Below are 57,671 nucleotides of genomic sequence, written 5' to 3'. Positions count from 1 at the left end.
GCCGCCCATCGAGAGGCCGGCGACGACGCGGTCGCGGCCGGCGCCCCAGTCGCCTTCCAGGAGGTGGCGCAGCTCCTTGGTGTGGAAGGTCTCCCAGGCGGGGTCGCCGCCCCGGCCGTGGTTCCACCAGTCGCTGTACCAGCCGTTCCAGCCGGCTTCCGGCATGACGACGAGGACGTCGCGGAGGGCGTCGGTCTCCGCGACGTCCGTCATCGTGGTCCACGACGTGTAGTCGCCGCAGCAGCCGTGCAGGAGCCACAGGGTCGGCCAGTGCTGTCGTGGTCGGTCGTCCGGGTTCCAGCCGTCAGGGGTCAGGAGGCGGACCTTGACGGTGCGGCCGCCGAGGGCCGTCGAGCGGACCGAGAGGTCGACCTGGCGGTCCGCGACCTGGGTGACGGCTACGACCTCTGCGCCGTGGGAGGACTCGGAGGGGCGGGCTGCCGCCAGGGCCGGGGCGGTGGGGGTCAGGGTGGTGAGCAGTACGGACAGGACGAGTAGGACTCGGGTTCGGAGGGTTGTTCGTCGGGTCGGGGCGGTAAGCACGTTCGCGAACACGGCGGCTCCCTGGGTGGGTTGCGGTTCTCGCGTGCGGGGCGGGGGGGCGGTGGGCGTCAGTGGTGCTGCCTGCGGGGCAGGACGAGTAGCGCGTCGCCGACCGGGCGTTCGCCGGCTGCGTCGGACGGGTCGTTGACCACCGTGCCGCCCGTCACCATCGTCGTGGAGCCGCCGCCGTCGAGGTTGACGGCGTCGCGCAGGCCCAGGGATTTGGCGACCTCGGCGCTCTCGACGATGCTCAGGCCGAGGGACTCGGTGCTGCGGCCGTCGGCCGTGACGAGGACGGTGCGGCCTGCCGTGTCCACGCCGGCCAGCGTGCGCGGGTTGCGCTTGTGGACCCAGCCGTAGTACCAGCTCGGGTCGTCCGGGTGGACCATGCCGTCGGTGGCCGGGGTGACGTGCAGGCGTCCGTCGCGGACCAGTTCCGGGCCCGCGTTCAGGATGTGCGTCTTGGGTGTGGGCTGGACGCGGCGGCCTCGTTCGTCCAGGAGGGTCGTGGTGATGCGGAGACGGTCGCCGATGTGTGCGAGGGCGGTCAGGTCGGCGACGCGTCGGCCGGTCGCCTGGACGGAGCTGCCGCCGGGCGGGAGGGTGCCGCCTCGGGGGGAGCGCAGTTCGACCACCCGGTCGTGGGCGTCCAGTACGGCTTCCACTCCGTCACCGGGTGGTGTCGTGTCGCCGTACTCCGAGGTGAAGGTGACCAGTTCGTCGGGGTTGGTGCAGGTGACGTCGTGGAGGGGCAGGGAAGTCGGGGCGTCGCCGGGGGTGCCGCCGCAGTTTCTGATCAGGCCGGGTACTCGGTTGATGCCGTTCAGGGGGAGGGAGGCGGTTCCTGTGCTGACCCGGCCTCGCCAGGTGAGGCGGGTGACCTGCGTGCGTCTGCCGTTGTCGTGGAGTACGAGTCCGGGGCGTCCGTTGACGGGTTCGCTCAGGAGGCGGCCGTCGTAGACGCCCACGCCGGCCGGGTCGCCCGGGGCACCCGCCTTGGGGTCGAGGACGAAGAAGCCGGCGTTCACCGCGGCCGTCGCGCCGGCCCTCGTGGACAGGTCGCTGGTCGTTTCGCGGTTCTCCAGGTCCGGGCCGTACGACGCGTCGAGGCTGCCGCGGAACTCGCGCGGGTCGATGGTGAGCACGTCGACGTGCCATGGGCCGCGGGCATCGGCGGCGCCGTCCCAGCCGGTGTAGACGGCGGATCCCGTATGGCCGGCGGCCCTCAGGCGTGTTCGCTCGGCGGTCGCGGCGGACTGGGAGTCGAATGTGCCCACGCGGACCCGCCAGCCGAGGGTGCCGCCGGCGTAGTCGGCCGTGCGCGGTGTCCTGACCTGCTCCGCGCGGGCCTGGAAGCCCTTCGTCCTCAGCTCGGTGGCCAGTTCGTCGGCGCTGGCCCGGTCCTTGAGGGTGGTCGGCGGAGCGTCGGGGTCCGGTGAGGTCTCGCCGCCGGGGATGGAGACCTCGACCGTCCAGTGCAGGGCGCGGTCGGTGGTCCCGCCGCCGCCCCGCGCGATGCGGGTGAGCGTCACGCCGGGCTGGAGGGTGGTGACGGTACGGGTCTCGGTGAGGTCGGAGGGGCCGAGGGGCAGTGCGTGCCGAGTCGGCTGGGTTCCTGGCGGGAGGCCTGTGCCGGCTGTACGCCCACCGTGACGAGGACGCCGAGGACGCCGAGGGCGGCGCCCGCACCGCACAGTCTCTTCTTCATCTGCACCGCCTGGATCGTGGACCGGTGACGAACATGCGCCATCCTCTCCGCTCTCTGCTGACACAGAAGTGGACAACTGCCCAACGCCCACTGCACAAGTAGCGACCGGTTCCGAGCCCCCGTCAAGAGCGCGGCGGCGGACGCGGAGGGCGTTGTCAGTGGTCGCCGATAGATTCGATCTCGTTCCGCCGAGGTGGCGTGAACGCCCCCTTCGCCTGCATGGGAGATGGTGCGTTGTCGGTCTGGGAAAAGTCGAGCACGGCGCGGGTGGTGCCGTCCGCGCGGCCGCGGAAGCTCGCCAAGGTGCCGTTCGTCGAGTTGGCGGACGGACGGTTGCAGGGTGTGGTGTCCAGCGGGTCGGACATCGGGCGCGTGTACGTGTCGTCGATCGCGACGGGGTCGTACGCGTACGCGTGCAGTACCAACAACAACCGTCCCTGTGGCGGGGCGCGCGGTTCGTTCTGCAACCACATCCGGGCGCTCGTCGGTGAGGCGGTGCTGCAGTACGGGGCCGAGCGTGTGGGCCGGTATCTGAAGGTCGACGCCGATGAGGCCGCCGACGCGCACGTCCTCACGTCCGCCATGACGGCCACGCGGCCGGGGGCGGATGACGGCTCGGCTGCGGCGCAGGTGTTCAGCCGGTTTCTGCGGCACCTCGCATACCTCGAACTACCGGCGAGTACCGATCCGTTGCCGGAGATGCAGTGGTTTCCGACGGGCGGGGCGGTGGCGGCCTGATGCGTACTGATCTGCTTGCCGATGTCGTGGACGGGCTCGACGAGGCGCTTGCCGCGGTGGACGGTTTCGATGCCGTGCTCGTGGGTGGGCTGTTGCGTCCGCAGCCCGGGCAGGCCGGGGGGTTGGCGGGGCTCGCCGACGCCGTCGCGGGGACGCCGCTCGCGTCGCGGGTGGCCGAGGCCGCCGACAAGACGACCGCCGGGACCGGTGACGAGGGGCACTTCGTCGCGCTCGCCGCGGCTCGCACGGCGTTGCTCGGGTCCGTGCACGACGCTCTCGTCGCCCGGGTGGAGGAGGCCACCGGGCGGTCGGGGGCCGTGGCCGACGCGGGTGGTGGCTCTGTCGCCGGTGAGGAGCATGCGGGCAATCTGTGTGCCGCCGCGCGCAGTTGGCTGTGTGATCTGGCGCGGGCCGGCTGGCAGGGTATCGATCACGACCTCGTCGGCGGGGCCGCGTCCGTGGTCTCCGCGATGCTGCCCGACCCGGAGCTGCGTCGGCTCGCGACGCTCCTCGACGGGTTCGCCGCCGAGCTGGCCGCGTCCTGTCCGGGAGCGTCTCTGGAGCGAGTGCCGGTGCGTCGCTGGGCAGATCTGTGGTCGCGGGCCCTGTTGCTGACGTTGCCCGGGGCCGGCTCCACGTCCTCGGTGGGTGAGGTGAGCGGGCGTCTGCTGCCGCTCGGCGTCGACGTCCAGGAGCACGCCACCGCCGTTCAGGCGCAGGTGCACGCGGTGTTCGAGCCGTCGGACGGGGGTGCGTCGCGGCTGGTGCGGGCCTCGGTGTCCGCGCCCAAGCCCGACACGGTCGTCGGGGCCGGTCTGTGGCAGTTGCTGCGGCCGCACATGTCCCTGTTGGAGGCCGTGAGCGAAGGACGCTCCATGGAGCTCGACGCGATGCCGGTCACCGCCGAGGGCGACCTCATATGGGACGACGCCCGCGCCCGGGCGGGCGAGCCCGCCGACGCGTTCGTCACCGCCCGGGTGGCCTTGCCGGCCGCCGTCGCGTTCGCCGTCTCGCCGCTCGACCGGCATCCGGCCCGGATCGCGGTGCCCGTCCTGCTGGAGGGGTACGGCGTGGAGGAGGCCGAAGAGGACGGCGGGCTCGTGTTCGAGGTCGCCGGGTGCCGTATCGGGGTCGACGCCGGCCGGGTGCCGGCCGCCGGGCCGCTGACGCCGGAGGTGGTGGCCTCGTCCGGGGCCTGCCTCGGGCTGCTGCGCTGGGACGCCGGGGCGTTCCTGCTCCAGCCGCTCGCCGTCGAGCGGACCGTGCGGAAGAAGGCCGTCGCCGTGCATGCCGGGGCCTGGGCCGGGGGTACGACCGACAAGGCGGGGGTCCGGGCCGAGAAGGCCGCCACCGACGCCGTCAAGGTACTGCGCGAACGCGCGGGGAAGCTGCTGCGGAAATGACCCACCAGACTGGCGAACACGGAGCGGGCGCGGACGCCGCGGCCAGCGTCCCCGACCCGAACGACAACCGTCGGCAGGTGCTCTACTGGCGCCTGCTCGCCCGGCTCTTCGACCACGAGGAACAGCCCGCCCTGGAGTCGGCGAGTCTCGCCGTCGTCGAGGACATCGGACTGCCGTCCGCCCTGCTCGACCCGGGGGCGTCCGTCGGCTCCGTCGTGCAGCGGCATCCGGAGCTCGCCGCCGAGTTCGACGGGTTGATGACGCCCGAGCCGGAGGAGGACGGTGAGCGTGACCGGGCCGCCGAGGTGCGGCGTGCGGCGCTGGCGTCGAAGGTGCTGCTGAACGTCTTCGCCTCCAGCCCCGGCACGATCACCGCCGAGCAGCTGGCCCGCTGGCAGTCCGACGCCGAGTGGCTGGAGCGGGCCCTCGGCTGCCGGCCCGGCGAGCTGCGGGGCGGGCGGGGCAGTGCGGGACGGGCGATTGCCGGGGGCGGTACCGGTGTCAGCCCGACGGGCACCGGCGTCGGTGGGCCCACGCCCGACCTCAGCCGCCTGATCCCCGCGATCGGCCCGGAGCTCGGCTCCATCGAGGCCGGTCTCGTCAAGCGCATGCACCTGCGTGAGGTGCTGGCCGATCCCGCGCTGGCGGCGCGGCTGACGCCGAGCATGTCGCTGATCGAGCAGTTGCTGCGGGACAAGGACAACCTGTCCGGGGTGGCCCTCAGCAACGCCAAGGCGCTGATCCGGCGTTACGTCGACGAGGTCACCGAGGTGCTGCGCACCCAGGTGGAGAAGTCCACGGTCGGCGAGCTCGACCGGTCCGTGCCGCCGAAGCGGGTCTTCCGCAACCTCGACATCGACCGCACCATCTGGAAGAACCTGACCAACTGGAGCCCGGAGGAGGAGCGGCTCTACGTCGACCGGCTCTACTACCGGCACACCAGCCGCAAGACGACACCCCAGCGGCTGATCGTCGTCGTGGACCAGTCGGGGTCGATGGTCGACTCGATGGTCAACTGCACCATCCTGGCGTCGATCTTCGCCGGGCTGCCGAAGGTGGACGTCCATCTGATCGCGTACGACACCCAGGCGCTGGACCTCACTCCCTGGGCGCACGACCCGTTCGAGACGCTGCTGCGCACCAAGCTCGGCGGCGGCACCGACGGCACGGTCGCCATGGCGCTCGCCCAGCCGAAGATCGCCGAGCCGCGCAACACCGTGGTGGTGTGGATCTCCGACTTCTACGAGTGGCGGCAGCAGGAGCTGTTCGACAGCATGGCCGCCGTCCACCGCTCCGGCGCGAAGTTCATCCCGGTCGGGTCGGTGACCAGCTCCGGACGCGGCAGCGTCAACCCGTGGTTCCGGGAGCGGTTCAAGGACCTCGGCGCGCCGGTGATCTCCGGCCACATCAAGAAGCTCGTGCACGAACTCAAGACGTTTCTCACCTGATCGCCGAGTACGTCTCCTTCGTCTCCTCCATCCCCTTCCTCTCCTTCGTCTCGTATTGATCACCGTACGGAAAGGCCCTTCCCTCATGTCCGACCTGCTGCGCGCGCCCGCCGAGATCAAGTACGCCGAGGAGCTCGACTGGCTGGAGTCGATCGACGACAACCCCAAGCCGTTCTCGTGGCGTCTGTCGCCGAAGATGGTCCGGCTGTTCATCCTCGGCTCCGAGCGGTCCGACGGCCTGGACCGGGAGGTCTCGCAGAAGTGGTTCGGTGACCGCAGTTTCGTGGAGCGGTCGATCGTCACCCTCGCCTCCGACCGCGGCCTGCTGCTCATCGGCGACCCCGGCACGGGCAAGAGCTGGCTGGCCGAGCTGCTGTCCGCCGCGATCTCCCGCAACTCCACGCTGGTGGTGCAGGGCACGGCCGGCACCACCGAGGACCACATCAAGTACTCGTGGAACGTCTCCATGGTCATCGCCAAGGGGCAGTCGCGCGAGTCGATGATCCCCTCGCCGATCATGACCGCGATGGAGGCCGGTTCCATCGGGCGGTTCGAGGAGCTGACCCGGTCGACCAGCGACGTCCAGGACGCGCTGATCTCGATCCTCTCCGAGAAGTACATCTCCGTTCCCGAACTGGAGAGCGGCGGCGGGGACGACAACATCGTCTTCGCCAAGCCCGGCTTCTCGATCATCGCCACGGCCAACAGCCGCGACCGGGGCGTCAACGACCTGTCCTCCGCGCTCAAGCGCCGTTTCAACTTCGTACGCATCCCGGTCGTGACGAACAAGAAGAGCGAGGCGGAGATCGTCCGCTTCCGCACGGAGGAGCTGCTGCGACGGCACTCCATCGACCTGGACGTGCCGCCGACCCTGCTGGACGTGCTGCTGCAGAGCTTCGCCGACCTGCGCGCCTCCGCCGCCGCGGCCGGCAGCGACGACGAGAAGCTGGAGTCCGCCCTGTCGACGGCCGAGCAGATCGGCGTGCTGGAGGACGCCGTCCTGCACAGCAACTTCTTCGGCGAGCGCGCGCTGACCGCCCGTACGCTCGCCTCGTCTCTCGTCGGCTCCCTCACCCGGCGCGAGCCCGAGGACCTGGCCATCCTCAACAAGTACCTGCACGGCGTCGTCGAGCCGCGCAGCAAGGAGGAGGGCGGCTCCTGGCCCGAGTTCCTGGAGGGCGGCCGCGACGCGATCGCCACGCTGTCATGAGCGGGCCCCAGAAGAGCGGGCCACAGAAGAACGGTCCCCAGCAGAACGGTCCCCAGGAGAGCACGTCGTTCGCGGCGCTGCGCGGGCAGTTGCAGGAGGCCGCCGCAGCCTTCGCGGGCGGGCCGGACGCGCTGGAGGGCATCCTCCTCGGACTGGTCGACGACGTCGACCGCGCGGTGCGCGAGCCGCTGGAGATCTTCCCCGTCTGCCACCACTCCCCCGCCTCGGCGACCGCCATGGCCCGCCGACTGCGGGAGAAGCAGCCCAAGGTCGTGTACCTGGAGCTGTGCGAGGACATGGCGCCGCTGCTGACCGAGCTGCGCAACTGCCGGCTGCCGGTGGCGGTGCAGGCGTTCGCCGGTGACGTCGACGGCTTCCCCCAGGAGTGGGCGCCGTTGTCGGTCGTCGCGCCGATCACCGAGGCGTCCGCCGAGTACCAGGCGATCGCGTACGCGCTCGACACCCCGGGCGTGGAGCTGGTCCTCGTCGACCGGTCGGCGGACCACGTCTTCCAGTGGGACAGCAGGGGAGAGACGGCCGCCGAGGGCGGCGAGACCCCCGAAGCCCCGGAGGAACCCGAGGCCGCCCTGCACGGCGAGGCCGTCGGCGTCGAGATCGGCGACCTGCGGCCGCGCTTCGCCGAGCTGGAGGAGCACCTGCTGCGCCACGGCAAGGTGCGGCACTGGTCGGAGTGGTGGCACCAGTACGTCGAGGTGCCGCTCGGCGACAGCGCGGCCGATCACGACACCTACCGCCAGGTCATGTTCCTCATCGGCAGCCTCTTCCGGCGGCTCGCCCCCGGCGACGGGGCCCGGGTCCGCGTGGACGAGGACCGCGAGCGGTACATGTGGACGCGGATGCGCGAGCACATGGGCGCGACCGGGACCGATCCGGCGGACGCGCTGTACGTGTGCGGGGCCTTCCACGCGGCCAGCCGGGTGGCCGAGTTCGGGGTGGACGGCAGTGACACGTTCACCATCTCGCCGCGCTCCGGCACCACCTGGAAGTACGGGCTGATCCCGTCGAGTCACGCGGCGATCGAGGCGCAGTTCGGCCTCGCCGCGGGCTCGGTGTCGATCGCGGCGACGGAGTGGGCGAAGAGCCTCAAGCGCACCCGCGTGCAGGCTTACCGGCTGGCGGGGCAGACGGGGGCGAAGAAGCGCCCCGCGAAGAAGGCGGTGGCGGCCCGGCGGACGCAGCCCTCGCCCGTCCCGGCGCCGGACTCCGCCGCCGAGGACCGGCTGTCCGGGTTCCTCCAGCGGCCACCCGTGATCGACACGCTGGACGAGGCGGAGCTGCTCGGCTGGTCCGTGGACATCGTGCGCGCCGCGCGGCGGGCCGGCTACCTCGCCTCCACCGCCGACGCCATCGCCGTCTTCGAGACGTCGATCCTTCTCGCCGGCATGCGTGACCGGGCCAAGCCGACGCCGTACGACTTCCAGGACGCGGCGGTCACGTGCATCGAGAAGGACGTCGTGCCCGGGCGGCGGGACGTGCGGCGGCTCGTCGAGATCATGATGGGCGGCGACCGGATCGGCCAGGTGGGTTACGAGGCGCTGCCGCCGCTCGCCCGTGACGTGCACGACCGGCTGGCGCCGCTCGGGCTGAAGCTCCAGCAGCGCGGGGTGCAGCGGGCACTGCTCGACATGGCGTCCCGGCCGGAGCTCGAGGCGTGTTCCGACGTGCTGTGGATGCTGCGGCGCCTGATGCCGCACGGGACGGCGCGGCCGATCATGGGTGAGCGCAAGCTCGGCGAGCGGTCGATCCAGGAGTCCTGGGACCTGGCGCTCGGCACCCATCAGCGGGCGCTCATCGAGCTCGGCTACGAGGGCGTGAGCATCGAGCAGGTCCTGGAGCAGCGGCTGCGGCGCGACGCCTACGGGCCGCGGGCGACGACGGCGACCGTGCTGGCCGCCGTCGAGGACGCGACCCTGTACCTGGGCAGCCGCCGCCTCGCCGACGAGCTCGGCACCCACGCGCTGAAGGTGCTCGCCACCGAACGCAGCGTCGACGGCGCGCCGGAGGTACTGCGCCGGGTGCGCACGCTGCTGGCGTACTACCGGACCAGCGAACCGGTACTGCCGGCGTGGATCGAGTCGTTCGTCAAGACCGGGTACGCGCACTACTGCACGCTGCTGCCGACGGCGTTCCGGGACGAGGACGCGGCGGTCGGGCAGGTCGCGGCGATGCTGGGCTTCCTGTTCAGCATGGAGAGCCTCGCCCTGACGCTGGGGTGCGACCGCGCCCAGCTCGAGCTGGCGGTCGCCCAGTCGCATCCGGAGGACCCGTCCAAGACGGCCCTGTTGTGGGCGGCACAGGTGCAACTGGGCACGCTGTCGCGGGCCGAGCTGCGGGCCCGGTGCGCCGAGTTGCTGGACAACCCGCTGGTGGTGCCCTCGTATCCGCGCTACCTCAGCGGCTTCGTCCACGCGCTGGAGCCGGTTCCGGGGCTGGCGGACGTGGTGGTGGAGGCGGTGTCGAACGCGTTCGGGCGGCTGCCGGACCGGGTGCTGCTGCCGTGGCTGCCGCTGCTGATCACCACCCTGCGGTCCGGCGCCGCGGAGCTCGCCCCGCTACTGATCCGCGAGGCCGGGCGGATCTTCCCCGGCCGGCTGGAGGCGCTGGACGCGTGGGTGCCGCCGTGGCGGACGCCCCCGGTCACTGCCGGGGCCGGGCGGGCCGATGCCGGCCGCCGGGGGGCGGCGTTGCTCTTGGCGCACCCGGCGACCTGCGACGCGGTGTCCGGCCTACTGGGCTGTACCGAGGGGTGGGCGCGCTCCGGGGACCCGGTGGGAGCGGCGCGGTCGGGGATCGAGTTGCTGGCCGCGCATCCGGCGACCTGCGACGCGGTGGCGCAACTGCTCGGCTGCGACGGGGAGTGGGCGGCGCAGGTCGGCGGCGACCGTTCGCCGGGGGCTCTGCTGGCGCGTCGTCATCCCGCTACGCCCGCGGCGCTGGAGGCGCTTCTGACGGGCGGGTGAGGGGTGCGTGAGAGGAGGGCCCGCCTCAGATGCGCTCCTGAGCCTCCGATCAGCCTGAGGCTGCCCCCGCCGGCCTGAGGCTGCCCCCGCCCGGCGAGGGCGGGGGCAGTCTCAGGCGCTACCGCGCTACCGCGCCGGCACGGTGGCCGGCGCCGGCGCGTAGCCGGTCGGGCGGGCCGTGAAGGTGCCGCGGCCCTGCGTGCGGCTGCGCAGCCGGGTCGCGTAGCCGAACAATTCGGCCAGCGGCACGGTGGCCGTGACGACCGCCGCGCCGCCCCGAGTGCCGGAGCCGGTGACCCGGCCGCGGCGGGCGGCGAGGTCGCCCAGTACGCCACCGACCGCGTCCTCGGGCACGGTGACCGTGACCTCGACGACCGGCTCCAGCAGGACCATCGCCGAGACGCGCAGGGCGTCGCGGAGACCGAACCGGCCGGCGGTGCGGAAGGCGGTGTCCGAGGAGTCCTTCACATGGGTCTGGCCGTCGGTGAGCGTGACCCTGAGGCCGGTCACCGGGTGCCCGCCGAGGGGCCCCTCGGCCAGCGCGTCCCGGCAGCCCGCCTCGACGGCCCGCACGAACTCCTGCGGCACCCGCCCGCCGACCACCGTGGAACGGAACTCGAAACCGCCCTCCTCCCGGGGCCCCACGTCGAGGACGACTTGCGCGAACTGTCCGGCCCCGCCGTCCTGCTTGACGTGCCGGTGGACGAACCCGGTCACGCCCTCGCCGACCGTCTCGCGGTACGCCACGCCCGGCCGTCCGACGGTGACCTCGAGGCCGTGCTCGCGGCGCACCCGCTCCACCGCGACCTCGAGATGCAGTTCACCCATGCCCGACAGGACGGTCTGCCCGGTCTCCGGGTCACTCCGCACGGCCAGCGAGGGGTCTTCCTCGGTCAGCCGCGCCAGCGCCGAGGCCAGCCGGTCGGTGTCGGTGGCGCGCCGGGCCTCGACCGCGACGTGCACGACCGGCTCGGCGACGCCCGGCGGTTCCAGGACGAGCGGGGCACCCGGCGCGCACAGGGTCGAACCGGCGCGGGCGGCCTTCAGCCCGATCACCGCGACGATGTCTCCGGCCACCGCGCGTTCCAGCGGGTCGTGGCGGTCGGCCCGTACCCGCAGGAGGCGGCCGACGCGTTCGGTGCGGCCGGTGCCCGTGTCCCGCACGGTGTCTCCCTTCTCGATCGTGCCCGAGTACACCCTCAGGTACGTCAGCCGCCCCGTCGGGGTGGCGTTCACCTTGAACGCCAGTGCCGCCATCGGTGCCGCCGGGTCGGCGGGCCGTTCCTGCTCCGTGCCGTCGTGGGTGCCTCGTACCGGAGGTACGTCCAGCGGGGACGGCAGGTAGGCGATCACGGCGTCCAGCAGCGGTTCGACACCGCGGTTGCGGTAGGCCGAGCCGCACAGCACCACCACCCCGTCGCCTTCGCGGGTCAGGTCGCGCAGTGCGCCGGCGAGCGTGTCCGCGGTGAGCGTCTCCCGGTCGCAGAACTCCTCCAGCGCGGCCGGGTGCCGTTCCGCCACCGCCTCTTCCAGCAGTCGCCGCCTGCGGGCCGCCTCTTCGCGCAGGGCGTCGGGCACCGGCCCCTCCTCGGCCGTCTCCGCACCGTCCGTCCATACCAGGGCCCGCATGCGCAGCAGGTCGACCACGCCGGTGAACTCGTCCTCGGCGCCGATGGGCAGCTGCACGACCAGGGGAACCGGGTGCAGCCGCTCGCGGATCGAGGCGACGGCGGTGTCGAGGTCGGCGCCCGCGCGGTCCATCTTGTTGACGAACGCGATCCTCGGCACGCCGTGCCGGTCGGCCTGCCGCCACACGGACTCGCTCTGCGGTTCCACGCCGGCGACGGCGTCGAACACGGCGACCGCGCCGTCCAGTACGCGCAGGGAGCGTTCGACCTCGTCGGCGAAGTCGACGTGCCCCGGGGTGTCGATCAGGTTGATCCGGTGGCCGTCCCAGGAGCAGCTGACGGCCGCGGCGAAGATGGTGATGCCGCGGTCGCGTTCCTGCGGGTCGAAGTCGGTGACGGTGGTGCCGTCGTGGACCTCGCCGCGTTTGTAGGTGGTGCCGGTGGTGTAGAGGATCCGCTCGGTGACGGTGGTCTTGCCGGCGTCGACGTGGGCGAGGATGCCCAGGTTGCGGACGGTTGCGAGCGGGTTGGTGTTGGTGCGCACGGCCCGTGGCCTTTCGCTGTGTGTGAGCAGGGCGGCGCGATTCCCGGGAGGAGGACGGAGCGAGTACGGGGCTCGCCGCACGGCGGCGGGAGCGGTCGCTCGTCAGATGCTCGTCGCGGGCTTCCGGTGCCGGCCGCGCTGCGGACACCGGACGGCCCGGGACACGAGGATCACCTCGTACCGGGACGGGGGAACGACGGCAGCGGTGCGGATGCGCACGGCCCGGCTCCCCTCACTCGATCTCGATGTCGTGGTGAGTCTAGGGAAGCGGGGCGGGGCGCCGCAGCGCATTTTCGCGGCACCGGCTGCGTCGTCCGCACCCCACGGCGCCGTACGGCGCGCACAACGCGAGATGCCGGCCGGGATCTCTCCCGGCCGGCATCTCACTCGACCTGATCTGTGTCCGAGGGGGGACTTGAACCCCCACGCCCGATAAAGGGCACTAGCACCTCAAGCTAGCGCGTCTGCCATTCCGCCACCCGGACTAGGTGTCTGCCGCCTGCGCGGGCTTTCCCCCGCGGCGACATGGACAACCATACCAAGGTTTCGCAGTGCCTTTCACCTGCGTTTCCTTCCCCTGAGCGCCGGTCCGGGGCCGGCGGCCCCACTGCGCCTAAGGTCACACCATGAGTGACTGGTCGGTTACCCAGAGCCCGCTTCCGCGTCGTCGGCCGCGCGCGCTGTCGCCGCTCAGGGAGCATCTGCGGGACACGTTCTGGTTCGCGCCCACCGCCGCCATGGTGGGTGTCTTCGTGGTGTGGCTGGTGGCCCAGGAACTGGACGCCGCTCTCGTCCGGTCGCTGCAGGACGACGGCGACTACGAGACGGTCGCCGAACTGCTGCGGTTCGCGGACGACGCGAAGACGGTGGTGTCCGCGGTCGGCTCGGCGATGATGACGTTCATCGGTGTGGTGTTCAGCATCTCGCTGGTGGCCGTGCAGATGGCGAGCGGTCAGTTCACTCCGCGGGTGGTGCGGCTCTTCGTGCGCAGCCGGATCACGAAGGCGACGTTCGCGGTCTTCCTCGCCACCTTCGTGCTGACGCTGCTCGTCCTGACGAGCTACGACAGCACCCCCGACCCCCGGGCCACCACCTCCGTCCCGCTGGTCCAGTCGGTACTCACGCTCGTCATGGTCGCGCTGAGCCTGCTGCTCTTCGTGATGTACGTGAACGCGACGCTGCGCCTGATGCGGGTCAGTCATGTGATCGCCCGGATCGCGGCGGAGTCCTTCCGCGTGGCGGCGCTGATGCCCGCGCCGGTGGAGGACGGGCGGGGGCCCGCTCTCGGGCCGGTGACCGCGTGGGTCGACCACGGCGGGCAGGCCGGTGTGCTGCGGGACGTGCACATCGCGCGTCTGGTGCGGGTGGCGCGCAAACACGGGGTGGTGCTGCGGCTCGTCCCGCGCATCGGTGACTTCCTGGTACCCGGCACCCCCGTCCTGACGGTGCACGGCGGGCAGGCGCCCCCGCGCCGGGTGCTGCGGTACGCCCTGAGCGTGGGAGTGGAGCGCACCTTCCACCAGGACCTGGCGTTCGGACTGCGCCAGCTGTCCGACATCGCGCTGCGGGCCCTGTCCAGCGCGGTCAACGATCCCACGACCGCTGTCCAGGCCCTGGACCGGATCGTCCAGATCCTGGCCTCCCTGTCCCGCCGGCCGCTGGACGCCGTCGCGCACCGGGACCGGCGCGGTGCCGTCCGGCTGGTGCAGCCCGTGCCGGGCTGGGCGGAACTGGTGGACCTCGGGTTCACCGAGGTCCGGTCGTGCGGGGTGGGGAACGCGCAGGTGACGCGGCGGATGCTGGCCGGGCTCGACGATCTGCTGCGGCTCGCCCCGCCGGAGCGGCGCGAGCCGCTGCGCCGCCACCGCGAGCTGCTGCGGCAGGCCGTCGAGCGGGTCGCGCCTACGCCGGCGGACCGGGCCTTCGCCCTGCTCCCGGACCGTCAGGGCATCGGCTGACCCGCGCACGCGCCGCGCGGAAGCCCGCGGGGGTGGCCGTCATGAAACAAAGCCACGAACTACGGCACGGTCTGCAGGTCGAAGCCCGCCTCCGGGCCGGCCGAAGGCCAGGCGCGTCACGCCCGACCCCCGGCCACTGGGTGAGGGATGAGACGACGGAGCCTTCTCGCACGGACCGGGCGGCCCCTCCCCGGCACGCGGGAGGGGCCGCCCGGGCCGTGTTCCGGGTCAGCGGCGACGCCTGCGCAGGGCCGCCAGGTTGTCGTAGCTGATCTTGGCCTCGCGCAGTGACTGCGCCGGGTCGGTGGCGCTCGGGGAGTTGTCGTCCTCGATCATCGGGTTGTGGTAGTTCCGCTGTCCGACGCGTGAGAAGAACGTCGTGTAGTCGATGACGCCGGTCCCGAAGGGCACCATGTCGTAGCCCATGCCGTTGGTCGTGCTGACGACGCCGTCCTTGGCGTGGAACAGCGGGTAGCGCCTGTTGTGGCGGGCGACGAGACCGGCCGGGTCGAAGACGTTCTTCCGGGTCGAGCCGTCGTGGGCGGTGTAGGTGTGGAACTTGTACTGGGCGACGTGCGCCCAGAAGATGTCCATCTCCAGCCAGACCAGCCTGGGGTCGGTGACCTTCAGGAAGTACTCGAGCTTGCGGATGCCCGAGCTGCGGGTCGGGCGGCCCTGGTCGTCCAGCGGGCCGCCGTCGAGCAGGAAGCCGTAGGCGCTGTCGTGGTTGTGGGTGTAGAGCTTGATGCCCTCGCGGCGGGCTATCTCACCGAGTGCGTTCCACTTGTCGGCGGCGACGTCCCAGTCGGCGCGGTAGGAGCTGCCCGTGGGGTCGCCACCGGTGCCCATGTGGTCCATGCCGATGATGTTGGCGATCTCCAGGTGCTTCTTGAAGGTGTCCTTGTCCGCCGTGGTGAGCGGCCAGGAGGGCGGGATGAAGCCGTGGTTGCCCTGGGCGCGCAGCCCGTAGTCGTCGAGCCAGCGGCGCAGCAGTCTGGCGCCCTCGACGGACTCCAGGCTCGCGCCGCCTGGGGCGTTGGCGTGCTGGCGGTAGCCGGCGAATTCCACCTGGCGGTAGCCGTGGCGGGAGAGCTGCTTGAACACCTCGCGGAAGCCGGAGGGCAGGTGGGTGGCGAGGGGGTCGCGGGCGGTCGCGTCCCGGACCGTGTAGAGGATGATGCCGCGCTTGTCCGCCGGGACGAGGACGTGTCCGCGTCCGTGTCCGTGGTCGCGGTCCCGGTCGTGGTCCCGCTCGTGGTCTCTGTCCCGGTCGTGGGCCAGGGCCGGTGCGGCGCCGAACACGGGTGCCGCGACCGCGCCGGCGGCGACGGCGGTGCAGGTGCTGAGGAAGCGGCGCCGGCCCACGCCGAGGCTGCGGCGCAGGCCCTCGTCCGGGCCGTCGGCGGACGGGTCCGCGGTGGCGCCGGTGCGGGCGGGGTCTGAGAACAGGGTCACGGGTGCCTGCCTTCTGGGTCGTGGCCTGCCCCGATGCGGCTGGAGCGGGCCGTTGTCAGTGCCGTGTGTTTCACTCTCAGTAGTCGGATCTCGGCGGGGTTGCCGGGTGGTGCGTCAGCCGAGTCCGGCCAGCCGGAGCAGGAGTTGTTTCACGTCGGTGGCCGCGACGCGGTCTCCGACAGCGCGGGGGGTGGAGCAGATGAGGAGCGGACCTTCGTCGTCGCTCGCTGGGAGGCGGCCGTGGCTGCCGCGAATAGGTGAGGCGTCCAGCGGCACGACCGCCATGCGGTAGCGCATGCCGAGCTTCTTGCGGGCCAGGGCGGTGGCCGCCTTGACCTTGACGTAGGGGTCGAGGGGGTCCATGAACAGCTCGACCGGGTCGTAGCCGGGTTTGCGGTGGATCTCGACGAGCTGCGCGAAGTCGGGCGCGTGGTCGTCGTCGAGCCAGTAGTAGTACGTGAACCAGGCGTCGGGCTCCGCGACGGCGATGAGTTCGCCGGCGCGGTGGTGGTCGAGGTCGTGGGCCTTCTTGCCCTCGTCGTCGAGGAGCTGCTCGATGCCCGGCAGTCCGTCGAGGGCGGCCCGGGTGGCCTCCAGGTCCTCGGGGCGCCGGACGTACACGTGGGCGATCTGGTGGTCGGCGACCGCGAAGGCGCGGGAGGCCATCGGGTCGAGGTACTCCATGCCGTCCTGGGTGTGCACCTCGAGCAGTCCGGCGCGGCGCAGGGCGCGGTTGATGTCCACGGGCCGGCTGACGGGGGTGATGCCGTACTCGGACAGCGCGACGACGGTGCGTCCCTCGGCGCGGGCGTCGTCGAGGAGGGGGGCCAGGGCGGCGTCCAGGTCGGCCGCCGCCTTCAGGGAGCGGGGGTCGTCGGGGCCGTAGCGCTGCAGGTCGTAGTCGAGGTGAGGGAGGTAGCAGAGTGTCAGGTCGGGGTGGCGGGTCGCCATGATGTGGCGGGTGGCGTCGATGATCCACTGGCTGGAGACCAGGTCGGCGCCGGGGCCCCAGAAGTGGAAGAGGGGGAAGGTGCCGAGTTTTTCCGTGAGTTCGTCGTGCAGGGCAGGGGGGCGGGTGTAGCAGTCGGGTTCCTTGCGGCCGTCGGCGTAGTAGACGGGGCGGGGGGTGACGGTGATGTCGGTGTCGGCGCCCATGGCGTACCACCAGCAGATGTTGGCGACGGTGTAGCCGGGGTGGGCGCGGCGGGCGGCGTCCCAGAGTTTGTCGCCGGCGACGAGTCCGTTGTGCTGGCGCCACAGCAGGACGTCGCCGAGTTCGCGGAAGTACCAGCCGTTGCCGACGATGCCGTGCTGGGACGGGTGGGTGCCGGTGAGGAAGGTGGACTGGGCGGCGCAGGTCACGGCGGGCAGGACGGTGCCGAGCGGGGCCCGGGAGCCGGACTGGCCGAGCGCCTTGAGGTGGGGCATGTGGTCGAGGAGACGGGGAGTGAGGCCGACGACGTCCAGGACGAGGAGGGGGGTCGGTTGCCCGGAGGGTGCCGGTATGCCGGAGGAGGTGGTGGAGGTCATGGCAGTTCCTTCAGGCCGAGGTCGGTCAGCAGGTCGCGGGCGAGGGTGAGCTCGGCGGCGATGCCGTCGGTGAGCTGGGCGCGGGCGCGGGGCCGCAGCTCGGGCGGGAGGGCCTGCCAGGTGTAGGTCTCGACCTCCAGGTGGCGGGTGAGCGGGTGCGGGCCGCCGACGAGGCGGGTCAGCGCGGCCTTGAGCACGGGGAGTGTGGAGGTGAGGGGCGCGGCGGGCGCCGCGTGCAGGGGGACGTGGAAGTGGGCGCGCCAGGGTGCGGTGCCGGGCAGCGGGCCGTCGTCGGCCAGGGCCTCGTCGAGGTCGTCGGTGCCGCGCAGGCCCGCCGTGGCCACCGTGGCCGCTGTGGCGGCGGGGCCGGTCGGGGTGACGGTGCGGGTCTGGTGCAGGAAGCGGGGTTCGGCGAAGGCGGCGAGGGCGTCGCGCACTTCGGGACGGGAGGGGTGTTCGGCGTGCAGGGCGGCGGAGAGCTGGGACTTGACGACGGGGACGCGGGCCGCGGTCAGCGCGTCCAGGGCGGTGTGCGGGTCTTCGAAGGAGGTGGCGAGGTGGCAGGTGTCGACGCAGATGCCGATGCGGTCGTGCGCGATCGCGGTCAGCGGGGCGATGGCGTCGCGGGTGGTCTCGACGACGCAGCCGGGTTCGGGTTCCAGGCCGACGCGGATGGAGCGGCCGGTCAGGTCCTGGAGGGCGTCGAGGCGTTCGGCGAGGGTGGCCAGCGCGGCGCGGGCCTTGTCGGCGCGGGTCTCGTCGTAGGCGGTGCGCCAGGCGAGCGGCAGGGTGGAGATGGAGCCGTCCGTGACGTCGTCGGGCAGCAGTCCGGCGAGGACACGGGCCAGGGAGGTGGTGTGCTCAAGGCGTTCGGGGTCGGCCCAGTCCGGCTTGTAGACGCGGTACTTGACCTCCTCGGCGCCGAAGCCCTCATAGGGGAAGCCGTTGAGGGTGACGACCTCCAGGCCGCGCCGGTCGAGTTCGGAACGCAGGCCGCGCAGCGCGGAGGGGTCGGTGACCAGGGCGTGGGCGGCGTCCCTGGCGAGCCACAGCCCGATGCCGAGGCGGTCGCGGCCGAGGCGGCGGCGGACCGGCTCGCAGTGGTCGCGGAGCTGGGCGAGGACGCCGTCGAGGGTCTCGGCGGGGTGGACGTTGGTGCAGTAGGCGAGGTGGACGGTGGAGCCGTCCGGGTGCCGGAAGCGCATGGCTCACTCACCGCCGCGCAGGATGGAGTTGCCCTCGTGCGTGGCGTCCTGCGAGGTGACATCCAGGCTCAGGCGTCCGCTGAGGCCGTAGAAGGCGACGGGGTTGCGCCACAGCACACGGTCCACGTCGTCCTCGCTGAAGCCCTCTTCGAGCATCAGGTCGCCGACCTTGCGGGTCTTGAGCGGGTCGCTCTTGCCCCAGTCGGCGGCGGAGTTCACCAGGACCCGTTCCGGGCCGTACTCGCGCAGCAGGGCGACCATGCGGGCCTCGTCCATCTTGGTGTCCGGGTAGACGGAGAAGCCGAGCCAGGCGCCGCTGTCCTTCGCCTCCTTCACGGTGGTCTCGTTGAGGTGGTCGACCAGCACCCGGTCCGTGGGCAGCGCGGACTCGCGCACCGCGTCCAGGGTGCGGCGCAGGCCGGCGAGCTTGTCGCGGTGCGGGGTGTGCACGAGGGCGGGCAGGCCGTGGTCGGCGGCGAGCTGGAGCTGGGCGGCCAGGGCGGCGTCCTCGGCGGCGGTCATGGAGTCGTAGCCGATCTCACCGACGGCCACGACGCGGTCCTTGACGAGGTAGCGGGGCAGTTCGTCGAGGACGGGGGCGCAGCGGGGGTCGTTCGCCTCCTTGGGGTTGAGGGCGATCGTGCAGTGGTGGGCGATGCCGTACTGGGCGGCGCGGAAGGGTTCCCAGCCGAGCAGGGCGTCGAAGTAGTCGCGGAAGGAGTCGGGGGAGGTACGGGGCTGGCCGAGCCAGAAGGAGGGCTCGACGACGGCGCGGACGCCGGCGGCGTGCATGGCCTCGTAGTCGTCGGTGGTGCGGGAGGTCATGTGGATGTGGGGGTCGAAGATGCGCATCAGGACTCCTTGCCGTGGGGGTCGACCGGGCCGGGAGCGGAGGGCTCGGACTCGGTCAGGGCCAGGACGCGGTGGAGGTCTTCGGGGACGGGGCGGCCGGCGGCGGTGCGTTCGGCGGCGTAGTCGGCGAGCATGCGGGCGAGTTCCGCGTCGGCGGCGGCCCGTCGGGCGAGGTCCGCCACGTGGTCGACGGGGACGCCGGTGAACAGGCACTTGAGCACGGCGTGCCGCCACTGGTGGGCGTCGAGGTGCCGGGCGGCGTACGGGCCGAGTGCGGCGGCGACCAGCCGGGTGTCGTTGGTGCGCAGGGCGTCCTCGACGAGCGCGAGGGCGTCCGGGCCGGGGACGAGGTGCGGCAGGGCGTGCAGGACGGCGCGGCGTTCGTCGGCGGTGCCCTGGTAGTACACCCGGGTCAGGGCGTCGGCGCCGGCGCGGGCGGCGTGCAGGACCAGGACGCGGGCGGCGTCCGCGTGAGCGGGGCCGCAGCGGCGGCCGGCCTCGGCCAGGCGCAGCTCCCACACCGAGATGGGGCCGTGGGTGCCGGGGTGGGCGGCGGCCTCGTCCAGGGCCTGGTCCAGCCAGGCGCGGGCGGCTCCGTCGAGTACGGCGGTGAGGGCGGCGCGCAGGTCGGCGGGCGGGGTGTGGGCGGGCGACATGGGGGCGGGGGCGGTGCCCTGGGGGTTCCGCTCGTCGAGGGGGCCGTCGGCGGACCGGGTTCGCGATGTGCCGTGGGTGGCGTGTGGCTGCGTCATGGGTGTGGCTCCCTTCGGTGGGTGGCGGCGGGCTCGCCCGAGCGGTTCGTGCGGGGTGCGGGGGCGGCGGCCCGGAGGAGGAAGGGGAGGGAGCGTTCGGCGAAGTGGGGGCCCGCGTGGGAGTGGCGGGGAAGTTCGACGACGGTCAGGCCTTGGTAGCCGGTGGCGGCGAGGGCCTCGAGGACGGGCGGGAAGTCGATCTCGCCGTCACCGAAGGGGAGGTGTTCGTGGACGCCGCGGCGCATGTCCTCGATCTGGACGTGACGCAGCCAGGGAGCGGCGGCGCGTACGCAGTCGGCGGGAGGGAGGGGTTCGAGGCACTGGCAGTGGCCGATGTCGAGGGTGAGGCCGAGGGGCTCGGGGTCACCGAGGGTTCGCCGCAGCCGGTGGAAGCCGTCGAGGTCGGCCAGGAGGTGCCCCGGTTCGGGCTCCACCGCGAGCGGCACACCGGCGGCCGCCGCGGCGTCCAGTACTGGAGTGAGGGCTTCCGCGAGGCGCTTCCAGGCCGTCTCCTCGTCCGTCCCCGGCGGGGTGATGCCGCTGAAGCAGTGCACGGCGTGCGCACCGAGGTCGGCGGCGACGCGCACGGCCCGCAGCAGCAGGTCCGTGCGGAGCGCCCGGTCCCCGGGGTCGGGGTCGAGGAGCGAGGGACCGTGCTTGCGGCGCGGGTCGAGGACGTAGCGGGCGCCGGTCTCCACGGTGACCCCGAGTCCGAGTTCCGTCAGCCGGTGCGCGACCCGCCGGGTGCGGGCGGCCAGGTCGGGAGCGAGCGGGTCGAGGTGCATGTGGTCGAGGGTCAGGCCGACACCGTCGTAGCCGAGCTCGGCGAGGAGGGCGAGGGCGTCGTCGAGACGGAGGTCGGCGAGTCCGTTGGTGCCGTAGCCGAAGCGGAGGGAGCGCGTGGAGTCCCCGGCCCCGTCCCGGTGTGTTCGCGGGCCGGGCGCCGTCCGCCCCTGCGGTCCTTGAGCGGGGTGCGTGCTCACGTGATGCTCACCTTCCTCATGCCGGCCCTCCGCGCGAACATCCGGCCCGCCGGGGCCAGGGCGGCGACCAGCAGGGAGGTGACGGGCGCGCCGGAGCGGGCGGCGAGTGCGGCCTGGAGCGGGACGGTGGCCCGGATGCCGCCGCCGACGGCGCGTTGGGTGAGTGGGGGCGAGGGGTTGAGGGTGGCGTGGAAGTAGGGGCGGGCGGCGGTGGCGGCGTAGGCGGCGGCCAGTGCGGTGGTGAGGGCGCCGGTGGTCCGGGACGGCCGGGCGGCCGGGGTGGAGCCCGGCAGGCCGGGGGCGGCTGCTGCCCGCCGGCCTGCCGGGAGTCGAATGCGGCCGTCGGTGACCAGGCGGGTCAGCGTCCCCGTCGTCGCGAGGGCCGCGAGCGGGGCCAGGACCGAACCGCCGGTCGTCTCCCGCCGGGACACGGCCGTGACCGCGAGGGTGTGGCTGCCGAGCAGCGCGGCGGAGGGCAGGGCTGCACGGGTGCCGCCTCCGGTGGCGGCGGCGCCGAGGAGCAGGTCCAGTCCACGGGCGGCGGCCATGGCCGCCGGTCCGGCGGGAGTGTGCTTCAGGGCGAGGTCGTAGGCCCAGACGGTCGCCGCCAGGGGCGCGGCCACCGCGAGGGCGGGGCGTCCGGCACCGGCGGCCAGCGCCAGTCCGGCGCCGGTGAGGGCGCCGGCCGCCGCGAGGGCGGCCGCCGGGCGGATGCGGCCGGACGGCAGGGGGCGGTGCGGGCGTTCCACGGCGTCCTCGGCGCGGTCCGCCCAGTCGTTCAGGGCCATGCCGGCCTCGTACAGGCACAGGGAGGAGCCGATGGCGAGCAGGGTTCGGGGTCCCGGCCGGGCGCCGGCCGCCGCCGCGCCGGCCAGGGCGTCGCCGGGGACGGTGAACAGGGCGGGCAGACGGAGCAGCTCGGCCCAGGCGCCGGCGCCGCCGTGTCCCGGGCGGTGGCGGGAAGCGCGCGACACGGCGCCGGAGGAGGACGCCGGGGCGACGGCGCCGGGCGTCGGGCCCTGCCCCGGAGCGGAGGGGTCCGCCGCGGCCCCGGCCCGCGCCGCGGCTGCCGTGCGGCTCATCGCTGCTCACCGCGCTCGTCGGCGCCCGTCCGGGGCCCGCCGGCCCCCGCGTCCACCCCCGGATTTCCGGCCGTCCGGCCCCCGGCCCCACCGTCCCCGGACGCGCCGTCGCGGGGCACGCCGTCCCCGGCCCCAAGGTCCCCGGACGCGCCGTCGCGGAGCGCGCCGTCCTCGGACGCGTCGTCGCGGGGCGCGCCAGCCCCGGCCCTGCCGTCCCCGGGCGCGCCGTCCCCGCGCACGTCCCGGTACGCCTCGGTCTCAGCGGCGCCCAAGGCCCCACCGTCCCCGGACGCGCCGTCGCGAGGCGCGCCATCGCGGGGGGCGCCAGCCCCGGGCGCGCCACGGTACGCGTCGATCCCGGCGGCGCCCAAGGCCCCGGCCGCGCCCCGGCCTCCGTCGTCCCCCCGGACGTCCGAGCCGTCCCCCTGGACGCCGGCGTCGTCTTCCCGCACGTCCGCGCCGTCCCGCAGTCTCGCGGCGAAGCGTTTCAGCTCGGTGTACTGCTCGGCCAGTGACGCGGGGCCGTCACCGACCGGGTCCTTGAAGTAGAAGCCCAGTTCGCCCAGCGGACCGGACAGGCCCCGCTCCCGGGCGCGGGCGGTCAGCCGGGCCAGGTCGAGGACGAGCGGGGCGGCGAGCGCCGAGTCGCAGCCCTGCCAGGTGGTCTGCAGGAACATGCGGGCGCCGAGGAAGCCGTCGAAGGCGATGTGGTCCCAGGCGGTCTTCCAGTCGCCGAGCGAGGGCACGTCGTCGATGTGGACCTCGCCCTCGGGCACGGCACCGAGGGTGTCGGAGAGGACGCGTTCCTTGCCGGCGTTCTTCGCGGCGGCCGCCGCCGGGTCGGCGAGGGCGGCACCGTCGCCGCCGCCCAGCAGGTTCGTGCCCGACCAGGCCCGGACCGCCAGCGCCCGCTGCGCGAACATCGGGCCCAGCACCGAGCGCAGCAGGGTCTGCCCGGTCTTGCCGTCGCGGCCCGCGTACGGCAGGCCCGAGGCCTCGGCGAGCGGGGCCAGCGCCGGGTGGTGCAGGCCCGTGGAAGGGGTGAAGTTGACGTAGGGGCAGTCGGCGCGCAGGGCGGCCGCCGCGTAGAGGGAGCTGGGCGGCAGCAAGCCGTCGGTGGGTGCCGGCTCGGTGGAGGCGACGTTCACCACGACGGCGCCCGCGAGCTGGTGACGGCGGACGAAGTCGCGGATGTCGGCCGCGAACACGTCGATCCAGTCGTCGTCGGTGCGGGCGGGCCCGCCGTCCAGGTCGCCGGGCACAGGGCCGCCGGGCCTGATCTCGCGGTCGGCGGCGACGAGTTCGGCGTGCACGGCGGAGGGCAGCCCGTGCGGCAGGACGCCGCCGGCGGCGAGGTGCTCGGCACGCTTGGGCAGGGGGCAGTCGAGGGTGTCGTGACCGCCGAAGACGAGGGACGACAACGATGGCAGACCGCACCCGGCGAAGTCGGGGGTCTCGGTGACCATGCCGGCCGGCGGGTGGAGCCCGGCGGCGACGGCGGCGCAGCCCGCGATCGCGGTCGTGGCCACGGAGCCACGCGCGCCGATGAGCCAGACGCCGAAGCGGGGGGCCGTGGAGGGGACGGGCAGGAACGGTTCGGCGGACATGGGCAGCCTCCTTGTCGTACGCGAACCTGGTGCGAGCGCCGGAAGAGGGGGATGCCGGGCGCGGTGGCTCCGGCGGGACGGCGGGCGGAGGTCCGGCGTCCTCCGCCCGCCGCCGTTCCGGTTGCCCCCGGAGGGGCGGGCAGCCCTAGGAGGGCAGTTCCTTCAGCTGGATGTTGCGGAAGGAGACCTGGTCGTCGGCGCCGTGGTTCTGCAGGCCGATATAGCCGTCGGTCAGGCTCCGCTCGGGGTCCTTGTTGGTGAAGTCGTTGATCTTGACTCCGTTGAGGAACACCTGGAGGCGTTCGCCGCGGACCCTGATCTCGTAGGAGTTCCACTGGCCGGGCGGCCGCAGGACCTGGTCACGGGCCTTGATGTTCGCCGACTTGAACGAGTAGACGGAGCCCGTGGTGCGGTCGGGCGCGTCGGTGGCGTCGATCTGGATCTCGTAGCCCTTGTTCACCGCGGACCAGGGGTCGTCGGAGGCCGGGAAGCCCACGAAGATCCCGGAGTTGTCGTCGCCCCGCATCTTCCAGTCGAGCTTGAGGGAGTACGACTCCAGCTCCTTGGCCTGGTACCAGAGCAGGCCCATGCCGCCCTCGGACTGCATGGTGCCGTCCTTGACGGTGAACTGGCCGGGGCCGGCCTGCTTCCAGCCGTCCAGGGTCTCGCCGTTGAAGATGTCCCGGTAGCCCTTGGCCGGCTTGCAGTCGGCCTTGACCTGGCCGGTGGCGTACTGCATGCCGCCGAGCAGGTGGGCGCGGAAGGCGTCGTCGGCGTAGGACTCCTTGGTGTGGCCCATACCGGTGTAGAAGGAACGGCCGCCGCCGTAGCTCTGGCACCAGGCGATCGGGTGGTCGCCCTTCATGTTCCCGCCGTCGTAGGTGGTCTCGTCGAGGGTGGCGAGGACCTTGGCCTGCTCACGCGGGTTGGTGCGGTAGTTGTACCACTCGTCGGTGCGCTCCCAGGTGTCGCCGAGGTGCGCGGTGGACGGGTGGTCGTGGTCGTGGACGCGGACGGTGGCCTTCTGGATGGCCGGGTGCGAGTCGAAGTAGGCGCCGACCAGGCCGCCGTAGAACTCCCAGTCGTACTCGGTGTCGGCGGCGGCGTGGATGCCCATGTAGCCGCCGCCGTTCTTGACGTAGTTCTCGAACGCCTTCTGCTGGTCGGCGTTGAGCACGTCACCGGTGGTGGACAGGAAGGCGACCGCGTCGTACTTGGCGAGGTTGGCCGTGGTGAACTGGCGGGCCTCCTCGGTCGCGGTGACCGAGATGCCGGCCGGGGCGCCCAGCTCCTTCAGGGCGGCGATCCCCTCCGGGATGGAGTCGTGGCGGAAGCCGGCCGTCTTGGAGAAGACCAGGACCTTCTTGCCCTTCTTGAACGGCTCCTTGGAGAACTCGAAGTCGTCCACGTCGTAGAGCGCGCCGTCGCCGCCGCGGAAGACCAGGTAGATCTCCGTGGTGCGCTTGGGAAGCGACCGCAGCGGCACGTCGACGTTCTGGAACGTCTCCCAGCTGCCGGTCGGCGGGATGTACGCGGAGCCGTGCAATTTGCCGGTGGGCGAGCCGGTGCGCAGCTCGATGAAGCCGCCGGAGCCGCCGGAGGAGGCGCGGACGGTCAGCTTCTTCTGCCCGTCGAACTTGTAGGGGCTGAAGGAGATCCAGTCGCCGTCGTTGATGTCGCCGACGGTCTTGCCGCCGTTGGCGCCGGTCTTGTCGTACGTCTTGATGCCGGACTGGGTGGTGAAGTGCTCGGCCTGGCGGTGCGGGGGCTGGATCACGGTGCGCGCGGTGCCGGTCAGGGCCTCCTGGCCGCCTGCCCCGCCGTCGGTGTAGCTCGCGCCGACGACGCCGTAGATGTTGGCGTTGGGGTCGTGGCCGCCGTCGCCGGGCGGCGGGTTGAGGGTGCCCTCACAGCCCGTCTCGCTGGTCAGCTCGTGGGCGTGGGAGTCGTGGCCGAGGCTGTAGGCGACCTTGACCTTGGAGCAGTCGACCGTCTCCTCGGGGTCGGTGACCTTCACCTTGAAGGGGATGGGCTCCCCCATGGGCAGCAGGGTGCCGTTGCCCGGGACCTCGATCTTCACCTTGGGCTCGGTGTTGCCGACGACGACGCGGACGCTGGCGTTGCCGGTGTTGCCCTCGGGGTCCTCGGCGGTGAAGGTCGCGGTGTAGGTGCCGGCCTTCTTGTACTTGTGGGTGGGGGTCAGGCCCTCGCCCTTGGTGCCGTCGCCGAAGTCCCAGCTGTAGGTGAGGTCCGGGGAGTCGGCGTCCTTGGCCGAGGCGGTGAACTTGACCTTCAGGCCGGCCGCGCCGGACGTCTTGTCGGCACTGACCTCGGCGATCGGTGAGAAGCCGTCCTCGGCGTTCTCAATCCGGTACAGCGCGGAGTTCTCGTCGCCCTGGAACCAGGAGACGCCGTAGTCGAGGACGTAGAGCGCGCCGTCGGGGCCGAACTCCATGTCCATGATCTGGGTGCCGGTCCACGGGAAGTCGTTGATCTTCGCGACCGTACCGTCGGCATTCTGCTCGATCCGCTTGATCCAGCGGCGGCCGAACTCGCCCGCGAAGAAGTCGCCGTCGAACTCCTCCGGGAACTTCACCGAGGAGTCCAGCTCGGGGTCGTAGCGGTAGACCGGGCCGGCCATCGGGGACTCGGAGCCGCTGCCGAACTCGGGGACGCTGCCGCCGTCGTACGGGATCCAGGCGGGCTGGGCGGGCGGCAGGTCGACCAGGCCGGTGTTGTGCCGCGAGGTGTTCTTCGGGGCGGCGCAGTCGAACTTCTCGCCGGAGGTGCCGGTGGCGAAGTCGTAGTCGACGTAGGCGTCGTTGGCGCCGGTGCAGAACGGCCAGCCGAAGTTGGCGGGCTCGGTGACCTTGGCGAACTCGACCTGTCCGGCCGGCCCGCGGTTCGGGTCGGCGGAGCCGGCGTCGGGACCGTAGTCGCCGACGTAGATCGTGCCGGTCTTGTCGTCGACGCTCATGCGGAACGGGTTGCGGAAGCCCATCGCGTAGATCTCGGGGCGGGTCTTCTCGGTGCCGGGGGCGAAGAGGTTGCCGTCCGGGATGGTGTACGAGCCGTCCTCGGCGACCTTGATGCGCAGGATCTTGCCGCGCAGGTCGTTGGTGTTGCCGGAGCTGCGGCGGGCGTCGAAGGCCGGGTTGCGGTTCTCCCGCTCGTCGATCGGCGTGTAGCCGTCGGAGGCGAAGGGGTTGGTGTCGTCGCCGGTGGACAGGTAGAGGTTGCCCTCGGCGTCGAAGTCGATGTCGCCGCCGACGTGGCAGCAGGTGCCGCGGGAGGCCGCGACGTCCAGGACCTTCTTCTCGCTGGCCATGTCCAGCGTGCCGTTGGGGTTGAGGACGAAGCGGGAGAGGCGGTTGACGCCGTCGAACTTCTTGAAGTCCTCGGCGGTGCCGGTCTCGGGGGCGTCGCCCGCGGGGGTGTCGAGCGGCGGGGCGTAGTAGAGGTAGATCGCCCGGTTGGTCTCGAAGTCCGGGTCGACGCCGACGCCCTGCAGGCCCTCCTCGTCGTGGCTGTAGACGTCGAGCTTGCCGGCGACCTTGGTGACGCCGCCCTGGTCGGTGATGCGCAGGGTGCCGTCGCGCGAGGTGTGCAGGACGCTGCGGTCCGGGAGGACGGCGAGCGACATCGGCTCGCCCATCTCGGGCTCGCCCTTGGCGAGCGGTACCTGCTGGAACTGCCCCTCGGCGGCGGGCTCGTCGGCCGCCGGCTGGGCTCCGGCGACGGTCGCCGGGGTGCCCACGGCCAGCATCAGGCCGGTGACCAGGGCGAGCGCGGTGCGGAACGCGGGACGCCTCGTGGTGCGGGTGCCTTTGGGTCTGCTTCTGTGCACGAAGTCCCTCCGGGAACGGGATGGGCCGTACGGGATGGTGCGAAGACGTGCGGTACGTGCGAGAGGAGACGTGCGGTGCGGGCGCCGGGGTGCGCCGTCACCCCGGAGGCGTGAGTGTCCTGAACACTTCAGCGACGGTAGCCGCGTTCGTCCTGGGTCAACAGTCCCGGGACCGGAAATAGTTGAACTTCATCTCATCGCAGGACAAAGCGGCATCCGGGCAGGCCGGACCGGGAACCGGCAGGGGCGCTTCCGGCCTCCGGTCCCCGTCCCGACCTGCTGCCGGGCGTGCGGATCAGCTGTTGAACGCGGCGTCGAAGGACGCGGTCGGCGGCTCGAAGTCGAATGCCTTGAGCCGGGTGAGGGCCTCGGGGGCGCCCTGGAGGCGGTCCATGCCGGCGTCCTCCCACTCCACGGAGACGGGGCCCTGGTAGTCGATGGAGCGCAGCATCCGGAAGACGTCCTCCCAGGGGACGTCGCCGTGGCCGGCCGACACGAAGTCCCAGCCGCGGCGCGGGTCGCCCCACGGCAGGTGGGAGCCGAGCCGCCCGTTGCGGCCGTCGAGGCGCCTGCGGGCCTCCTTGCAGTCGACGTGGTAGATCCGGTCGCGGAAGTCCCACAGGAAGCCGACCGGGTCGAGGTCCTGCCACACGAAGTGCGAGGGGTCGAAGTTGAGACCGAAGGCCGGTCGGTGGTCCACCGCCTCCAGCGCCCGCTGGGTCGTCCAGTAGTCGTAGGCGATCTCGCTGGGGTGGACCTCGTGGGCGAACCGCACGCCCTCGGCGTCGAAGACGTCGAGGATGGGGTTCCAGCGGTCGGCGAAGTCCTGGTAGCCCCGTTCGATCATGGACTCCGGGGCGGGCGGGAACATGGCGACCAGGTGCCAGATCGCCGATCCGGTGAAGCCGATGACGGTGTCGACGCCGAAGCGTGCGGCGGCCCGCGCGGTGTCCTTGATCTCGGCCGCTGCCCGCTGCCGTACGCCCTCGGCGTCGCCGTCGCCCCAGATGCGGGCGGGCAGGATGGCCTCGTGGCGTTCGTCGATGATGGCGTCGCAGACGGCCTGGCCGACCAGGTGGTTGGAGATCGCCCAGCACTTCAGCCCGTACTTGTCGAGCAGCTGGTGGCGCGAGTCCACGTAGGTCGGGTCGGCCAGCGCCTTGTCGACCTCGAAGTGGTCGCCCCAGCAGGCGAGTTCCAGACCGTCGTAACCGAAGTCGCGGGCGAGCCGGCAGACCTCCTCCAGCGGCAGGTCCGCCCACTGGCCGGTGAAGAGAGTGAAATTGCGTGGCACGGGACGCTCCTGTTCAGACCACGATCGGGGTGTAGACGGAGTTCTTCTCGGCGCTCTCCTCGACCGCCGCCAGCACGCGCTGCACCTGCAGCCCGTCGGCGAAGGACGGTTCGGGCCGGCGGCCCTCGGCGACGGCGTGGACGAGGTCGCGCGCCTGGTGGACGAAGGTGTGCTCGTAGCCGAGGCCGTGGCCCGGCGGCCACCAGGCGTCCAGGTAGGGGTGCTCGGGTTCGGTGACGAGGATGCGGCGGAAACCGGCGTGCTCCCCCGGTTCCGTACCGTCGTGGTACTCCAGCTCGTTGAGCCGCTCCAGGTCGAAGGCGAGCGACCCGCGCTCACCGTTGAGTTCGATGCGCAGGGCGTTCTTGCGGCCGGTGGCGTAGCGGGTGGCCTCGAAGGAGACCAGGGCGCCGGAGGTGAGGCGGCCGGTGAACACGGCGGCGTCGTCCACGGTGACCTGTCCGGTGCTGCCGTCGGCGGAGCCCGCCGACAGGCCCCGGGCGGCGCCCTCGGGCAGCGGGCGTTCCCGTACGAAGGTCTCGGTGAGGGCGGAGACGCCCGCGATCCGCTCCCCCGTCAGGTACTGCGCGAGGTCGACGATGTGGGCGCCCAGGTCGCCGAGGGCTCCCGAGCCGGCCAGTTCCTTGCGCAGCCGCCAGGTCAGCGGCGCCTTGGGGTCGACCAGCCAGTCCTGGAGGTACGTCACCCGCACGTGCCGCAGCCGCCCGACGCGGCCCTCGGCCACCATCCGCCGGGCCAGCGCGGTGGCGGGCACCCGGCGGTAGTTGAAGCCGGCCATGGCCAGTTGGCCGCGGGCGCCGGCCTCCTCGGCGGCCCGGGTCATCGCCTCCGCCTCCGCGACCGTGTTGGCCAGCGGCTTCTCGCACAGCACGTGCTTGCCGGCGGCGAGCGCGGCCAGCGCGATCTCGGCGTGGCTGTCGCCGGGGGTGCAGATGTCGACGAGGTCGATGTCGTCCCGTTCCACCAGGGTCCGCCAGTCGGTCTCGGTGCTCTCCCAGCCGTGCCGGTCGGCAGCCGTGCGGACGGCGTCGGGGTCCCGGCCGCAGATGGCCGCCTGCACCGGGTTCAGCGGCAGGTCGAAGACGCGGCCGGCGGTGCGCCAGCCCTGGGAGTGTGCGGCGCCCATGAAGGCGTAGCCGACCATGCCGACGCGCAGCGGCGGTCTGGTCGCGGACGCCCCCGTCGCTCCGGTCCCGGTTCCGTTGCCGGCCCCGCTCCCGGCGGCGGATTCGTGCTCCCCGGCCCCCTCGGGCTGCTGCGGCTGTCCCATGCGGATGTCCTCCTCGTCGTCGTGGCGCGGTGGGGGGTGGACCCCGCCCCGGCCGGCTGGTCGGGCCGGTCCGGGGCGGCGGCCCTCACTTGAAGCCCGTGGACATGTACTGGTCGACGTTCTCCTTGTCGACAACGGCCGAGTAGCAGGTGACGGTCGACGGGATCTCGAACTCGGCGAGGCCGCTGACCCCCTTGCCCTGGCCGAGCGCACGGGCGAGGTCGATGGCGGAGGCGGCCATGGTCGGCGGGTACAGCACGGTCGCCTTCAGCACGCCGCTGTCCGCCTTGATGGCCTGGAAGGCGGAGAGCGCGCCCGCGCCGCCGACCATCAGGAAGTCGTCGCGCCCGGCCTGCTCGATGGCGCGCAGCGCGCCCACGCCCTGGTCGTCGTCGTGGTTCCACAGGGCGTCGAACTGGGACTGGGCCTGGAGCAGCTGCGCCATCTTGGCCTGTCCCGACTCGACGGTGAACTCGGCGGCCTGGCGGGCCACCTTCTGGATGTTCGGGTAGTTCTTCAGGCCGTCGTCGAAGCCCTTGGTGCGCTGCTGGGTCAGCTCCAGGTTGTCGAGGCCGGCCAGCTCGATGACCTTGGCGTTCTGCTTGTCCTTGAGCTTCTCGCCGATGTAGTGGGCCGCGTTGAGGCCCATGCCGTAGTTGTCGCCGCCGATCCAGCAACGGTAGGCCTGCGGGCTGTTGAAGATGCGGTCGAGGTTGACGACCGGTATCCCGGCGCGCATCGCCTTGAGTCCGACCTGGGTCAGCGCCTTGCCGTCGGCGGGCAGGATGACCAGGACGTCGACCTTCTTGTTGATGAGGGTCTCGATCTGGCCGATCTGCTGGGCGGTGTCGTTGGAACCCTCCGTCACCTCCATGGTGACGTCGGAGTACTTCTCGGCACGCTTCTCGGCCTGGTCGTTGACGGCGTTGAGCCAGCCGTGGTCGGCCAGCGGGCCGGCGTAGCCGATGGTGACCTGCTTGCCCGGCTTGTCGTCGGCGGCCGGCTGGGTGTCCGCGGCCTTGTCGCCGCCGTCGTCGGGTTCGTTGCTCGTGCACCCGGTGAGGACGGCACCGGCGGACACGGCGGCGGCTCCGAAGAGCAGCCCTCTGCGGCTCGTGAGGTTCGTCATGACGGTGGACCCTTTCCTCAATGCGTGCTTGCGGTACGGCGCTGGACCAGCACGGCGGCGACGATGATCGCTCCCTTGGCGATCTGCTGGACGGCGGTCTCGAGGTTGTTCAGGGCGAAGATGTTGGTGATGGTGGTGAAGATCAGGACGCCGAGCACCGAGCCGACGATGGTGCCGCGGCCGCCGCTGAGCAGGGTGCCGCCGATGATCGCGGCGGCGATGGCGTCGAGTTCGTAGAGGTTGCCGTTGGTGTTCTGGCCGGAGCCGGCCAGGACGATCAGCAGGAAGGCGGCGATGCCGCAGCACAGCCCGGACAGCAGGTAGAGGTAGAGCCGCTGGCGGCGGACGTCGATGCCGGCGAGGCGGGCGGCCTCCGCGTTGCCGCCGACGGCCACGGTGCGGCGGCCGAAGGTGGTCCGGTTGAGCACCAGCCAGCCGATGACGGTGACGGCCGCGAAGACCAGGACCAGCGGCGGGATGCCGAGGACGTAGGAGTCGCGCTCGCCGAGGTCGAGGACGCTGGGCACCGTGACGACCTGGGTGCGGCCGTCGGTGATCTGGAGCGCGAGGCCGCGGGCCGAGGCCAGCATGGCGAGGGTGGCGATGAAGGGGACCATCTGGCCGAAGGCGATGAGCACCCCGTTGACCAGTCCGCAGCCCACTCCGACCACGATCGCCGTGAAGAGGATGCCGACGAATCCGAACTCCTGGGTGGCGACGGTGGTCGCCCACACCGACGACAGGGCGACGATGGCGCCCACCGACAGGTCGATGCCCCCGGAAATGATCACGAAGGTCATGCCGACGGTGACGACACCGATCACGGACGCCTGGGTGAGCACCAGTTGGAGGTTGCGGGTGTCGAGGAACGAGTCGGGCTGGGTGATGCCGCCGATGAGGACCAGTGCGGCGAGCACGCCGAGCAGGGTGAGGGTGCGGACGTCGGCGCGGCCCAACTGGACCCGCCAGGCGGGCGGACCGTCCACCGGTGCCGCCTTGCCGGTGCCGTCCCGGGGCGGGGACACGTGCTGCGTCATGACGCCGGGCTTCCTTCCATCACGAGGTCGAGTACGCGGTGTTCGTCGAGTTCGCGGGCGGGGGCCTCGTGCACGACCCGGCCCTCGCGCAGTACCAGCACGCGGTCGGCGAGGCCGAGCACCTCGGGCACCTCGCTGGAGACCAGCAGGACGGCGAGGCCCTCGTCGGCGAGGCGGCGGACGACCGCGTAGAGCTCGGCGCGGGCGCCGACGTCGACGCCGCGGGTGGGTTCGTCGAGCAGCAGGACCTTGCAGCCGCGCAGCAGCCAGCGGGCCAGGACCGCCTTCTGCTGGTTGCCGCCGGACAGGGTGCGCACGGGCACGGAGGGGTTGTCGGGCCGCAGGGACAGCTCGCGGGTCGCCGCGCGGGCCGCGTCCAGTTCGGCGCCGCGGTCGAGCCAGCCGCCGCGCGAGAAGCGGGACATGGCGGAGACCGACACGTTGCGGGTGACGGACTCCAGCATCAGCAGGGCCTGCGCCTTGCGCTCCTCGGGGGCGAGCCCGAGCCCGGCGCGGACGGCGGCGCGCACGCTGCCCGGCCTGAGCGGGCGTCCCTCGACGAGGACCTGGCCGGTGCCCGCCTTGCGGGCGCCGTAGACCGTCTCCAGGATCTCGGAGCGGCCGGAGCCGACGAGTCCGGCGAGGCCTACGATCTCGCCGGGCCGGACCTCCAGGTCGAGGGCCTCGAACTCGCCCTCGCGGGACAGGCCCTTGACGCTCAGCACGGGCTCGCCCGCGGGCGGCGCGGCCGGCCGTTCCGGGAAGACGTACTCGACGTTGCGGCCGGTCATCAGCGCCACGACGTCGCGGGTGGGCGTCGACTCGGCGGGCAGCCCGCCCGCGACGGCCCGCCCGTCCTTGAGGACGGTGACCCGGTCGCCGATGCGGCGGATCTCCTCCAGGCGGTGCGAGATGTAGACGACGGCGACGCCGTCGGCGGTGAGGTCGGCGACGATGCGGAAGAGGTTGTCGACCTCGTCCGGGTCGAGCGCGGCGGACGGCTCGTCCATCACGATGAGCCGTACGTCGTGCGAGAGCGCCCGCGCCATGGACACGATCTGCTGCTGCGCCGCCGAGAGTTCCCCGACCAGCCGTCCGGGGTCGACCTCCGGGTGCCCGAGCCGCGCCAGCAGCGCGGCCGTCGACTCCTTGGCGGCCTTCCCGCGTACGACGAAACCGGCCGAGGTCGGTTCGTGGCCGAGGTGGACGTTCTCGGCGACGGACATGTGCTCCACCAGGTCGAGTTCCTGGTAGATGGTGGCGATGCCGAGGCGCATGGCCGCGATGGGCGAGCGCAGCGTGACGTCCTCGCCGCGCCAGCTGATGGTGCCGGTGTCGGGCTGGTGGGCGCCGGCCAGCACCTTGATGAGGGTGGACTTGCCGGCGCCGTTCTGGCCGAGCAGGCAGTGCACCTCGCCCGCCTGGACGTCGAGGTCGACGCCGTCCAGGGCCCGGACTCCGGGGAACGACTTGGTGATGCCGGACATGCTGAGCAGCGGTGGTTCTGGTGCCATGTGAGGTCCCCTCGGCGGGCATGCGGGCCGGTGTCAGGGCAGAGCAGGGCAGGGCTGAGCGGATCTTGGACAGGACGGGATGTAACAGGGCATACCGGGGTAGGGCGGTGTGCCGGGTGGCGCTGTGCGGCCCGTGAAGGCGGACGGTGCCTACGCGGGTGAGAACAGGTGGTCGCTGATCAGCCGGGCTCCGCCGATGACTCCGGCGGAGGGGCCCAGCTCGCCCAGGACGATGGGCAGGTTGCCGGTCGCCAGCGGCAGCGACTGGCGGTAGACCTGGGTGCGGATCGCGGCGAGCAGGTTGTGGCCGAGGCCGGTCACCCCGCCGCCGATCACCACCAGGCCCGGGTTGAAGAAGCTGACCAGTCCGGCGATGACCTGGCCGGTGCTCCGGCCGCCCTCCCGGATCAGGTCGAGCGCGGTGGCGTCGCCCGCGGCGGCCGCTGCGGCGACGTCGGCGGCGCTGAGGCCCCCGCTCGCCTCCAGCCGGCCCGCGAGTTCGGCCGACAGTCCCTGCTGGGCGGCCTCGGTGGCGTCGCGGGCCAGGGCCGCGCCGCTGAAGTGGGCCTCCAGGCAGCCCCGGTTGCCACAGGCGCACTGACGTCCGTCGGGCACGGCCTGGATGTGCCCGATGTCGCCCGCGCTGCCCGTCGTACCGCGGTAGACCTCACCGCCGACGACGATGCCGCAGCCGATGCCGGTACCGATCTTGACGACGAGGAAGTCGTGCACGGTGCGGGCGACGCCCGCGTGCTGCTCCCCCAGCGCCATCAGGTTCACGTCGTTGTCGACCATGACCGGGCAGCCGAGTTCCTGGCTGAGCGCCTCCCGCACGGGGAAGCCGTCCCAGCCCGGCATGATCGGCGGGGCCACCGGCACGCCCTCGGGGAAGCGGACCGGCCCCGGGACGCCGATGCCGGCGCCGTCGAAACCCTCCGCGAGCCCCGAGGCACGCAGCTTGGCGGCCATGGACAGCACCTGCTCGAAGACCGCGACCGGTCCCTCGCGTACGTCCATGGGCTGGTTGATGTGCCCGAGGATCTCCAGCTCGGCGTTGGTGACGGCGACGTCGACCGAGGTCGCGCCGATGTCGACGCCGAGGAAGCGCAGTTCGGGGTTGAGCCGGACGTTGTGGCTTCGGCGTCCGCCGCGCGAGGCGGCGAGCCCGTCGGCCACGACCAGCCCGGTCTCCAGCAGCCGGTCCACCTCGACGGCCAGCTTCGACCGGGAGAGGTCGACCTGGTCGCCGAGCTGGGCACGGGAGTTGGGTCCCGAGTCGCGCAGCAACTGGAGCAGTCGCGCCTGGTGGGTGTTGGCGGGTCGTGCGGTCATGCGTCTCACGAGCCCCTCCCCGCCTCAATCGGCCTTGAGTGTACCGGTTTCCGGCCACGTTCCTTGGCTTGCTTTCGGAGGGAACGTAGCAGTGGGCGCCCGGCGTGGGAAGAAGTCACGCACGAATTCCTGCGAACTTTCTCCACTGAGTGGACAAAGGCGAGTCGGGTGTTCGGGGGCCAGGGACGCGACAGGGCCGCCCGGCCATCCCGCCGGGCGGCCCGTGCACAGCCGCTGACCTCGTGTTTTCCTCCGCGATCCCTGCGCTTCACCGCGCGCGTGGCACTGATCCCGGCCCGGCAGGCGGTGTTCAGGGGCAGCGGACGACCTGTCCGGCGTAGGAGAGGTTGCCGCCGAAGCCGAAGAGCAGCACCGGGTCGCCGGTGGTGATCTCGCCCCGCTCGACCAGCTTGGAGAGGGCGAGGGGGATGCTCGCCGCCGAGGTGTTGCCGGACTCCACGACGTCGCGGGCGACGACGGCGTTCACGGCGCCGATCTTCGCGGCGAGGGGTTCGATGATGCGCAGGTTGGCCTGGTGCAGGACGACCGCGGCGAGGTCGGCGGGTGCGAGCCCGGACCGCTCGCAGGCCTGGCGGGCGATGGCGGGCAGCTTCGTGGTGGCCCAGCGGTAGACGCTCTGGCCCTCCTGCGCGAACCTCGGCGGAGTGCCCTCGATGCGGACCGCGTTGCCCATCTCGGGCACCGACCCCCACAGCACGGGCCCGACCCCGGCCTCCTCGTCCGGCGCGCAGGCCTCCACCACTACCGCCCCCGCCCCGTCGCCGACCAGCACGCAGGTGGTGCGGTCCGACCAGTCGGTCACCTCGGACATCTTGTCGGCGCCGATGACCAGCGCCCGGTTCGCCGAGCCGGCCCGGACGGCGTGGTCGGCGGTGGCCAGGGCGTGGGTGAAGCCCGCGCACACCACGTTCACGTCCAGCGCGGCGGGCCCGGGAATGCCGAGGCGGGCCGCGACGCGGGCGGCGGTGTTCGGGGAGCGGTCGATCGCGGTGGAGGTGGCGACCACCACCATGTCCACGTCGGCAGGCGTCGCCCCGGCCGCCGCGAGCGCCTTGGCGGCGGCGTGGCCGGCCAGCTCGTCGACCGGCTCGTCGGGCCCGGCGATACGGCGGGAGTGAATGCCGACCCGGCTCCTGATCCACTCGTCGCTGGTGTCGACCATGCCCGCCAGGTCCTCGTTGGTGAGGATTCCGGCGGGCTGGTAGTGGCCGACGGCGGTGATGCGGGAGCCGTGGTGCATGGGTGGAGTCCTCGCTGCCTCGGGTACGGGATCCACCAGTGTGATCAGTGACCGACGGGTACGAGGGCAGGTGAAGCGACAGGAAACGGGCGTCCGCCTTGTCGGCTTCGGTCAGCATCCCGGAGGCTTCTCGGGCGTCACCCGGTGAACAGCTGGGTGGCCTTGCGGACGAGTTCGTACAGACCGTAGCCGAGCGGCGCCCCCACCCACAGCCACGTGAAGGCGATCAGCGGCCGCCGGGAAGGCAGGTCAGGCGGACTCTGGCTGCTGTCGCGGGACATCGACGGCCTCCTTCCGCGCCGGGGCGGCGGACACGTGGTGGCGGGGGTGGACGGGGCGGACGAGTTCGTTGGCGACGAAGCCGACGACCAGCAGCCCGATCATGATGACGAAGGACGTTCCGTACAGGGCGGCGCCGTGCTTGCCGGCCTCCTCCTGCCGGTCGGCGATCCAGTTCACGATCAGCGGCCCGAGGACGCCGGCCGCGGACCAGGCGGTCAGCAGCCGGCCGTGGATCGCGCCGACCTGGTAGGTGCCGAAGAGGTCCTTCAGATAGGCGGGGGCCGCGGCGAAGCCGCCGCCGTAGAAGGAGAGGACCACGAGGGCGCACAGCACGAACAGCGGCTTGGAGGAGTCGCCGAACAGGGCGACGAGCGTGTACATCAGCGCGCCGACGCCCAGGTAGACACGGTAGATGTTCTTGCGTCCGATGAGGTCGGAGGCCGAGGACCAGCCGATGCGGCCCGCCATGTTGGCCGCCGACAGCAGTGCCACGAACCCGGCGGCGGCCGTCACCGAGACCGGTGCGGAGGTGTCGGCGAAGAAGTCGGTGATCATCGGCGCGGCCTTCTCCAGGATGCCGATGCCGGCCGTGACGTTCATGCAGAGCACGACCCACAGCAGCCAGAACTGCGGGGTGCGCATGGCGCCGCGCGCCGAGACCTGGACGCCTTCGAGGGCGGCCGGTTCGCCGTCCGCCCGTTCCTTCGGGCGCGGTACCCGCACCAGCAGCACGCCCAGGAGCATGAAGACGGCGTACGCGAGTCCGTGCACGAGGAAGGCGAGGGCGATGCCGGAGTTGTCGGTGCCGAAGGACTTCAGCATCTGCGCGGACCAGGGCGAGGCGATGAGCGCGCCGCCGCCGAAGCCCATGATGGCGATGCCGGTGGCCATGCCGGGGCGGTCCGGAAACCACTTGATGAGTGTCGAGACCGGCGAGATGTAGCCGATGCCCAGGCCGATGCCGCCGACGAAGCCGTAGCCGAGGACGATCAGCCAGTACTGCTCCACCGCCGCGCCGAGCGCGGAGAGCAGGAAGCCGGACGAGAAGCAGACCAGGGCGACGGTCATCGCCCAGCGCGGGCCGTGCCGTTCCACGAGTGTGCCGCCGAAGGCGGCGGACAGCCCGAGCATGACGATGCCGAGCTGGAAGGGCAGTGCGCTCTGCGTGCCGCTGAGGCCGAGCGCGGACTCCAGGGGCGGCTTGAACACGGACCAGGCGTAGGCCTGGCCGATGGAGAGGTGGACGGAGAGTGCGGCGGGGGGAACGAGCCAGCGGCTCCAGCCCGGGGGTGCGACGGGGGGACTCATGGGTCCCCAACCGTAGGCACATGGAAAGCGGTTGAGAAGACATGTGCGGGTACCGCGGTGCGGGCTGCGACCTCGCCCTCCACGTGCGGGACAATGACACACATGGGACGAGTCACGGAACGACGCAAGGTCATCCGCATCCGGGGCGGGGCGGTCTCCACCCGGCCGGACACGCTCGTCGCCGAGGAACCGCTGGAGATCCGGCTGAACGGCAAGCCCCTCGCGATCACGATGCGCACCCCGGGCGACGACTTCGCGCTGGCGGCCGGTTTCCTGGTGAGCGAGGGGGTGCTCGCCGGGCAGGACGACCTGCGGAACATCGTCTACTGCGCGGGCGCGACGGAGGACGGATCGAACACGTACAACGTGGTGGACGTGCGGACCGCCGGGCACGTGCCGGTGCCGGACATCACCCTGGAGCGGAACGTCTACACCACGTCCTCCTGCGGCCTGTGCGGCAAGGCGAGCCTGGACGCGGTGCGCACGACGGCCCGCTGGCCCATCGCCGACACTCCCCCGGTCCGCGTCGCCCCCGGACTGCTGGCGAGCCTGCCCGACCGGCTGCGCGCGGCCCAACGGGTCTTCGACCGCACCGGGGGCCTGCACGCGGCGGCCCTGTTCGACGAGGGCGGCGAACTGGTGGACGTACGGGAGGACGTGGGCCGGCACAACGCGGTCGACAAGCTGGTCGGCCGCGCCCTGCGGAACGGGGACCTGCCGCTGTCCCGGTCGGTGCTGCTGGTGTCCGGCCGGGCCTCGTTCGAGCTGGCGCAGAAGGCCGTGATGGCGGGCATCCCGGTGCTGGCCGCCGTGTCGGCGCCGTCCTCGCTCGCGGTGGACCTGGCCGCCGAGACGGGACTGACCCTGGTGGGCTTCCTGCGCGGCGACTCCATGAACGTGTACGCGGGTGAGGACCGCGTCGTCCTCGCGGCCGCGGCCGCCCGGGGCTGACCGGCTCCCCGCGGTCCCCGGCGCCGGTGCGCCGGGCGCGCCGTCCGGCGACACGCGAGTGATCGAATGGGATGTATCAGACACCTGACGCCCTGATCTACTGATGCCCTGACGACCGGCTCCGACCAGCCGCCTGAAGGGCAGACCGCTCCATGCCGTCACCTCCCCGCACGCGTCCACGCTCCCCCCTGCTCGCCCTCGCCGCCCTGTTCGCCCTGGCCGCCTCCGTGCTGCCCGCCCCCGCCGTCCACGCCGAAGGACACAGCAGGGCCGGGGAGTTCGAGCAGCGGGTTCTCTTCCGGGCCGATCAGGACCCCGGCGGCTACGCCTGCTTCCGCATCCCGGCGATCGTGCGGACGACGGAGGGCACCCTGCTGGCCTTCGCCGAGGGGCGCGTCCTCGACTGCGGGGACGCCGGCGACATCGACATCGTCGTCAAGCGCTCCACGGACGGCGGGCGCACCTGGGGTCCGCTCCAGGTCGTCAACGAGGGCGGCGGCGACACCCACGGCAACCCGGCGCCGGTCGTCGACCGCACCACCGGGCGCGTCCTGCTGCTCGAGACCTACAACGCGGGCCGCACGGACGGCGGCAACTGCGCGGTGCCCTGCGCCCGCACGCCCCACCTCCAGTACAGCGACGACGACGGCCGCACCTGGTCCGCGCCCCGCGACCTGAGCGCCCAGATCCTGCCGCCCGACTGGAACTCCTGGTACGCGACCGGCCCCGTGCACGGCGTCCAGCTCACCGGCGGCGTCAACGCCGGGCGGCTGGTGATCGGCGTCAACGCGGAGACCTGGGACGACGGCCGGGTCACCGCCAACCACGCGGCGCTCGTGGTCAGCGACGACGGTGGCGAGCACTGGAGGGTCGGGGCCACCGACACCTGGCCGGTGGCCGCCGACGGCACCTTCCGGCAGAAACCGTCCGAACTCACCCTCACCGAACGCGCCGACGGCTCGCTCCTGATCAGCGGCCGGGAGGAGAACGGCACCGACCTCGGCCACCGCACCCAGGCCGTCAGCCGTGACGGCGGCGACAGCTTCGCCGCGCCGTTCCGGGCCCTGCCGGACCTGTACACCCCGCAGGCGCAGGGCGCCGTGCTCCGCCTCGGCGACCGCCTCCTGCTGTCCGCCCCCGCCGATCCCGACCGCCGCCGCACGATGACCGTCCGCTCCTCCTACGACGGCGGGGCGACCTGGGACAGCGTGGACCGCGGCACGGTCGTCACCCGGGACTGGTCCGGCTACTCCGACATGGCGGCCGTGGACGACGACGGGACGGTGGGCCTGCTGTACGAGGCCGGGCCGGTGGACGCCCGGGACGAGATCCGCTTCGCCCGCTTCACCGAGGACTGGCTCCAGCCACGCAGGGGCGCCGGCCCCACCACCCCCGACCTCGGCTTCGGTGCCGCGCCCGCGGCCGTGCTCGGGGGCGCCGGGACGACGGACGGCGCGGCGGGCGGCGCGCTCGCCCTCGACGGCGCCGACGACGCCGTACGGCTGCCGTACGACGGGCGGCTGCCGCTGGGGAGCGGGGACTTCACGGCGTCGCTGTGGTTCCGGTACTCGGCGGACGACGGGGAGCAGCCGCTGCTGTGGATGGGCGGGATCGGCACCCGTCAGCCCCAGGTGTGGTTGCGCGCCGAGCCCGGCAACGACCGGATCCAGGGACTGATCACCGCGCGCGACGGCGGGGCCGCCCCGCGCTCGGCGTGGGTGCGTGCCGAGGGTGCCCACAACGACGGCCGCTGGCACCACCTGGCGCTCCGGCGCGGCGGTGGCCGGCTGACCCTGTTCCTCGACGGTGCGGCGGCCGGCGCGGCGGACGTTCCCGGTTCGGTGAGCCGCTACTCGCCGTTCGGTGTGCACATCGGCGAGCGGATCGACGGCCGGGCCCGCTTCACCGGCGCGATCGACGAGGTGCACGTGTGGAACCGGGCCCTGACCGACGAGGAGATCGCCGCCGGCAACCCGCCCTCGGCGCTGGGGAACACCGTGCTGCACCTGCCCATGGACGAGGTGGCGCCGGGCGGGTGAGACTTCCGCCCCGGGTCAGCGGTCGCCGGTGCCCGCTGCCGCGCGTTCGGGAGGGGCGGCCCCCTCATCGGCGGCCCTCGCCTCGGCGTCCGCCCCCGGGTCGTGCGACCGGCGCTTGGCGATGACCGCGCACACCATGAGCTGCATCTGGTGGAAGAGCATCAGAGGCAGCACGGCCAGCGAGGCCTGGGCGCCGAACAGGACGCTCGCCATCGGCAGTCCGGCGGCGAGGGACTTCTTCGACCCGGCGAACTGGATCGCGATCCGGTCCGCCCGGCCGAACCCCAGCGCCTTCGCCCCGTACCAGGTCAGCAGCAGCATCACGGCGAGCAGCACGGCCTGGACCGCCAGCAGCCCGGCCATCTGCGCCGGGCTGACCTGGTGCCAGACACCCTCGACCATGCCCTCGCTGAACGCCGTGTAGACGACGAGGAGGATCGAGCCTCGGTCGACGAGCCCGAGCACCTTCTTGTGCCGGGCGACGAAGCCTCCGATCCAGCGGCGCAGCACCTGCCCGGCGACGAACGGCACCAGCAGTTGCAGCACGATCTCCACCACCGAGTCGGCGGAGAACCCGCCTCCGTCGCCGCCCAGCAGCGCGGCCGCCAGCAGCGGCGTCACGACGATGCCGACCAGCGAGGAGAAGGAGCCCGCGCAGATCGCGGCGGGCACGTTGCCGCGGGCGATCGAGGTGAAGGCGATCGACGACTGGATGGTGGACGGCACCAGGGTGAGGAAGAGCAGGCCCTGGTAGAGGGGGTCGGTCAGCAAGGCCGGGACGAGTCCCCGCGAGGCGAGGCCCAGCAGCGGGAAGACGACGAAGGTGCAGGCCAGCACGGTGACGTGGAGCCGCCAGTGCCGCAGGCCGTCCATCGCCTCCCGAGTGGACAGCCGGGCCCCGTAGAGGAAGAAGAGGAAGGCGATCGCGGCCGTGGAGGCACCGGAGGCGACGTCCGCGCCGGTGCCCCGGGCCGGCAGCAGTGCCGCGATGCCCACCGTCCCGAGCAGCAGCAGGATGTACGGGTCGATCGGCATCCAACGCGGCCGTCGCAGGCGTCTCACGGTGCTCCACTTACTTGTTCTGCTCGGTCTGCTCGTCGTACTCGTCTGTCGCCCTCGCGGGGCTCACGGGTTCCCGCTCCATCCTGCTCGCTCGCCCAGCGATCGGGAATCCGGCATACCGCTCTGACTGCCATCACGATCAGCGATAGGCTGGCGGCATGTACGAGCCGTCGCACCTGCGCACTTTCCTGTCGGTGGCGCAGACGCTGAGCTTCACGCAGGCCGCCCGGCGGCTGGGGCTGCGCCAGTCGACCGTGAGCCAGCACGTGCGGCGGCTGGAGGACGCCGCCGGCCGGCAGCTCTTCAGCCGCGACACCCACTCCGTGGAGCTGACGGAGGACGGCGAGGCGATGCTCGGGTTCGCACGCCGGATCCTGGAGGTGCACGAGCAGGCGACGGCCTTCTTCACCGGTACGCGGCTGCGCGGGCGGCTGCGGTTCGGGGCGTCCGAGGACTTCGTACTGACCCGGCTGCCGGAGATCCTGGAGGGCTTCCGGCACGACCACCCCGAGGTCGACCTGGAGCTGACGGTGGAGCTGTCGGGGACGCTGCACGAGCAGCTGGCCGCCGGGAAGCTGGACTTGGTCCTGGCCAAGCGGCGGCCCGAGGACCCGAGGGGCGAGCCGGTCTGGAGCGACCGGCTGGTGTGGATCGGCGCGGAGCGCCTGCGCATCGACCCGGACCGTCCGGTGCCGCTCATCGTCTACCCGCCGCCGGGCATCACCCGCGCGCTCGCCTTCGACGCCCTGCAGCGGCAGGGCCGCGAGTGGCGCGTCGCCTGCACCAGCGGCAGCCTCAACGGGCTGATCGCGGCGGCTCGCGCCGGCCTCGGCGTGATGGCGCACTCGCGGGGACTGATCCCGCCCGGCCTGGTGCGGGTGCCGGACCGGGCCGGGCTGCCGGAGCTCGGCCGCGTCGACTTCGTACTGGTGCACGGCAGGCGGCATCCCTCGGCGCAGGGCGCGGCAGACGCCCTGGCGGCCGCGATCCTGGCGGGCGGCGACCGCCTGCACCGGTCCCGGCGGACCGCTCTGGGGTAGGTGAGACGGCCACGCCGTCCCCTTACCGGCGGCAGGCGGGTCGTACAGATTCGGTGGAGATTACGGCACCGAAACTTACTCAAACGTCAGGAACGTGTCCGACCCTTCCCCATGTGAGCGCATTTCCTCCCGCTGACCAGCGCGGACCTGAGCACCGCTCGCGTTCGGCGCCCCTGCCGCCGCCCTTCCTCGTGGGGTAGCTTTCACCGCGCTGTGCGGGGCGTCACCCGGAACCAGGGAGCCAGGAGCGGGGAGCGGGGTTTGCGCGAGTTCACCAGTCCTCCGTCGACGTCGGCACCACCGGTGGGCGGTCTGGCCGACGTCGTCTTCGGGCATGCCCAGGAGGACCCGGGACACATCGCGCTCGGCCGCAAGGACGACGCCGGGCAGTGGCGGGACGTGACCGCCGGCGCGTTCCGCGACGAGGTGCTGGCCCTCGCCAAGGGACTGCTCGCCCAGGGCGTCCGCTTCGGTGACCGGGTCGCCATCATGTCCCGCACCCGCTACGAGTGGACACTCTTCGACTTCGCCCTGTGGACGATCGGCGCCCAGGTGGTGCCCGTCTACCCGACCTCCTCGGCCGAGCAGTGCCTGTGGATGCTCCACGACGCGGAGGTGACGGCCGCGGTCGTGGAGCACGAGGACCACGCGATGACGATCGCCACCGTCATCGACCGGCTGCCGCGCCTGCGCGGCCTGTGGCAGCTCGACTCCGGCGCCGTCCAGGAGCTGTACGACGCGGGCGCCCACCTCGACGACGAGGTGGTGCACCGGCACCGCAAGGCGGTCACGCCGGACACGGTCGCCACCGTCATCTACACCTCGGGCACCACGGGCCGCCCCAAGGGCTGCGTGCTGACGCACGGCAACTTCATGTACGAGGCGGACACCGTCATCGAGCGCTGGGAGCCGGTGTTCCACTCCAGGAAGGGCGACGAGGCGGCGACCCTGCTGTTCCTGCCGCTCGCCCACGTCTTCGGGCGGATGGTGGAGGTCGCGGCGATCCGCGGGAAGGTCCGCTTCGGCCACCAGCCGCAGCTCAACGCCGCCGCGCTGCTGCCCGACCTGGCCGCGTTCAGGCCGACGTTCATCCTGGCCGTGCCGTACATCTTCGAGAAGGTGTTCCACGCGGCCCGGCGCAAGGCCGAGAAGGAGGGGAAGGGCGGCCCCTTCGAGAAGGCCGTGGACGTGGCCGTGAAGTACGCGGAGGCGGTGGAGGCGAGGGCCTGGGGCATCGGGCCGGGACCGTCGGCGGGCCTGCGCGTGCAGCACCAGTTCTTCGACAAGCTCGTCTACGCCAAGGTGCGGGCCGCCATGGGCGGACGCATCCGCAACGCCATGTCCGGCGGCTCGGCGATGGACCGGCGGCTGGGGCTGTTCTTCGCGGGCGCGGGCGTGCAGATCTACGAGGGCTACGGCCTGACCGAGTCCACCGCGGCGGCCACCGCCAACCCGCCCGAGCGCACCCGCTACGGCACCGTCGGCCGGCCGATCCCGGGCGTCACCGTGCACATCGCGGACGACGGCGAGATCTGGCTGAACGGCGACAACGTCTTCCAGGGGTACCTGAACAACCCCAAGGCCACCGACGAGACCCTGCACGAGGGCTGGCTGGCCACCGGCGACCTGGGCGCGCTGGACGAGGACGGCTACCTCACCATCACCGGCCGCAAGAAGGAGATCCTGGTGACCTCCGGCGGCAAGAGCGTCTCTCCCGGCCTGCTGGAGGAGCGCGTCCGGGACCACCCGCTGGTCAACCAGTGCATCGTCGTCGGCAACGACCGCCCCTACGTGGCCGCCCTCATCACCCTGGACACCGAGGCGGTCGACCACTGGCTGGCGATGCGCAACAAGCCCCGGATGTCCCCGGCCGAGCTGGTGCACGACGCCGACCTGGAGACGGAGGTGCGGCGCGCAGTCGTCGCCGCCAACACGCTGGTGTCCCAGGCCGAGTCGATCCGCACCTTCCGCATCCTCGCCCAGCCGTTCACCGAGGAGCACGGGCTGCTCACCCCGTCGCTCAAACTCAAGCGCAAGGCCATCGAGAACGCCTACGGCGCCGAGGTCGAGGCGCTTTACGGAGCGTGAGTTCGCCGGTCAGGAATGCGTCACGGCCCGTGATCGTTGACGATGGGAGTACCACCTGACCACAACCGAAGGATCAAGAGCTCGTGAGCAGCAAGGTCCCCCCGATCATCCTGAACAACGGCGTCGAGATGCCCCAGCTGGGCTTCGGCGTCTGGCAGGTGCCGGACGACGAGGCCCGCACGGCCGTCGCCCAGGCGCTGGAGGCCGGGTACCGCAGCATCGACACGGCGGCGATCTACGGCAACGAGGAGGGCACCGGCCAGGCGATCGCCGCCTCCGGCGTCCCCCGCGAGGATCTGTTCGTCACCACCAAGCTCTGGAACAAGGACCAGGGGTACGACTCCACCCTCCGCGCCTTCGACACGTCGCTGGCGAAGCTGGGCCTGGAGTACGTGGACCTGTACCTGATCCACTGGCCGATGCCGGCCAAGGAGCGCTACGTCGACACGTACAAGGCGTTCGAGAAGCTGCACGCCGACGGCCGCGTCCGGGCCATCGGCGTCTCCAACTTCCTGCCGGAGCACCTGGAACGGCTGATCGGCGAGACGTCGGTCATCCCCGCCGTCAACCAGATCGAGCTGCACCCGCACCTCCAGCAGCACGCCGCCCGCGAGTACCACGCGGAGCAGGGCATCGCCACCGAGGCGTGGTCCCCGCTCGGCTCCGGCAAGGGCATCCTGGAGATCCCGGCGATCGTGGCGATCGCCCAGAAGCACGGCCGCAGCCCGGCCCAGGTGGTGCTGCGCTGGCACCTCCAGGTCGGCAACGTGGTGATCCCGAAGTCCGTGACGCCGTCGCGGATCAAGGAGAACATCGACGTGTTCGGCTTCAGCCTGGACACCGAGGACCTCGCGGCGATCAGCGCGCTGAACGAGGACCGGCGCACCGGCCCGGACCCGGCGGAGCTCAACGGCGAGTGAGACGACGCCCGCGTGTGAGGGGTCCGGCCGTCGCGCCGGGCCCCTCACGTGTGTGCGGGCCGGGCGGTCAGGCCGGCCGCACCGCCGTGTAGACCGTGTGCGCCACCAGCACGAACAGGTCCTGCCGGCGGTGCGCGCTCGCCTCGTCGGCGGGGTCGAGCAGCCGGTCGAGGGTCTCCCGGTCGGTGGCGTCGAGGCCGTCACCGAGGCGGTCGCGCAGGCGGGACAGGGATGTGGTGACGTAGGCGCGGGCCTCGTCCGACAGCGGCGCCGGCAGGTCCAGCAGGAAGCTGCGGGTGCCGGTGTGCTTCAGGCCGGCGGCGGTCAGCATCGCCGGCCAGTCCTCGGTCTCGGGCACGGAGCCCGGCGTGTTCGCGCGCATCTCGGCGAAGGCGTCCTCCTCCACGGCGTGCATCCTGGCCTGCAGCCCCGGGCGGCCGATCCCGATGTCGCGGGGCAGGAACCGGGCGGGCAGCCCGCCCTCCAGGACGGCCAGGGTGCCGCCCGGTGCGAGGTGCCCGGCGAGTGCGGCCACGGCCGCGCGCTGGTCACCGAGGTGGTGCAGGCTCTGGCTCGCCCACATCAGGTCGGCCGGGTAGTCGAGCTCGCCCAGTACTCCGGGCAGCTCGCCGGCGAGGGTGCCGAAGCGGTCGGCGGCACCGAGGCGGGCGGCGCGGTCGCGGGCCCGCTCCAGCAGGGGCTCGGCGCCGTCGGCGGCGAGGACGCGGGCGCCGGGGAAGGTGTCGGCGAACAGGCAGGAGACGACGCCGGGGCCGCTGCCGACGTCGACGACCAGGCCGGGATCGGTCACCTCGCGTGCCAGCCAGGCCATGGCCTGCCGGTACAGCGGCGTGTACAGCTCCGCCTGGGCCTCCAGCAGCGGGGCCATCTCGGCCCAGTCCATGTCGGTGTGGTCGTGGCCGTGGCCGTGACCGTGACCGTGTCCGGTGTCGTGCCGGTGGTGGGTGTCGTGGTGGTCGTGCGCCATGGTGATCAGCCTCCCGTTCGCGGTGCCGTCAGAGTGCGACGACGCACCGCGCGGAGGCAAATGAAGTTGCCGCGACCGCAAAAAATACCGTCGGGGCCCGGCCGGGGAGGGCCGGGCCCCGACGGCGTCAGCTACGCCGCGGTCCGCTCAGGACAGGGGCGGGTAGGCGTTCTTCATCAGCTCCTGGAACTGCGCGGAGAACCAGTGGCCGGAGACCGGTGCGTCGGGCAGCGCACCGGAGGGGCTGTTGCCGTTGCGCGCGTTGCCCTCGTAGGTCGGGTCGCACATCCGGTCGAAGCCCTTGCCCTCGTTGTTCGGGATCTCCTCGCTCGCGCCGTCGGACTCACCCGGGGGCTTCATCCACACGTACGCGTCGATCCCCGCGGCGGGGCTGGCCTGCGGACGCTCACCGAGACCGGCTCCGGACTGGTTGCACCAGTTGCCGAGGTGGATGCGGCGGTCGTAGCGCCCACCGTCCACGTAGGTGTTCACGTCGGTCATCGCGCCCGGTCCGCTGGGCCGCGCCTCGCCGCCCCAGCCGTTGCGGGAGGTGTCGATCAGCATGCCGAGGTTCTGGTCGAAGCCGATCGAGACCAGCTTGTCGCGCATGGCCTGGGCGTAGGACAGCTCGTCGGTGTACTGGTTCCAGTCGATCCAGTCGGACTGGCGCACGGTGGTTCCGTTGACCGAGTCCGTGATCTTGAAGTTCTCCTCCTTCAGCGCGCTGTAGTTGGCGGTGTTGACGATGAAGCCGTGCACGTCGTCGACGGTCGCGCCCTCGGTGGTGGCGGCGGTCTTGAACATCTCGGCGGAGGGATCGAAGTTGCTGTCCCAGCCGAGCCAGCCGTGGTGGCCGGCGTCGACGTAGTTGTAGACGTTGCCGACGTCGCCGAGCTTGTTCAGGGCGTATCCGACGCCCTTCTGGTAGTTGCCGTTGGCCTTCATGATGTCGCAGTTCTCCGTGGCGGTCGGCCGCCCGGAGACGTTGGTGACCAGGTTGGGCAGCGAGTCGATCTCGACCGTGGTGACGATCCGGAGGTCCGCGTACTTCGGGTCGGCGAGGATCTCGGCGATCGGGTCGATGTACTCGGTCTTGTACCGGCCGATCTCCTCCGGGCCCAGCTCGCCGTTGGACGCGAGGGCGGCGCAGTCGCGTCCGGGCAGGTTGTAGATGACGAGCTGGACGACGAGTTCCCCGGAGCCCTTCTGTGTCAGCGCCTCGTCGAGGTGGTCGCGCAGCCCCATGCCGCCGTTGACGCCCTCGATGGCGGCGGTCCGGTCGAGCCACACACCGGTGGGCTGGTCGGCGATGCGGTCGCCGCCGGGCTCGGCCGCCGCGTTGGCGCTCCACTCGGGGTTCACGTAGACCTTGGCACCGTCGTAGGGGTTGTCCACCCGCTCGCCCTGCTCCGGCGGATCGGTCGGGTCCGGCGGGTCGGTCGGGTCCGGGTCGGTCGATCCGCCGTCGTCGACGTTGCAGGTCGCGCCGTTGAGGGTGAAGGTGCCGGGGATCTCGTTGCTTCCGCTGTAGGTGCCCTGGAAGCCGAAGCTCGCCGAACCTCCCGTGGAGAGGGTGCCGTTGTACGACTCGTTGGCCACGGTGACGGCGGCGCCGCTCTGGCTGACCTTCGCGTTCCAGCTGTTGGTGACCTGTTGACTGCCGGCGAACGTCCACCCCAGGGACCAACTGGAGGTCGCGGCGCCGTTGTTGGTGACGGTCACGGCTGCGGTGAAGCCGCTGCCCCAGTCGTTCTGCACCTGGTAGTCGACGGTACAGGGGACGGCCGCCGCGCCGGCGCCGGCGGACTGCGCGGCGAAGGCCGTGCCGGAGGCCCCGGCGACCAGCGCCAGGGCGGCGAGCATCGCGGTTCTGCTGCGGGTCATGAGTGCGGGTTCCTTCTTTCGTCAGGGGTGCGCGTGCGTTCGGTCAGGGGTGCGCGTGCTGTTCGGTCGAAGGTGCGCGTGCTGTTCGGTCGAAGGTGCGCGTACTGGACGTCCGGGACCGCGCGCACCGGCGCGGCCCGCTTCCGGACGGCATGGGGGTGCCGTCGCGGACGGAGGTCAGGAACGGCCCGCGGGCACGGTGGAACCGCCCGGGGGGTGTGCGAGCCGGCACGCCGGCCGATGACGCGCCGGACGCGCCGCGGGCGCGGCTAAAAGTCCTGAACGCGGAAGGTGGTGCGGGGGGTGGCGCATGAGCGACTCCTCGCAGTTCGGGCGCGCCGTGACGGACGCGTCGACTGATGGAACCGCTCCCACTGGTGCCGATGAAGGTAGCGCCAAGTGACGGTGAAGAACAGAGGAGTTACCGACTTTCTCCCGACAGCACCCGTCGAATCTTTTCGACTCTCCACACATCTTGACCGCACTGACCCCCCTCCTCACTATGGGAGCGCTCCCACTGGTTCAAGGCTTGTTGCTCCGCCCCCACACTCCCCGAGCCGCAAGGAGGAACCAGCACCATGCATCCCGCACCCAGACGCAGACGCCGCACGGCGCGGCGGCTGTGGACGGCCGCCCTGGCCGCCCTCGCGTTACCCCTCACCATGCTGGGCACCGGTTCGACTCCCGCCCGGGCGGCCGCACTCCAGTGCAGCGTGGACTACCGGACCAACGACTGGGGCTCCGGCTTCACCGCCGAGCTGACACTCACCAACCGCGGCGCCGACGCCATCGACGGCTGGACGCTGACGTACGACTACGCGGGCGACCAGAAGCTGGCCAACGGCTGGAACGGCACCTGGAGCCAGTCCGGGAAGACGGTCACCGTCAGGAACGCCGCGTACAACGCCCGGGTCGCGGCCGGCGCCGCCGTCACCACCGGCGGGCAGTTCACCTACAGCGGCACCAACACCGCGCCGACGAGCTTCGCCGTCAACGGCACCACCTGCGCCGGGGCCCATCAGCCCCCGATCACCGTGCTGACCAGCCCGGAGCCGGGCTCGGTCTACTCGCAGGGCGAGGCCGTCCCGCTGGCCGCCACGGCCGCCGCGGCCGACGACGCCACCATCAGCAAGGTGGAGTTCTACGACGACACCACTCTGCTGGGCACCGACACCAGCGCGCCCTACACACACTCGGCCTCTGGCTTGACCGTGGGCAGTCATTCACTGGTGGCGAAGGCGTACGACAGTATGGGCGCCTCCGCCGCCTCGGTGCCGGTCGGCATCACGGTCGCCGCGGGACCGACCGTGGTCGCCACCCCCGCACAACTGGGCGTCCAGCAGGGCGAGTCGGGCACGTACGCGGTCAAGCTGTCGAAGGAGCCGGCCGCGGACGTCACGGTGACGACGGCCCGCACGAGCGGCAACACGGGCCTGTCGGTCTCCGCCGGGGCGAGCCTCACCTTCACCCCGGCCAACTGGGACACCGCCCAGGAGGTGACCGTCGCGGCGGACGCCTCCGGCACCGGCTCGGCGGTCTTCGAGTCGACGGCACCCGGTCACGGCAAGGCCGCGGTCACCGTGACCCAGCTGGGCGCCCAGAAGGACTACGACGCCCGCTTCCTGGAGCTGTACGGGAAGATCACCGACCCGGCGAACGGCTACTTCTCCCCCGAGGGCATCCCGTACCACTCGGTCGAGACGCTGATCGTGGAGGCGCCGGACCACGGGCACGAGACCACGTCCGAGGCGTACAGCTACCTGCTGTGGCTCCAGGCCATGTACGGCAAGGTCACCGGCGACTGGGACCGGTTCAACAACGCCTGGGAGATCATGGAGACCTACATGATCCCCACCCACTCCGACCAGCCGACCAACTCGTCCTACAACGCGTCCGAGCCGGCGACCTACGCGCCCGAGCTGGACACGCCGCAGGAGTACCCGGCGAAGCTGGACGGCACGGTCTCCGTCGGCCCGGACCCGATCGCCGGTGAGCTGAAGTCGGCGTACGGCACGGACGACGTCTACGGCATGCACTGGCTCCAGGACGTCGACAACACCTACGGCTACGGCAACTCGCCCGGCAACTGCGAGGCGGGTCCGTCGGACACCGGCCCGTCCTACATCAACACCTTCCAGCGCGGCGCGCAGGAGTCGGTGTGGGAGACGGTGCCGCAGCCGACCTGCGACGCCTTCAAGTACGGCGGCCCCAACGGCTACCTGGACCTGTTCACGGGTGACGCCTCCTACGCGAAGCAGTGGAAGTTCACCAACGCCCCGGACGCCGACGCGCGGGCGGTGCAGGCGGCGTACTGGGCGGACGTCTGGGCCGAGGAGCAGGGCAAGGGCGACGAGATCGCCGGGACCCTCGACAAGGCCGCCAAGATGGGCGACTACCTGCGCTACGCCATGTACGACAAGTACTTCAAGAAGGTCGGGAACTGCGTGGGGCCGTCGAGCTGCCCGGCCGGCACCGGCAAGGACTCCTCACACTACCTGCTGTCCTGGTACTACGCGTGGGGCGGCGCCGTCGACACCTCGGCGGGCTGGGCCTGGCGCATCGGCTCCAGCCACACCCACGGCGGCTACCAGAACCCGCTGGCGGCGTACGCGCTGAGCACGTACGACGACCTGAAGCCGAAGTCGGCGACGGGTGCGGCGGACTGGGCCAAGTCCCTGGACCGGCAGATCGAGTTCTACCGCTGGCTCCAGTCCGACGAGGGCGCCATCGCGGGCGGCGCGACCAACAGCTGGGCGGGCCGGTACGCCACCCCGCCGGCCGGTACGCCGACCTTCTACGGCATGTACTACGACGAGAAGCCGGTGTACCACGACCCGCCGTCCAACCAGTGGTTCGGCTTCCAGGCGTGGTCCATGGAGCGGGTCGCCGAGTACTACCAGCAGAGCGGCGACGCGCGGGCGAAGGAGGTCCTGGACAAGTGGGTCGACTGGGCGCTGTCGGAGACGACGGTCAACCCGGACGGCACCTTCCTGATCCCGGCGACGCTGAAGTGGTCGGGGCAGCCGGACACCTGGAACGCGTCCTCCCCCGGTGACAACGCCGGCCTGCACGTCACCGTCGCCGACTACACCAACGACGTCGGTGTGGCTGCGGCGTACGCCAAGACCCTGACGTACTACGCCGACCGCTCCGGCGACACCGAGGCGGCGTCCACCGCCAAGGCGCTGCTGGACGGCATGTGGGAGAACAACCAGGACGCGCTCGGCATCGCCGTCCCGGAGACCCGCGCCGACTACAACCGCTTCGACGACCCGGTGCACGTGCCGGACGGCTGGACCGGGACCATGCCGAACGGTGACACGATCGACGCGTCGTCGACGTTCTCCTCGATCCGCTCCTTCTACCAGGACGACCCGGCCTGGTCGAAGATCGAGAGCTACCTCGCGGGCGGCGCCGCGCCGACGTTCACGTACCACCGGTTCTGGGCGCAGGCGGACATCGCCCTCGCCATGGGTTCGTACGCGGAGCTGCTCGAATAGTCCCCCGCGAAGCGCTCCGCGGGTCGCGCGGGTTTTCGGCTGCGGGCCGTTCGTGGCTGGTCGCGCAGTTCCCCGCGCCCCTTGGGGGCGCTTGACGGCTCCGTGTGCGCGGTTCCGCCACCGGACGGTGGAACCACCTGCCGGGCGGCCCTCGTTCACGCCGAGGGTCGCCCGGTTTTCACGACCAGTGCGCCCGTTTCGCGCCCTTGTGGCCCTGCCGCCCACGTTCGACCGTTGAGGTGTGTGGGAGTGGAACCGAGGACAGGGGTCCGCATGGCGCACAAGTGGGAGGGCACGGCAGGGCTGTTGCTGCTCGGGCTGGCGGTGCTGCTGCACCGGGCGGTCACGGCAGAGGCCGCGAAGAGACGGTTCGAGCACTGGCGCAACGCCGCCCTGCGCGCCGCGTACCGGCGTGGCGTACCCGTGGAGGTACTCGCCTCCCGGACACGGCTGACGCAGGGGTGGGTCAGGAAGGTGGTCACCGGCGGGAAGAAGCTCCCGCCGGTGGACGAGGCCGCGTGAGGACGCGGCGGCGGATCAGGGCGTGTACACCGTCGGCCTGGGTGCCGTCGTCATCCCGTCGCCGATGAAGAAGCTCGGGTGCGGGGGCTGGTTGTAGGCGGTGTTCTGCCAGGCCAGGGCCGTGCGGTACTGGGTGTCGTGGAGGAGGGTCGTGATCCTGCGGTCCGTCTCGTGCGGGGTGGAGTAGATGCGCAGGGCCGTGTTGTTCGTCGTGCGCCAGACGATCTCCTCTCTCCAGTCGCCGAGGATGTCGCCGGACAGGACCGGGGTGGCCTTCGTGCCGTTGTTGGAGGCGACCGAGGAGCCGGTGAGCAGGCGGGTGTCGCCGGAGGTTCCGTACTTGTCGACGCGGGTGCCGTCGAGGAGTTCGCGGACGGGGTCGCCGTCCCACCAGGACAGGAAGTTGGTGCTGGAGGGCTTGCGGCTGTTGACCACCGTGCCCTTCGGGGCGCGGATGCCGCTCTCCGCCGACGACCAGGACTCCGCGCCCGCGCTGCCGGACCAGATGTCGGCGGAGACGCCCCGGCCGTTGTCGCCGCTCGCGCCCGTGGCCCAGATGATCTGACCGGTGCGGGCGTCGGCCATCCAGGAGGAGGGCTTGGAGCTGTCCTCGTCGACCTTGAACTCCTCCAGGCCGGGGCGGGACGGGTCGAGGTCGCCGACGTGCATGGCGTCGCCGTGGCCGTTCCTCGTGGTCCACAGGGCGTGGCCGTTGTCGTCGACGGCCATCGCGCCGTAGACGATCTCGTCCCTGCCGTCGCCGTCGACGTCCGCCACGGAGAGCTGGTGGTTGCCCTGGCCGTCGTAGCCCCTGCCGGCGTTGGTGGAGGAGTTGGTGTCGAAGGTCCAGCGGCGGGTGAAGCGGCCGTCCCGCCAGTCCCAGGCGGCGATCACCGAGCGGGTGTAGTAGCCGCGCGCCATGATCAGGGAGGGACGGGAGCCGTCCAGGTAGGCCGTGCCGGCCAGGAAACGGTCGACGCGGTTGCCGTAGGAGTCGCCCCAGGAGGAGACGTTGCCCCGGGCGGGGACGTAGTCGACCGTGCCCATGGCCCTGCCGGTCCGCCCGTCGAACATGGTCAGGTACTCGGGGCCGGTGAGGATGTACCCGGACGAGTTGCGGTGGTCGGCCGACGGGTCGCCGATGACCGCGCCCGTGCCGTCCCTCGTGCCGTCGGCGGTCTTCATGGCGACCTCGGCCCTGCCGTCGCCGTCGTAGTCGTACACCTGGAACTGCGTGTAGTGGGCGCCGGAGCGGATGTTGCGGCCGAGGTCGACGCGCCACAGCCGGGTGCCGTCGAGGCGGATGCCGTCGACGATCGTGTTACCGGTGTGGCCGGACTGGGAGTTGTCCTTGGCGTTGGTCGGCTGCCACTTCAGGACCAGGTCGAGGGCTCCGTCGCCGTCGAGGTCGCCGACGGAGGCGTCGTTGGCCTCGTAGGTGTACGAGACGCCGTCGGGGGTGGTGCCGCCGGCGGGCGGGGAGATCGGCACGTCCTTGTAGCCGGCCCGGAACTGGATCGCGTGGACCGAGTCGCCCTGCTCGGTGCCGTTCACCACCGCGCGGACCGTGTAGTCGGCGTGGGAGGGGGCGCCGGCGTGGAAGAAGGTGGTGGAGCCGGTGACCGGCGTGGAGTTGACCTTCGTGCCGGCGCGGTAGACGTTGAAGGAGACGTTGTCCGGGTCGGTGGCCAGCCAGCGCCAGCCGACCAGGTTGCCGGCGCCGGTGTGGACACTGACCACGCCCCGGTCGAGGGCCTCGGCCTGCCGGGCGGTCGCCGCTTCGGCGGTGTCGGTGGTGAGCGTGGTCAGGCCGGTGCCGACGAGCGCGGTGGCGGCGAGGGCCGCGCCGAGGACGAGCGGACGGCGTCTGCGGTACTTGTGGGGGTGGCTCACGGGACGGACCTCCTGGAGGACGGATGGGTTCCGCCTCTTGGTCGCCGCCCGGGGCGGCCGGGTTGCCGCCCATCGGCCGCGGTTTCCTACGGCTTCGCGAACGCCCTCAGCGTGAACACCGGGTCGGGCCGGGGCCGGTCCTGGTCGGGCAGGGCCGCGAGCCGGTCGGCGTAGTCGTCCGCGAGCGGGTCGCCCGGCGGCAGCGTGACGAACCAGCCGCGCCTGAGGTCGGCGATCGTGCGGCGGGGGCTGCGGCCCTGGCCGTGGCCGGTGAAGCGGGCGTGTCCTGCGGGGAGCAGGCCGTGGGCGCGGGCGTGGGACTCGACGAGGTCGGCGGCGTCGTGCGCGGTGCTCGGCGGGCGGGTGGCCAGTACGGCGTCGATGTCGCTGCCCACGTTGTGCGAGGCGCCCTTGTCGACCGTGGTCACGTACACCCCGCCGGGGCGCAGGACGCGGGCGCACTCGCCGACGATCGCCCGCACGTTCGCGCCGCCGCCCGCCAGGTGGAGCAGCCAGACGCTGCTGACGGCGTCGAACTCGCCGTCCCTGAAGGGCAGCCTGCGGCTGTCCGCGAGCACCACGGCGCCGGGCAGCCTGGCGGCGGCGCGCCGGGCCATGGCGGGCGCCAGGTCGGCGCCGGTCAGGCGCAGGCCCTCCCGGCCGGCCGCGAGCCGCCGGGTGACGATGCCGGTGCCGCAGGCGACGTCGAGCAGGCTGCGCGCCCGCGGTGGTACGAGGCTCAGTACGGCCCGTGCGGCGGCCTCGGCGCGGGGCTCGCCGCCGCGGGAGGCGTCGTAGACTTCCGCTTCCTTGTCGTAGTCGAGCACACCGTCAGTGTGCCCCGTGGCCGGCGGCCAGGTCTTCCACCCTGCGGGCGAGCTCCACGTCCTTCTCGGTGATGGCGCCGCCCGCGCTGTGGGTGTGCACGGCGAGGGCGACCGTGTTGTAGCCGAGGGTCAGGTCGGAATGGTGGTCGAGCTCCTCCTGCACCTGGGCGACGTGGACGACCATCGCGGTCGCCGCGAAGTGCGAGCCGAGCCGGTAGGTGCGGGTGAGGCGGCCGTCGTCGAGGGACCAGCCCGGCATCCCGGCCAGCCGTTCCTCGATCTCCTGCTGCGGCAGCGGTTCGACGGGCATGGGCTGCGCTCCTCTCCTGGGCGGCCGACGGCTCGGCGGACGGCTCGGTTGCCGCATCACCTTCACCTTCAGCCTGCCACAGCCGGGCCGTCCGGGCCCTGGTCAGGAGGGCCGGCCCACCCCTTGAGGGGCCCGGGTCGGCTACCGTGCGGGTATGACCGCACTCGTGTCAGGTACCGCCCCCACCGCCCAGGGCGTGGGTCCGCTGCTGCGGGCCTGGCGGGAGCGGCGACGGGTCAGCCAGCTGGAGCTGGCGCTGCGCGCCGACTCCTCCGCCCGGCACATCAGCTTCGTCGAGACGGGCCGCTCCCGGCCGAGCGAGGAGATGGTGCTGCGGCTCGCCGAGCACCTGGAGGTGCCGGTGCGCGAGCGCAACGCGCTGCTGCTCGCGGCCGGTTACGCCCCGCGCTACCCGGAGACCCCGCTGGACGACCCGGCGCTGGACGCGCTGCGCGAGGGCATGGAGCGGCTGATCCGGGGCTACGAGCCGTATCCCGCGCTGGTCGTGGACGCGACGTACCAGGTGCTGGCCGCCAACCGGGGCATCCTGATGCTGCTGGAGGGTCTGCCGGAGCACCTGCTTCAGCCGCCGGTCAACGCGATGCGGCTGACCCTGCACCCGGAGGGCCTGGCGCCGCGCATCCGCAACCTGCGCGAGTGGCGCGGGCACCTGCTGGAGCAGATGCAGCGGCAGATCGCCCTGCACCGCTCGGAGCCGCTCCGGGCGCTGTACGAGGAGGTGGCGGCGTACCCGGTACCGGAGAGCGGCGCGGGCGAGGAGCCGGCCGAACCCGTGCCGTACTTCGCGCTGCCCATGCAGATCGAGCACGAGGGACGGACCCTGTCGTTCATCTCGTCCATCTCCACCTTCAACACGCCGATGGACGTGACCGTCGCCGAGCTGGCCATCGAGACGCTGCTCCCGGCCGACCCGGCGACGGTCAAGTACCTTCAGACGCTGCTGTCCTGACGCTGCCTCAGCGCGGCGTACTGGAGCAGCGCGAATCCGGCGACGGTGAGTGCCTGGAGGACGGTCCACACGGCGCCGGCCGTGGTGGGCGTCAGCCACAGGCCGAGGGCGGCGAAGCTGACCGCGGCCCAGGCGAGGTTGGCCTCCACGACCGCCCGCACCCCGAGGGCCGGCGGCCGGGGGCGCGCGGCCAGCAGGGCGACGCACCCGGCGTACACCGCGAGGAACGCGCCGAGGGCGAGGAGCAGCCCGGAGCCGGCGCCGAGGAACCGGCCCAGCGGACCGGAGAGCGCGAGGTAGGCGACCGCGTTGGCGCCGGTCACCACCGCGTCGAGGGCGAGGAAGCGGCGCAGCATCAGCTGCGGTTCGGTGGTGCGGGCGAGGACGGCCAGCTGGTTGGCGGACATGACGAGTCATCCTCCGTCGGGGTCGGGGCGCTGCTGCGGGAACCGGGTCCGGACCGGAGTGCGCCGGCCCGGAACCCGATGGCTCCACGATCGCGTCCCGGCCGCGCACGGTCGATTACCCGGCAGGTAATGATGTTGATCCGCGAACACCCCTTGTGAGACTGACAGGGGAACATGACAGACTGCGGTGAGACTTGGGCGCGTTGGGGAGGCGTGGCGTGAGTGAGCGGCGGGCCGCACCCACCGTGGGCCAGGTGGTCCTGGGCAGGCGGTTGCAGGAACTGCGGGAGACGGCGGGCCTCAAGCGCGAGGAGGCCGCCAAGGTGCTCCGGGTGGCCCCGGCGACCG

Annotated in this window: 42 protein-coding genes, 1 tRNA gene and 1 pseudogene (2 of these 44 cut by a window edge); 15 read left to right on the top strand and 29 right to left on the bottom strand. The window is 72.3% G+C overall.

The features are described 5' to 3' along the window. On the bottom strand, nucleotides 1-555 hold the 5' portion of the coding sequence (locus tag AMK11_RS26965; protein WP_073730652.1) for an alpha/beta hydrolase. Its footprint begins 471 nt before the window's first position; only the first 555 of its 1,026 coding nucleotides appear in the window; its start codon is at nucleotides 553-555; its stop codon lies off the left edge, out of view. Between the two features lie 56 nt (nucleotides 556-611). Continuing rightward, nucleotides 612-2,075, bottom strand: coding sequence for a phosphodiester glycosidase family protein (locus AMK11_RS26960; protein ID WP_383581095.1), 1,464 nt, complete (start codon nucleotides 2,073-2,075; stop codon nucleotides 612-614). 395 nt (nucleotides 2,076-2,470) lie between these two features. Here AMK11_RS26960 and AMK11_RS26955 point away from each other — a divergent pair, with 395 nt between their 5' ends. The 5 genes from AMK11_RS26955 to AMK11_RS26935 all read left to right on the top strand — a co-directional run bounded on the left by AMK11_RS26955 (nucleotide 2,471) and on the right by AMK11_RS26935 (nucleotide 10,031). Then, nucleotides 2,471-2,989 carry a hypothetical protein gene (locus AMK11_RS26955; RefSeq protein ID WP_073730714.1) on the top strand — a complete coding sequence of 173 codons (519 nt, stop codon included), beginning with the start codon at nucleotides 2,471-2,473 and terminating at the stop codon, nucleotides 2,987-2,989. Continuing rightward, the gene (locus tag AMK11_RS26950; RefSeq protein WP_073730713.1) at nucleotides 2,989-4,392 is read left to right on the top strand and encodes a hypothetical protein; all 1,404 of its coding nucleotides are present in this window, start codon (nucleotides 2,989-2,991) and stop codon (nucleotides 4,390-4,392) included. The genes AMK11_RS26955 and AMK11_RS26950 overlap by 1 nt, the downstream gene beginning before the upstream one ends. Then, a complete protein-coding gene (locus AMK11_RS26945) occupies nucleotides 4,389-5,840 on the top strand; it encodes a vWA domain-containing protein (RefSeq protein WP_073730651.1) in 1,452 nt (483 codons plus the stop codon). The genes AMK11_RS26950 and AMK11_RS26945 overlap by 4 nt, the downstream gene beginning before the upstream one ends. Nucleotides 5,841-5,925: 85 nt before the next feature. Beyond that, a complete protein-coding gene (locus tag AMK11_RS26940; RefSeq protein WP_073730650.1) occupies nucleotides 5,926-7,050 on the top strand; it encodes an ATP-binding protein in 1,125 nt (374 codons plus the stop codon). Continuing rightward, complete coding sequence (locus tag AMK11_RS26935) at nucleotides 7,047-10,031, top strand: hypothetical protein (RefSeq protein ID WP_073730649.1); 2,985 nt, start codon at nucleotides 7,047-7,049, stop codon at nucleotides 10,029-10,031. Before AMK11_RS26940 ends, AMK11_RS26935 begins: the two co-directional genes overlap by 4 nt. A 126-nt stretch (nucleotides 10,032-10,157) precedes the next feature. On the opposite strand, the gene fusA is transcribed toward AMK11_RS26935, so the two are convergent. Next, complete coding sequence (gene fusA / locus AMK11_RS26930) at nucleotides 10,158-12,203, bottom strand: elongation factor G (protein WP_073730648.1); 2,046 nt, start codon at nucleotides 12,201-12,203, stop codon at nucleotides 10,158-10,160. Between the two features lie 400 nt (nucleotides 12,204-12,603). After that, nucleotides 12,604-12,688 (bottom strand) — tRNA-Leu (locus tag AMK11_RS26925). A gap of 141 nt (nucleotides 12,689-12,829) precedes the next feature. Between AMK11_RS26925 and AMK11_RS26920 the strand changes: the two genes are divergently transcribed. Further along, a complete protein-coding gene (locus AMK11_RS26920; protein ID WP_073730647.1) occupies nucleotides 12,830-14,161 on the top strand; it encodes a DUF2254 domain-containing protein in 1,332 nt (443 codons plus the stop codon). Nucleotides 14,162-14,389: 228 nt separating this feature from the next. Here AMK11_RS26920 and AMK11_RS26915 read toward each other — a convergent pair whose 3' ends face one another. The 18 genes and pseudogenes from AMK11_RS26915 to AMK11_RS26835 form a co-directional block, all read right to left on the bottom strand. Further along, a complete protein-coding gene (locus AMK11_RS26915; protein WP_198941469.1) occupies nucleotides 14,390-15,616 on the bottom strand; it encodes a sugar phosphate isomerase/epimerase family protein in 1,227 nt (408 codons plus the stop codon). Between the two features lie 114 nt (nucleotides 15,617-15,730). Beyond that, nucleotides 15,731-17,146 (bottom strand): nucleotide pyrophosphatase/phosphodiesterase family protein, encoded by a 1,416-nt coding sequence (locus AMK11_RS26910; protein ID WP_073730646.1) that lies wholly within the window; start codon nucleotides 17,144-17,146, stop codon nucleotides 15,731-15,733. Next, nucleotides 17,143-18,351: a metabolite traffic protein EboE gene (gene eboE, locus AMK11_RS26905; RefSeq protein WP_073730645.1), complete on the bottom strand. Its 1,209-nt coding sequence runs from the start codon at nucleotides 18,349-18,351 to the stop codon at nucleotides 17,143-17,145. Before eboE ends, AMK11_RS26910 begins: the two co-directional genes overlap by 4 nt. A 3-nt stretch (nucleotides 18,352-18,354) precedes the next feature. Next, entirely contained in the window at nucleotides 18,355-19,203 is an 849-nt protein-coding gene (locus tag AMK11_RS26900) for a TatD family hydrolase (protein ID WP_073730644.1), read from the bottom strand. Continuing rightward, nucleotides 19,203-19,955 (bottom strand): EboA domain-containing protein, encoded by a 753-nt coding sequence (locus AMK11_RS26895; RefSeq protein ID WP_079187713.1) that lies wholly within the window; start codon nucleotides 19,953-19,955, stop codon nucleotides 19,203-19,205. Before AMK11_RS26895 ends, AMK11_RS26900 begins: the two co-directional genes overlap by 1 nt. Next, entirely contained in the window at nucleotides 19,952-20,938 is a 987-nt protein-coding gene (locus tag AMK11_RS26890) for a sugar phosphate isomerase/epimerase family protein (protein WP_073730643.1), read from the bottom strand. The genes AMK11_RS26895 and AMK11_RS26890 overlap by 4 nt, the downstream gene beginning before the upstream one ends. After that, on the bottom strand, nucleotides 20,935-22,020 hold the full coding sequence (locus AMK11_RS26885) for an SCO3242 family prenyltransferase (RefSeq protein ID WP_073730642.1): 1,086 nt from the start codon (nucleotides 22,018-22,020) through the stop codon (nucleotides 20,935-20,937). The genes AMK11_RS26890 and AMK11_RS26885 overlap by 4 nt, the downstream gene beginning before the upstream one ends. Before the next feature lie 455 nt (nucleotides 22,021-22,475). Next, a pseudogene (locus tag AMK11_RS26880) lies at nucleotides 22,476-23,627 on the bottom strand (inositol-3-phosphate synthase); the annotation flags it as partial. 145 nt (nucleotides 23,628-23,772) lie between these two features. After that, nucleotides 23,773-27,474, bottom strand: a complete 3,702-nt coding sequence (locus AMK11_RS26875; RefSeq protein ID WP_073730641.1) for a ThuA domain-containing protein — start codon at nucleotides 27,472-27,474, stop codon at nucleotides 23,773-23,775. Between the two features lie 295 nt (nucleotides 27,475-27,769). Next, nucleotides 27,770-28,768: a sugar phosphate isomerase/epimerase family protein gene (locus AMK11_RS26870; protein WP_073730640.1), complete on the bottom strand. Its 999-nt coding sequence runs from the start codon at nucleotides 28,766-28,768 to the stop codon at nucleotides 27,770-27,772. A 13-nt stretch (nucleotides 28,769-28,781) separates the two neighbouring features. Further along, a complete protein-coding gene (locus tag AMK11_RS26865; protein WP_073730639.1) occupies nucleotides 28,782-30,059 on the bottom strand; it encodes a Gfo/Idh/MocA family protein in 1,278 nt (425 codons plus the stop codon). 85 nt (nucleotides 30,060-30,144) lie between these two features. Then, entirely contained in the window at nucleotides 30,145-31,188 is a 1,044-nt protein-coding gene (locus tag AMK11_RS26860; protein ID WP_073730638.1) for a substrate-binding domain-containing protein, read from the bottom strand. A gap of 17 nt (nucleotides 31,189-31,205) precedes the next feature. Continuing rightward, nucleotides 31,206-32,225: an ABC transporter permease gene (locus AMK11_RS26855; RefSeq protein WP_073730637.1), complete on the bottom strand. Its 1,020-nt coding sequence runs from the start codon at nucleotides 32,223-32,225 to the stop codon at nucleotides 31,206-31,208. Continuing rightward, entirely contained in the window at nucleotides 32,222-33,739 is a 1,518-nt protein-coding gene (locus AMK11_RS26850; RefSeq protein WP_073730636.1) for a sugar ABC transporter ATP-binding protein, read from the bottom strand. Before AMK11_RS26850 ends, AMK11_RS26855 begins: the two co-directional genes overlap by 4 nt. A 150-nt stretch (nucleotides 33,740-33,889) precedes the next feature. Next, entirely contained in the window at nucleotides 33,890-35,071 is a 1,182-nt protein-coding gene (locus AMK11_RS26845) for an ROK family transcriptional regulator (RefSeq protein WP_073730635.1), read from the bottom strand. A gap of 310 nt (nucleotides 35,072-35,381) precedes the next feature. After that, nucleotides 35,382-36,332 carry a beta-ketoacyl-ACP synthase III gene (locus AMK11_RS26840; RefSeq protein ID WP_073730634.1) on the bottom strand — a complete coding sequence of 317 codons (951 nt, stop codon included), beginning with the start codon at nucleotides 36,330-36,332 and terminating at the stop codon, nucleotides 35,382-35,384. Nucleotides 36,333-36,469: 137 nt separating this feature from the next. Next, nucleotides 36,470-36,613, bottom strand: a complete 144-nt coding sequence (locus AMK11_RS38240) for an MFS transporter small subunit (protein ID WP_198941468.1) — start codon at nucleotides 36,611-36,613, stop codon at nucleotides 36,470-36,472. After that, nucleotides 36,582-37,922: an OFA family MFS transporter gene (locus AMK11_RS26835; RefSeq protein ID WP_073730633.1), complete on the bottom strand. Its 1,341-nt coding sequence runs from the start codon at nucleotides 37,920-37,922 to the stop codon at nucleotides 36,582-36,584. Before AMK11_RS26835 ends, AMK11_RS38240 begins: the two co-directional genes overlap by 32 nt. 102 nt (nucleotides 37,923-38,024) lie before the next feature. On the opposite strand from AMK11_RS26835, the gene fdhD reads away from it, so the two are divergent. Together fdhD and AMK11_RS26825 are read left to right on the top strand one after the other, a co-directional pair. After that, a complete protein-coding gene (fdhD, locus tag AMK11_RS26830; protein ID WP_073730632.1) occupies nucleotides 38,025-38,873 on the top strand; it encodes a formate dehydrogenase accessory sulfurtransferase FdhD in 849 nt (282 codons plus the stop codon). A 152-nt stretch (nucleotides 38,874-39,025) separates the two neighbouring features. Continuing rightward, nucleotides 39,026-40,912, top strand: a complete 1,887-nt coding sequence (locus tag AMK11_RS26825) for a sialidase family protein (RefSeq protein WP_073730631.1) — start codon at nucleotides 39,026-39,028, stop codon at nucleotides 40,910-40,912. A gap of 15 nt (nucleotides 40,913-40,927) precedes the next feature. On the opposite strand, the gene AMK11_RS26820 is transcribed toward AMK11_RS26825, so the two are convergent. Beyond that, nucleotides 40,928-41,947: a bile acid:sodium symporter family protein gene (locus AMK11_RS26820; protein ID WP_198941475.1), complete on the bottom strand. Its 1,020-nt coding sequence runs from the start codon at nucleotides 41,945-41,947 to the stop codon at nucleotides 40,928-40,930. Between the two features lie 185 nt (nucleotides 41,948-42,132). Between AMK11_RS26820 and AMK11_RS26815 the strand changes: the two genes are divergently transcribed. From AMK11_RS26815 to AMK11_RS26805, 3 genes are all read left to right on the top strand, one after another. Further along, nucleotides 42,133-43,014, top strand: coding sequence for a LysR substrate-binding domain-containing protein (locus tag AMK11_RS26815; RefSeq protein WP_073730629.1), 882 nt, complete (start codon nucleotides 42,133-42,135; stop codon nucleotides 43,012-43,014). Nucleotides 43,015-43,275: 261 nt separating this feature from the next. Further along, nucleotides 43,276-45,102 (top strand): AMP-dependent synthetase/ligase, encoded by a 1,827-nt coding sequence (locus AMK11_RS26810; RefSeq protein ID WP_073730628.1) that lies wholly within the window; start codon nucleotides 43,276-43,278, stop codon nucleotides 45,100-45,102. Nucleotides 45,103-45,185: 83 nt separating this feature from the next. Beyond that, entirely contained in the window at nucleotides 45,186-46,022 is an 837-nt protein-coding gene (locus AMK11_RS26805) for an aldo/keto reductase (protein WP_073730627.1), read from the top strand. Nucleotides 46,023-46,089: 67 nt separating this feature from the next. On the opposite strand, the gene AMK11_RS26800 is transcribed toward AMK11_RS26805, so the two are convergent. Both AMK11_RS26800 and AMK11_RS26795 read right to left on the bottom strand, forming a co-directional pair. After that, nucleotides 46,090-47,010: a class I SAM-dependent methyltransferase gene (locus AMK11_RS26800; protein ID WP_073730626.1), complete on the bottom strand. Its 921-nt coding sequence runs from the start codon at nucleotides 47,008-47,010 to the stop codon at nucleotides 46,090-46,092. Nucleotides 47,011-47,157: 147 nt separating this feature from the next. Continuing rightward, nucleotides 47,158-48,894, bottom strand: coding sequence for a glycoside hydrolase family 6 protein (locus AMK11_RS26795; RefSeq protein WP_073730625.1), 1,737 nt, complete (start codon nucleotides 48,892-48,894; stop codon nucleotides 47,158-47,160). 578 nt (nucleotides 48,895-49,472) lie between these two features. Between AMK11_RS26795 and AMK11_RS26790 the strand changes: the two genes are divergently transcribed. Then, complete coding sequence (locus AMK11_RS26790) at nucleotides 49,473-52,394, top strand: glycoside hydrolase family 48 protein (RefSeq protein WP_073730624.1); 2,922 nt, start codon at nucleotides 49,473-49,475, stop codon at nucleotides 52,392-52,394. A 273-nt stretch (nucleotides 52,395-52,667) separates the two neighbouring features. Then, the gene (locus AMK11_RS26785) at nucleotides 52,668-52,916 is read left to right on the top strand and encodes a hypothetical protein (RefSeq protein ID WP_073730623.1); all 249 of its coding nucleotides are present in this window, start codon (nucleotides 52,668-52,670) and stop codon (nucleotides 52,914-52,916) included. A gap of 15 nt (nucleotides 52,917-52,931) precedes the next feature. On the opposite strand, the gene AMK11_RS26780 is transcribed toward AMK11_RS26785, so the two are convergent. From AMK11_RS26780 to AMK11_RS26770, 3 genes are all read right to left on the bottom strand, one after another. Continuing rightward, entirely contained in the window at nucleotides 52,932-54,809 is a 1,878-nt protein-coding gene (locus tag AMK11_RS26780) for a rhamnogalacturonan lyase (RefSeq protein ID WP_073730622.1), read from the bottom strand. Nucleotides 54,810-54,895: 86 nt separating this feature from the next. Then, the gene (locus tag AMK11_RS26775) at nucleotides 54,896-55,636 is read right to left on the bottom strand and encodes a class I SAM-dependent methyltransferase (RefSeq protein ID WP_073730621.1); all 741 of its coding nucleotides are present in this window, start codon (nucleotides 55,634-55,636) and stop codon (nucleotides 54,896-54,898) included. A gap of 4 nt (nucleotides 55,637-55,640) precedes the next feature. Next, the gene (locus AMK11_RS26770; RefSeq protein WP_073730620.1) at nucleotides 55,641-55,946 is read right to left on the bottom strand and encodes a 4a-hydroxytetrahydrobiopterin dehydratase; all 306 of its coding nucleotides are present in this window, start codon (nucleotides 55,944-55,946) and stop codon (nucleotides 55,641-55,643) included. A 154-nt stretch (nucleotides 55,947-56,100) separates the two neighbouring features. On the opposite strand from AMK11_RS26770, the gene AMK11_RS26765 reads away from it, so the two are divergent. Continuing rightward, on the top strand, nucleotides 56,101-56,916 hold the full coding sequence (locus tag AMK11_RS26765) for a helix-turn-helix domain-containing protein (RefSeq protein WP_073730619.1): 816 nt from the start codon (nucleotides 56,101-56,103) through the stop codon (nucleotides 56,914-56,916). Here AMK11_RS26765 and AMK11_RS26760 read toward each other — a convergent pair. Continuing rightward, nucleotides 56,898-57,323, bottom strand: coding sequence for a hypothetical protein (locus AMK11_RS26760; protein WP_073730618.1), 426 nt, complete (start codon nucleotides 57,321-57,323; stop codon nucleotides 56,898-56,900). The genes AMK11_RS26765 and AMK11_RS26760 overlap by 19 nt on opposite strands. A gap of 218 nt (nucleotides 57,324-57,541) precedes the next feature. Here AMK11_RS26760 and AMK11_RS26755 point away from each other — a divergent pair, with 218 nt between their 5' ends. Further along, nucleotides 57,542-57,671: the start of a helix-turn-helix domain-containing protein gene (locus AMK11_RS26755; protein WP_073730617.1), read on the top strand. 734 nt of this gene lie beyond the right edge of the window; 130 of the gene's 864 nt are visible here — the first part of the coding sequence; its start codon is at nucleotides 57,542-57,544; its stop codon lies beyond the right edge, outside the window.

Origin of the sequence: Streptomyces sp. CB02414, assembly GCF_001905385.1 — a bacterium.
Taxonomy (GTDB): Bacteria; Actinomycetota; Actinomycetes; order Streptomycetales; family Streptomycetaceae; genus Streptomyces.
This window is presented reverse-complemented; position numbering and strand designations above follow the sequence as displayed.

Coding starts and splice junctions, on each gene's coding strand:
- AMK11_RS26950 (WP_073730713.1), top strand. CDS start 2,989: ATGCGTACTGATCTGCTTGCCGATGTCGTGGACGGGCTCGACGAGGCG.
- AMK11_RS26945 (WP_073730651.1), top strand. CDS start 4,389: ATGACCCACCAGACTGGCGAACACGGAGCGGGCGCGGACGCCGCGGCC.
- AMK11_RS26855 (WP_073730637.1), bottom strand. CDS start 32,225: ATGACGCAGCACGTGTCCCCGCCCCGGGACGGCACCGGCAAGGCGGCA.
- AMK11_RS26795 (WP_073730625.1), bottom strand. CDS start 48,894: ATGACCCGCAGCAGAACCGCGATGCTCGCCGCCCTGGCGCTGGTCGCC.
- AMK11_RS26940 (WP_073730650.1), top strand. CDS start 5,926: ATGTCCGACCTGCTGCGCGCGCCCGCCGAGATCAAGTACGCCGAGGAG.
- AMK11_RS26825 (WP_073730631.1), top strand. CDS start 39,026: ATGCCGTCACCTCCCCGCACGCGTCCACGCTCCCCCCTGCTCGCCCTC.
- AMK11_RS26935 (WP_073730649.1), top strand. CDS start 7,047: ATGAGCGGGCCCCAGAAGAGCGGGCCACAGAAGAACGGTCCCCAGCAG.
- AMK11_RS26865 (WP_073730639.1), bottom strand. CDS start 30,059: ATGGGACAGCCGCAGCAGCCCGAGGGGGCCGGGGAGCACGAATCCGCC.
- AMK11_RS26910 (WP_073730646.1), bottom strand. CDS start 17,146: ATGACCTCCACCACCTCCTCCGGCATACCGGCACCCTCCGGGCAACCG.
- AMK11_RS26850 (WP_073730636.1), bottom strand. CDS start 33,739: ATGGCACCAGAACCACCGCTGCTCAGCATGTCCGGCATCACCAAGTCG.
- fdhD (WP_073730632.1), top strand. CDS start 38,025: ATGGGACGAGTCACGGAACGACGCAAGGTCATCCGCATCCGGGGCGGG.
- AMK11_RS26770 (WP_073730620.1), bottom strand. CDS start 55,946: ATGCCCGTCGAACCGCTGCCGCAGCAGGAGATCGAGGAACGGCTGGCC.
- AMK11_RS26920 (WP_073730647.1), top strand. CDS start 12,830: ATGAGTGACTGGTCGGTTACCCAGAGCCCGCTTCCGCGTCGTCGGCCG.
- AMK11_RS26820 (WP_198941475.1), bottom strand. CDS start 41,947: ATGCCGATCGACCCGTACATCCTGCTGCTGCTCGGGACGGTGGGCATC.
- AMK11_RS26895 (WP_079187713.1), bottom strand. CDS start 19,955: ATGACGCAGCCACACGCCACCCACGGCACATCGCGAACCCGGTCCGCC.
- AMK11_RS26900 (WP_073730644.1), bottom strand. CDS start 19,203: ATGCGCATCTTCGACCCCCACATCCACATGACCTCCCGCACCACCGAC.
- AMK11_RS26765 (WP_073730619.1), top strand. CDS start 56,101: ATGACCGCACTCGTGTCAGGTACCGCCCCCACCGCCCAGGGCGTGGGT.
- eboE (WP_073730645.1), bottom strand. CDS start 18,351: ATGCGCTTCCGGCACCCGGACGGCTCCACCGTCCACCTCGCCTACTGC.
- AMK11_RS26955 (WP_073730714.1), top strand. CDS start 2,471: ATGGGAGATGGTGCGTTGTCGGTCTGGGAAAAGTCGAGCACGGCGCGG.
- AMK11_RS26760 (WP_073730618.1), bottom strand. CDS start 57,323: ATGTCCGCCAACCAGCTGGCCGTCCTCGCCCGCACCACCGAACCGCAG.
- AMK11_RS26815 (WP_073730629.1), top strand. CDS start 42,133: ATGTACGAGCCGTCGCACCTGCGCACTTTCCTGTCGGTGGCGCAGACG.
- AMK11_RS26835 (WP_073730633.1), bottom strand. CDS start 37,922: ATGAGTCCCCCCGTCGCACCCCCGGGCTGGAGCCGCTGGCTCGTTCCC.
- AMK11_RS26845 (WP_073730635.1), bottom strand. CDS start 35,071: ATGACCGCACGACCCGCCAACACCCACCAGGCGCGACTGCTCCAGTTG.
- AMK11_RS26790 (WP_073730624.1), top strand. CDS start 49,473: ATGCATCCCGCACCCAGACGCAGACGCCGCACGGCGCGGCGGCTGTGG.
- AMK11_RS26860 (WP_073730638.1), bottom strand. CDS start 31,188: ATGACGAACCTCACGAGCCGCAGAGGGCTGCTCTTCGGAGCCGCCGCC.
- AMK11_RS26885 (WP_073730642.1), bottom strand. CDS start 22,020: ATGAGCCGCACGGCAGCCGCGGCGCGGGCCGGGGCCGCGGCGGACCCC.
- AMK11_RS26840 (WP_073730634.1), bottom strand. CDS start 36,332: ATGCACCACGGCTCCCGCATCACCGCCGTCGGCCACTACCAGCCCGCC.
- AMK11_RS26785 (WP_073730623.1), top strand. CDS start 52,668: ATGGCGCACAAGTGGGAGGGCACGGCAGGGCTGTTGCTGCTCGGGCTG.
- AMK11_RS38240 (WP_198941468.1), bottom strand. CDS start 36,613: ATGTCCCGCGACAGCAGCCAGAGTCCGCCTGACCTGCCTTCCCGGCGG.
- AMK11_RS26800 (WP_073730626.1), bottom strand. CDS start 47,010: ATGGCGCACGACCACCACGACACCCACCACCGGCACGACACCGGACAC.